Source organism: Priestia sp. ST2 (assembly GCF_055810735.1).
In genome coordinates this window covers 173,015-230,685 of sequence record NZ_JBVVNT010000001.1, presented here as the reverse complement: position 1 = coordinate 230,685, position 57,671 = coordinate 173,015, and the positions used below count along the sequence as shown (strand labels likewise).

At 38.9% G+C, this 57,671-nt stretch carries 54 protein-coding genes, 1 tRNA gene, 1 riboswitch and 2 other annotated features (2 of these 58 running past the window's edge); of the genes, 3 read left to right on the top strand and 52 right to left on the bottom strand.

Going from position 1 to position 57,671, the window contains the following annotated elements:
- Nucleotides 1-258 carry the start of a valine--tRNA ligase gene (locus tag AC0KUU_RS01125; RefSeq protein ID WP_013059353.1) on the bottom strand. 2,385 nt of this gene lie to the left of the window's left edge, so the window shows 258 of its 2,643 coding nt (coding positions 1-258); its start codon is at nt 256-258; the stop codon falls past the left edge of the window.
- Nucleotides 259-340: 82 nt separating this feature from the next.
- Nucleotides 341-585, bottom strand: a binding site (T-box leader).
- A 230-nt stretch (nt 586-815) separates the two neighbouring features.
- Here AC0KUU_RS01125 and AC0KUU_RS01120 point away from each other — a divergent pair.
- Entirely contained in the window at nt 816-1,013 is a 198-nt protein-coding gene (locus AC0KUU_RS01120) for a hypothetical protein (RefSeq protein ID WP_013059354.1), read from the top strand.
- Between the two features lie 11 nt (nt 1,014-1,024).
- Here the strand turns inward: AC0KUU_RS01120 and ysxE are convergent, their stop codons facing one another.
- The 8 genes from ysxE to hemA form a co-directional block, all read right to left on the bottom strand.
- The gene (gene ysxE / locus AC0KUU_RS01115) at nt 1,025-2,074 is read right to left on the bottom strand and encodes a spore coat protein YsxE (protein ID WP_025750608.1); all 1,050 of its coding nucleotides are present in this window, start codon (nt 2,072-2,074) and stop codon (nt 1,025-1,027) included.
- A 77-nt stretch (nt 2,075-2,151) separates the two neighbouring features.
- Entirely contained in the window at nt 2,152-3,315 is a 1,164-nt protein-coding gene (spoVID, locus tag AC0KUU_RS01110) for a stage VI sporulation protein D (RefSeq protein WP_165575780.1), read from the bottom strand.
- 147 nt (nt 3,316-3,462) lie between these two features.
- On the bottom strand, nt 3,463-4,752 hold the full coding sequence (gene hemL / locus AC0KUU_RS01105; RefSeq protein ID WP_043976084.1) for a glutamate-1-semialdehyde 2,1-aminomutase: 1,290 nt from the start codon (nt 4,750-4,752) through the stop codon (nt 3,463-3,465).
- 16 nt (nt 4,753-4,768) lie between these two features.
- A complete protein-coding gene (hemB, locus tag AC0KUU_RS01100; protein WP_043976082.1) occupies nt 4,769-5,749 on the bottom strand; it encodes a porphobilinogen synthase in 981 nt (326 codons plus the stop codon).
- 17 nt (nt 5,750-5,766) lie between these two features.
- The gene (locus AC0KUU_RS01095; protein ID WP_043976079.1) at nt 5,767-6,540 is read right to left on the bottom strand and encodes a uroporphyrinogen-III synthase; all 774 of its coding nucleotides are present in this window, start codon (nt 6,538-6,540) and stop codon (nt 5,767-5,769) included.
- Nucleotides 6,540-7,472: a hydroxymethylbilane synthase gene (gene hemC / locus AC0KUU_RS01090; protein WP_043976077.1), complete on the bottom strand. Its 933-nt coding sequence runs from the start codon at nt 7,470-7,472 to the stop codon at nt 6,540-6,542. Before hemC ends, AC0KUU_RS01095 begins: the two co-directional genes overlap by 1 nt.
- A gap of 13 nt (nt 7,473-7,485) precedes the next feature.
- Nucleotides 7,486-8,319, bottom strand: coding sequence for a cytochrome C assembly family protein (locus AC0KUU_RS01085; RefSeq protein ID WP_025750612.1), 834 nt, complete (start codon nt 8,317-8,319; stop codon nt 7,486-7,488).
- Nucleotides 8,320-8,333: 14 nt separating this feature from the next.
- Nucleotides 8,334-9,674 (bottom strand): glutamyl-tRNA reductase, encoded by a 1,341-nt coding sequence (gene hemA, locus AC0KUU_RS01080; protein WP_013085134.1) that lies wholly within the window; start codon nt 9,672-9,674, stop codon nt 8,334-8,336.
- A 329-nt stretch (nt 9,675-10,003) separates the two neighbouring features.
- Here hemA and AC0KUU_RS01075 point away from each other — a divergent pair, with 329 nt between their 5' ends.
- Nucleotides 10,004-10,489, top strand: coding sequence for a LiaF transmembrane domain-containing protein (locus tag AC0KUU_RS01075; RefSeq protein ID WP_013059363.1), 486 nt, complete (start codon nt 10,004-10,006; stop codon nt 10,487-10,489).
- Between the two features lie 93 nt (nt 10,490-10,582).
- On the opposite strand, the gene yihA is transcribed toward AC0KUU_RS01075, so the two are convergent.
- From yihA to AC0KUU_RS00890, 37 genes are all read right to left on the bottom strand, one after another.
- Nucleotides 10,583-11,170 carry a ribosome biogenesis GTP-binding protein YihA/YsxC gene (gene yihA / locus AC0KUU_RS01070; protein WP_013059364.1) on the bottom strand — a complete coding sequence of 196 codons (588 nt, stop codon included), beginning with the start codon at nt 11,168-11,170 and terminating at the stop codon, nt 10,583-10,585.
- Complete coding sequence (gene lon / locus AC0KUU_RS01065; protein ID WP_016765665.1) at nt 11,167-13,491, bottom strand: endopeptidase La; 2,325 nt, start codon at nt 13,489-13,491, stop codon at nt 11,167-11,169. Before lon ends, yihA begins: the two co-directional genes overlap by 4 nt.
- A 259-nt stretch (nt 13,492-13,750) precedes the next feature.
- Complete coding sequence (lonB, locus tag AC0KUU_RS01060; RefSeq protein ID WP_322552444.1) at nt 13,751-15,418, bottom strand: ATP-dependent protease LonB; 1,668 nt, start codon at nt 15,416-15,418, stop codon at nt 13,751-13,753.
- Nucleotides 15,419-15,570: 152 nt separating this feature from the next.
- Nucleotides 15,571-16,836, bottom strand: a complete 1,266-nt coding sequence (clpX, locus tag AC0KUU_RS01055; protein WP_013059367.1) for an ATP-dependent protease ATP-binding subunit ClpX — start codon at nt 16,834-16,836, stop codon at nt 15,571-15,573.
- Nucleotides 16,837-17,220: 384 nt separating this feature from the next.
- Nucleotides 17,221-18,507 carry a trigger factor gene (gene tig, locus AC0KUU_RS01050; protein ID WP_016765666.1) on the bottom strand — a complete coding sequence of 429 codons (1,287 nt, stop codon included), beginning with the start codon at nt 18,505-18,507 and terminating at the stop codon, nt 17,221-17,223.
- A 221-nt stretch (nt 18,508-18,728) separates the two neighbouring features.
- Nucleotides 18,729-19,730: a tetratricopeptide repeat protein gene (locus AC0KUU_RS01045; RefSeq protein WP_043976072.1), complete on the bottom strand. Its 1,002-nt coding sequence runs from the start codon at nt 19,728-19,730 to the stop codon at nt 18,729-18,731.
- A gap of 101 nt (nt 19,731-19,831) precedes the next feature.
- Nucleotides 19,832-20,422, bottom strand: coding sequence for a 3-isopropylmalate dehydratase small subunit (gene leuD, locus AC0KUU_RS01040; RefSeq protein WP_013059370.1), 591 nt, complete (start codon nt 20,420-20,422; stop codon nt 19,832-19,834).
- Nucleotides 20,423-20,436: 14 nt separating this feature from the next.
- Nucleotides 20,437-21,852 (bottom strand): 3-isopropylmalate dehydratase large subunit, encoded by a 1,416-nt coding sequence (leuC, locus tag AC0KUU_RS01035; protein WP_322552445.1) that lies wholly within the window; start codon nt 21,850-21,852, stop codon nt 20,437-20,439.
- Between the two features lie 58 nt (nt 21,853-21,910).
- Complete coding sequence (gene leuB / locus AC0KUU_RS01030; protein WP_013059372.1) at nt 21,911-23,020, bottom strand: 3-isopropylmalate dehydrogenase; 1,110 nt, start codon at nt 23,018-23,020, stop codon at nt 21,911-21,913.
- A 19-nt stretch (nt 23,021-23,039) separates the two neighbouring features.
- Nucleotides 23,040-24,575 (bottom strand): 2-isopropylmalate synthase, encoded by a 1,536-nt coding sequence (locus AC0KUU_RS01025; RefSeq protein WP_025750618.1) that lies wholly within the window; start codon nt 24,573-24,575, stop codon nt 23,040-23,042.
- Nucleotides 24,562-25,587: a ketol-acid reductoisomerase gene (ilvC, locus tag AC0KUU_RS01020; RefSeq protein ID WP_013085141.1), complete on the bottom strand. Its 1,026-nt coding sequence runs from the start codon at nt 25,585-25,587 to the stop codon at nt 24,562-24,564. The genes AC0KUU_RS01025 and ilvC overlap by 14 nt, the downstream gene beginning before the upstream one ends.
- A 64-nt stretch (nt 25,588-25,651) precedes the next feature.
- Nucleotides 25,652-26,164 (bottom strand): acetolactate synthase small subunit, encoded by a 513-nt coding sequence (gene ilvN / locus AC0KUU_RS01015; RefSeq protein ID WP_013059375.1) that lies wholly within the window; start codon nt 26,162-26,164, stop codon nt 25,652-25,654.
- Nucleotides 26,161-27,888 carry an acetolactate synthase large subunit gene (gene ilvB / locus AC0KUU_RS01010; protein WP_155660677.1) on the bottom strand — a complete coding sequence of 576 codons (1,728 nt, stop codon included), beginning with the start codon at nt 27,886-27,888 and terminating at the stop codon, nt 26,161-26,163. The genes ilvN and ilvB overlap by 4 nt, the downstream gene beginning before the upstream one ends.
- A 68-nt stretch (nt 27,889-27,956) precedes the next feature.
- Nucleotides 27,957-28,210 (bottom strand) — a binding site (T-box leader).
- Between the two features lie 324 nt (nt 28,211-28,534).
- Nucleotides 28,535-28,608: transfer RNA gene (locus AC0KUU_RS01005), tRNA-Arg, on the bottom strand.
- Nucleotides 28,609-28,733: 125 nt separating this feature from the next.
- Nucleotides 28,734-29,246 carry a metallophosphoesterase gene (locus AC0KUU_RS01000; protein ID WP_013059377.1) on the bottom strand — a complete coding sequence of 171 codons (513 nt, stop codon included), beginning with the start codon at nt 29,244-29,246 and terminating at the stop codon, nt 28,734-28,736.
- 15 nt (nt 29,247-29,261) lie between these two features.
- Nucleotides 29,262-29,855, bottom strand: coding sequence for an XTP/dITP diphosphatase (locus AC0KUU_RS00995; protein WP_013085142.1), 594 nt, complete (start codon nt 29,853-29,855; stop codon nt 29,262-29,264).
- 9 nt (nt 29,856-29,864) lie between these two features.
- Nucleotides 29,865-30,611 (bottom strand): ribonuclease PH, encoded by a 747-nt coding sequence (rph, locus tag AC0KUU_RS00990; RefSeq protein ID WP_043976065.1) that lies wholly within the window; start codon nt 30,609-30,611, stop codon nt 29,865-29,867.
- A 134-nt stretch (nt 30,612-30,745) separates the two neighbouring features.
- A complete protein-coding gene (locus tag AC0KUU_RS00985) occupies nt 30,746-31,831 on the bottom strand; it encodes a GerMN domain-containing protein (RefSeq protein ID WP_162215007.1) in 1,086 nt (361 codons plus the stop codon).
- A gap of 114 nt (nt 31,832-31,945) precedes the next feature.
- The gene (racE, locus tag AC0KUU_RS00980) at nt 31,946-32,740 is read right to left on the bottom strand and encodes a glutamate racemase (RefSeq protein WP_025601441.1); all 795 of its coding nucleotides are present in this window, start codon (nt 32,738-32,740) and stop codon (nt 31,946-31,948) included.
- 10 nt (nt 32,741-32,750) lie between these two features.
- Nucleotides 32,751-33,194: a MarR family winged helix-turn-helix transcriptional regulator gene (locus AC0KUU_RS00975; protein ID WP_162215008.1), complete on the bottom strand. Its 444-nt coding sequence runs from the start codon at nt 33,192-33,194 to the stop codon at nt 32,751-32,753.
- Between the two features lie 211 nt (nt 33,195-33,405).
- Nucleotides 33,406-34,020 (bottom strand): PH domain-containing protein, encoded by a 615-nt coding sequence (locus tag AC0KUU_RS00970; protein ID WP_043976058.1) that lies wholly within the window; start codon nt 34,018-34,020, stop codon nt 33,406-33,408.
- Between the two features lie 114 nt (nt 34,021-34,134).
- Nucleotides 34,135-35,133: an inorganic phosphate transporter gene (locus AC0KUU_RS00965; protein ID WP_025750624.1), complete on the bottom strand. Its 999-nt coding sequence runs from the start codon at nt 35,131-35,133 to the stop codon at nt 34,135-34,137.
- A gap of 15 nt (nt 35,134-35,148) precedes the next feature.
- Nucleotides 35,149-35,781, bottom strand: a complete 633-nt coding sequence (locus AC0KUU_RS00960; RefSeq protein WP_218039679.1) for a DUF47 domain-containing protein — start codon at nt 35,779-35,781, stop codon at nt 35,149-35,151.
- Nucleotides 35,782-36,223: 442 nt separating this feature from the next.
- On the bottom strand, nt 36,224-38,242 hold the full coding sequence (locus tag AC0KUU_RS00955; protein ID WP_043976053.1) for a penicillin-binding transpeptidase domain-containing protein: 2,019 nt from the start codon (nt 38,240-38,242) through the stop codon (nt 36,224-36,226).
- A gap of 513 nt (nt 38,243-38,755) precedes the next feature.
- Nucleotides 38,756-39,880: an FMNH2-dependent alkanesulfonate monooxygenase gene (ssuD, locus tag AC0KUU_RS00950; protein ID WP_043976051.1), complete on the bottom strand. Its 1,125-nt coding sequence runs from the start codon at nt 39,878-39,880 to the stop codon at nt 38,756-38,758.
- On the bottom strand, nt 39,877-40,431 hold the full coding sequence (ssuE, locus tag AC0KUU_RS00945) for an NADPH-dependent FMN reductase (protein ID WP_322552446.1): 555 nt from the start codon (nt 40,429-40,431) through the stop codon (nt 39,877-39,879). Before ssuE ends, ssuD begins: the two co-directional genes overlap by 4 nt.
- 69 nt (nt 40,432-40,500) lie before the next feature.
- Entirely contained in the window at nt 40,501-41,355 is an 855-nt protein-coding gene (locus AC0KUU_RS00940) for an ABC transporter permease (protein ID WP_409233868.1), read from the bottom strand.
- A gap of 10 nt (nt 41,356-41,365) precedes the next feature.
- Nucleotides 41,366-42,352, bottom strand: coding sequence for an aliphatic sulfonate ABC transporter substrate-binding protein (locus AC0KUU_RS00935; RefSeq protein ID WP_043976047.1), 987 nt, complete (start codon nt 42,350-42,352; stop codon nt 41,366-41,368).
- 33 nt (nt 42,353-42,385) lie between these two features.
- Nucleotides 42,386-43,129 (bottom strand): ABC transporter ATP-binding protein, encoded by a 744-nt coding sequence (locus AC0KUU_RS00930; RefSeq protein WP_026106708.1) that lies wholly within the window; start codon nt 43,127-43,129, stop codon nt 42,386-42,388.
- Nucleotides 43,130-43,319: 190 nt separating this feature from the next.
- Nucleotides 43,320-44,531, bottom strand: a complete 1,212-nt coding sequence (locus tag AC0KUU_RS00925) for a cation:proton antiporter (protein ID WP_025750630.1) — start codon at nt 44,529-44,531, stop codon at nt 43,320-43,322.
- A complete protein-coding gene (locus AC0KUU_RS00920) occupies nt 44,532-45,032 on the bottom strand; it encodes a cation:proton antiporter regulatory subunit (RefSeq protein ID WP_013085158.1) in 501 nt (166 codons plus the stop codon).
- Between the two features lie 148 nt (nt 45,033-45,180).
- Nucleotides 45,181-45,507, bottom strand: coding sequence for a hypothetical protein (locus AC0KUU_RS00915; protein WP_026106709.1), 327 nt, complete (start codon nt 45,505-45,507; stop codon nt 45,181-45,183).
- A gap of 203 nt (nt 45,508-45,710) precedes the next feature.
- Nucleotides 45,711-45,935: a spore germination transcription factor GerE gene (gerE, locus tag AC0KUU_RS00910; protein WP_013059396.1), complete on the bottom strand. Its 225-nt coding sequence runs from the start codon at nt 45,933-45,935 to the stop codon at nt 45,711-45,713.
- Between the two features lie 174 nt (nt 45,936-46,109).
- Nucleotides 46,110-46,559 (bottom strand): acyl-CoA thioesterase, encoded by a 450-nt coding sequence (locus tag AC0KUU_RS00905; protein WP_043976044.1) that lies wholly within the window; start codon nt 46,557-46,559, stop codon nt 46,110-46,112.
- A gap of 63 nt (nt 46,560-46,622) precedes the next feature.
- Nucleotides 46,623-47,396, bottom strand: a complete 774-nt coding sequence (gene sdhB, locus AC0KUU_RS00900) for a succinate dehydrogenase iron-sulfur subunit (RefSeq protein WP_013059398.1) — start codon at nt 47,394-47,396, stop codon at nt 46,623-46,625.
- 3 nt (nt 47,397-47,399) lie between these two features.
- Nucleotides 47,400-49,187, bottom strand: a complete 1,788-nt coding sequence (gene sdhA, locus AC0KUU_RS00895; protein ID WP_013059399.1) for a succinate dehydrogenase flavoprotein subunit — start codon at nt 49,185-49,187, stop codon at nt 47,400-47,402.
- 29 nt (nt 49,188-49,216) lie between these two features.
- Nucleotides 49,217-49,825: a succinate dehydrogenase cytochrome b558 subunit gene (locus AC0KUU_RS00890; protein WP_013059400.1), complete on the bottom strand. Its 609-nt coding sequence runs from the start codon at nt 49,823-49,825 to the stop codon at nt 49,217-49,219.
- A gap of 489 nt (nt 49,826-50,314) precedes the next feature.
- Here AC0KUU_RS00890 and AC0KUU_RS00885 point away from each other — a divergent pair, with 489 nt between their 5' ends.
- On the top strand, nt 50,315-50,842 hold the full coding sequence (locus AC0KUU_RS00885; protein WP_013059401.1) for a YslB family protein: 528 nt from the start codon (nt 50,315-50,317) through the stop codon (nt 50,840-50,842).
- Nucleotides 50,843-50,893: 51 nt separating this feature from the next.
- Here AC0KUU_RS00885 and AC0KUU_RS00880 read toward each other — a convergent pair whose 3' ends face one another.
- The 6 genes from AC0KUU_RS00880 to AC0KUU_RS00855 form a co-directional block, all read right to left on the bottom strand.
- Nucleotides 50,894-52,126 (bottom strand): aspartate kinase, encoded by a 1,233-nt coding sequence (locus AC0KUU_RS00880; protein WP_043976041.1) that lies wholly within the window; start codon nt 52,124-52,126, stop codon nt 50,894-50,896.
- Between the two features lie 141 nt (nt 52,127-52,267).
- Nucleotides 52,268-52,445, bottom strand: a riboswitch (Lysine riboswitch).
- A gap of 65 nt (nt 52,446-52,510) precedes the next feature.
- Nucleotides 52,511-54,277: an excinuclease ABC subunit UvrC gene (uvrC, locus tag AC0KUU_RS00875; protein WP_013085164.1), complete on the bottom strand. Its 1,767-nt coding sequence runs from the start codon at nt 54,275-54,277 to the stop codon at nt 52,511-52,513.
- 224 nt (nt 54,278-54,501) lie between these two features.
- Entirely contained in the window at nt 54,502-54,816 is a 315-nt protein-coding gene (gene trxA / locus AC0KUU_RS00870; RefSeq protein WP_013059404.1) for a thioredoxin, read from the bottom strand.
- 421 nt (nt 54,817-55,237) lie between these two features.
- The gene (locus tag AC0KUU_RS00865; RefSeq protein WP_013085165.1) at nt 55,238-56,218 is read right to left on the bottom strand and encodes an electron transfer flavoprotein subunit alpha/FixB family protein; all 981 of its coding nucleotides are present in this window, start codon (nt 56,216-56,218) and stop codon (nt 55,238-55,240) included.
- Between the two features lie 33 nt (nt 56,219-56,251).
- On the bottom strand, nt 56,252-57,025 hold the full coding sequence (locus AC0KUU_RS00860; RefSeq protein ID WP_016765685.1) for an electron transfer flavoprotein subunit beta/FixA family protein: 774 nt from the start codon (nt 57,023-57,025) through the stop codon (nt 56,252-56,254).
- Between the two features lie 18 nt (nt 57,026-57,043).
- Nucleotides 57,044-57,671 carry the 3' portion of an enoyl-CoA hydratase gene (locus AC0KUU_RS00855; protein WP_322552447.1) on the bottom strand. It continues 146 nt past the right edge of the window, so 628 of the gene's 774 nt are visible here — the last part of the coding sequence; its start codon lies off the right edge, out of view; the stop codon is at nt 57,044-57,046.

Genomic DNA, 57,671 nt, shown 5'->3' with positions numbered 1-57,671 from the left:
CATGCCAGGAAGCCATAAAACGTCATAGCCTTGCATGCGCTTCATACGCGTTAAGATGTCTTGTAACGTTGTATCCCAAGCGTGGCCTAAATGCAGCTTGCCCGTTACGTTTGGGGGTGGAATTACAATTGTATATGGCTCTTTTTCAGGGTCATTTGTTGCTTCAAAAAACTTCCCGTCTAACCAATACTGATAACGATTTTCTTCAACGGCTTTTGGATCATACTTCGTTGGAAGAGTCACTTCTTTTTCAGACATAATGTATACCTCCATAATATAAAGTTTCAGTCTTTAGAAACTGTGTAAAGCTTTTATAAACATAAAAAAACTCCTTTCCTAATAAAAGGACGAAAGGAGTTGATTTCGCGGTACCACCTTTTTTTATAGACGTATCCCGTTTGATAAGCCTATACACTTCATTTCATAACGGTTGATTAACCGGCTTTTTCTACTGAGCTATGCAGCTGTTCAAAAAAGCTACTCATAGGCGACATTCCGAGTGCACATTCTTAAGAAATCTCACAGCAGCTGATTTCTCTCTCTGAAAGACGAACATCCCGTACTCTTCCTATTCACTGTATTTATGTATGAATTTCTCTTAATTATACTATATGAAAAAATGTTGAATCGTCAATAATCTTCTCCACTTTTTTACGATTATATTCATAATTTTTTTGTTCTGCTCTTTATTTTTTCATTCACTCGCTAATTTTGGAAATAAAATGAAGAGTCCGCTCAAAAAAATGACACCATTTCTTTCTTTTTTCATATACTTACTTTAACCTGGGCACGTGGATTGAAAGGGGCATGTACAAATGAAGAAACGAATAAATGTAAATTCGTATCAGCTGCAGCGGTGGCTCAAAACAGCAGGAGCGGCTTGTGGACAGTTTATTGTTCCTTTAACAATTTTTCAAGGTATACGTACACTATTTTTCCCTACAACCTTTGATGTACTGTTGTTGGCACTGCTTGCCATACTAGCGGTTGCTTTATATTCGGACTGGATTTAAAAACCCAAGCGCTATTCGTTCGCTTGGGCTTGTGCAGCTGCTTCCGCTGCCATTTTTTTTTGCTGATCTACTTCAAATATTTTAATATTGAGCTGTTCAATGTTTTTCGTCAGCCAGTATGCTCGAATAAATGACTGCATATGTTCAAGCTCTGTTTTACTTTCTTTATGCTGCCTATATTGAACGATACACTGATACAAGGGTTCTGGAAACGCCAAATAACTGTGTAAAAGCAGCCGTTCCTCTTCTCTGAGAGCAAAATGTTTTTCATACGTACTAAACCACTCATAGCTGTCATAGGTAGTTACTGGGTATGTGCGAAGAGTACGGAAATAAAATGAGACCAAATCATAAATCGGTGAAGCATCTTTTGCATGTTCAAAATTAATAAAAAAACCATTTCCCCGTTCATCATAGATAAAATGTTTAGCCGATAGCTTTCCATGAGACGTAACCAGCCGGATCTTTTCCTTTTCTTCCATTTCATCGTTCCACTGATCGAGCTTTCCAAAACCAAATTCAAGCGCTCTTGTCATTTCATAATAAAACGTACAGTAATGCAATTCAAACGGGGACATATAGATTTTTTTCTCGCATTCTGCTACATACTGCTTCAGCTCTTCCTGACGTTTCTCCCACGTTTCTTTCATCGATGTATAATGATTTTCTATATCTTCTTTTTTCACTTCTACTTCCTGCGCCGAAGCGCCGTGAAGCTTAGCAAGCTCTTGAAATAATTTATGATATCGAATATCACGCTCTTCGGTCGGATTATTTGGGAGCCACGGCATTAAGTAATACGAGCCGCTTTCATCTGAAACAATGGGCTGAGAACGCTTTGTTTGATAAATAGGGACAAATCCCATCCATCCTTTTTGATACACGTTCTGCAGCTTTTGAATGAAGTTTTGATTTCGTTCTTGATGATTCGCCATTTCTTTAAGCGCAAATACGCCGGTTTTCGTATAGACTTTTTTTACTTTTCCGTAGTCTTCGATAAAGTCAACATCTAAGTCATATTCTTTTAACAATACTTTGTAGTCTGCTACTGTCCGCTGCATCTATATTCTCCTTCCTCGTAAAAAATAAAGAAAACAGTTAAGACATTATATGCGTCAAAACTGTTTTCTTTCCGACTTTAACGAACGGGAATATTTAAGATGCTTCCTTCTTCCAGCTCATATTCATCTTCTAAATTATTCACTCGTAAAATGTTTTGTACATTCGTATTATAGCGGTTTGCTATCGTATCAAGCGAATCTCCGTCTTGAACAATACAAAGCTTCCACGTTGAAAAAGCTTCTTCTTCCCGCGAAAAGAGCTTTGTTAAATAAAGGGCGTTTTCATTTCGGCCGCTTTCATTTTCTTCTTTCCGAAATTCAACAATAATCTTTTCCTCTTCTTGTTCAGCTTCTTCTTGCTCAGCCTCTTGTTGAACGTCAGCATACGTATTCAATTCACTAGCTTGCGATTCTTCGAAGCTTTCTTGCTCTTGACGAAGCTGAAACAGTTCAATCACATTGTCTTCTCTTTCTTCCTCGATTTGGGCCTCTTTTTTCACTTCGACTTCAAATGGTTCATATGCTTCCTCTTCATATTCCACAACCGGCTCAGCACGAGATTCTTTTTTAAATACAGATGAAAAATAACTAGGGGTCTCTTCTGAATGCTCTTCTGAATGCTCTTCTGAATGCTCTTCTTCAATAGCCTCTGCCTCTAAAAGTGCGGGAGCTTCACGATAGCTTACGTCAAACTCTTGTTCTTCTTCTTCTTGAGCAACGTTTTCAGTATATACCTCTTCAGCATCGTCCACTTCTTCATAAGAGACGATGTGCTGTTCCTCCGAAAACTCTTCCTCTTCTTCTCGTTCCTCATGCTGTTCTCCGTACAATCCTGTGATGGACAAGTCAGCCATTAGCTGCAGCTGATTTGTGTCTGGCAATTCATAATCAAATAAATCAATAGATACATATACGTCTTCAATACTTTGAATACGATTTTTAGGAATGGTAATATCAACAGGAAATTGATGTGATAATTCAGCCGTTCCGTCTTCACGGACAGAGATAGATTGCACTTGATTCTCATTTGTATATTCGCGTAACGAGTGCTCTCCCTCGTACGTTTCGTATTCACCTGTTAATTGTAATGCTCCTCGAATAGACACGTATTGGTCATATTCTTGAATAGATACTTGAGGCTCTAAGGAGATAGACAAAAGTTGTGAGACTTCCTGTCCTTTTTGAAACCATACTGATTCTTCTACGGAAAAACGCAGACATGATAAATTATCCTGCGACAAATTGTTCTCCCCCTTCCAACACCCGCCAGGTAATAGCGCGGTCATTAAAGATGTATGAACAAATAAATTAAAATATGTCTTTAAAACTAAAAAAGCTTACGGAATACTCCGTAAGCTTTGATATAAAAGTCAATCTTATTTATCTGTTTATCCACGTAACTTCGAAAAGGCTTTTTCAGCTGCTGCAATTGTATGTTCAATGTCTGCATCTGTATGAGAAGTTGATAAAAACATTCCTTCGAATTGAGAAGGAGGTAAAAACACGCCTTCATTAGCCATTTCACGATAGTAAGCTGCAAAATAATCTAAATTCGATGTTTTCGCTGTTTCGTAATTTATTACCTGTTCGTTTGTAAAGAAGAAACCGATCATTGAACCAGCTCGGTTTACCGTAAACGGCACATCATATTTTTCAGCTGCTGCCATCAATCCTTCTTCTAAGCGATCTGCTTTACGAATGAACTCATCGTAGGATTGAGATGTCAGCTGCGTTAACGTCTCGTATCCAGCTGTCATCGCAAGCGGATTACCTGATAATGTACCTGCTTGATAAATCGGGCCGCTTGGTGCAACTCGCTCCATAATTTCAGCTTTACCACCGTAAGCACCTACTGGTAAACCGCCACCGATTACTTTTCCTAAGCAAGTTAAGTCAGGCATAATGTTGTAGTATCCCTGTGCACAGTTGTACGCTACGCGGAACCCTGTCATTACTTCATCAAAAATTAGCAGTGAGCCATATTCTGATGTGATATCACGAAGCCCTTGTAAGAAACCTGGCTGAGGCGGTACCACACCCATATTTCCTGCTACCGGTTCAACGATTACTCCGGCAATGTCATCTCCGAATTCTTTAAAAGCATATTGTACGCTTTCTAGATCATTGTACGGCACTGTAATCGTGTTTTTAGCGATTCCTTCAGGCACTCCCGGGCTATCTGGTAGGCCTAACGTTGCAACGCCTGAGCCAGCTTTAATTAGAAGAGAGTCACCATGTCCATGGTAACAGCCTTCAAATTTTAAAATTTTGTTGCGGCCCGTATAGCCACGTGCTAAACGCAGTGCGCTCATCGTTGCTTCCGTACCTGAACTCACCATACGGACGATTTCAATTGAAGGAACGCGCTCAATAACAACCTTAGCAAGCTCATTTTCAATTAATGTTGGTGCACCAAAGCTTGTACCAGATTCCGTTACTTTTTTTACTGCTTCAACTACTTGATCGTTGGAATGTCCGTGAATTAAAGGTCCCCATGATAAGACGTAGTCAATATATTTGTTGCCGTCAATATCGTAAATCGTAGCGCCTTTTCCTCGTTCCATAAAAATAGGATCCATATCTACTGATTTAAATGCACGAACAGGACTGTTTACTCCACCCGGCATTAATTGCTGCGCTTCTAAAAAAGCTGCTTTTGACTTTTCATAACTTCTCATGTGTAAGCCTCCTTAATTACTTGTCAGATAACCAGCGTGCTGCGTCTTTAGCATGATACGTTACAATTAAATCCGCTCCTGCACGCTTCATGCTAATTAATTTTTCAAGAACAATCTCTTTTTCATTTACCCAGCCGTTTTGAGCTGCCGCTTTAATCATTGAATATTCACCGCTCACATTATAAGCTACTACCGGTAAATTAAACGTATTTTTTACATCGCGCATAATATCTAAATATGATAGAGCCGGTTTTACAATTAAGAAATCTGCTCCTTCTTCGACATCAGATTCCGCTTCTCGAAGTGCTTCTAAGCGATTGGCTGGGTCCATTTGATATGTTTTACGGTCTCCAAATTGAGGAGAAGAATGCGCTGCATCGCGGAATGGTCCGTAAAAAGCAGATGCATATTTAACAGCATAAGACATCACGGGCACATCTTCAAATCCAGCTTCGTCTAGACCGTGGCGAATAGCTGCCACGAAACCGTCCATCATGTTTGAAGGCGCAATAATATCCGCTCCTGCTTTAGCTTGACTGACCGCTGTACGCGCTAATAAGTCAAGGCTAGGATCGTTTAAGATTTTTCCGTCTTCAATTACACCACAGTGGCCATGATCTGTGTATTGACATAAGCATGTATCTGCGATAACAACAAAGTCTGGAAAACTTTCTTTAATTTGACGAATACCTTTTTGGACAATTCCGTGGTCATGGTATGCCTGTGAGCCGACCGCATCTTTTTCAGCGGGAACACCAAATACCATAGCTGACTTGATTCCTAAATCGACTAACTCTTGGATTTCATCATTCAAGTAGTCTAAAGAAATTTGATCCACACCTGGCATTGATTTTACAGCATTTCTTTTTTGTTCACCTTCTACAATAAAAATAGGATATATAAAGTCTTCAGCATGTAAATGTGTTTCACGTACAAGCGCACGCATATTTACAGAATTACGAAGACGACGATGACGTGTAAATTGTAAATCTTTCATGTTAAAATCCTCCTTTATTATTCAAAACAACTAACCAACATATCTATCATACCATTTATTGTGTATGTGTTAGGAACAAGATGCTTAATTCCATATTCGCTCGCTGTCTGACTCGTAATAGGACCGATGCAAACAACTTTGGTTCTATTTATAAGCTCAAGCCAATTAGGAATATCTTTAACTGACTCGACAAAAAATCTCACTGTAGAAGAACTTGTAAAAGTAATGGCATCAATTCCTGTTTCTAAATGTTGCTTAACCAAGCGTTCAGAGTCTTGATTTCGAATGGTCTGATATACAACTAAATCCGTTACCTCACAGTCTTTTAAGCCATCTTTTAAAACAGAGCGGGCTAATTGTCCTCGTACAAGGAGAACTCGCTCGTGATGTGACACATTTGCTTTTAACGACTCAAGAAGTGATTCCGCAACGTATTCTTTTGGAACAAGTTGCACGTTAACATCATGTTTTTCTAGCAATTTTGCGGTTTTTTCTCCAACCGCAGCCACTTTTAATCTTTTTAAAGCACTCCAACTGATATTTAACTCTTGTAGCCATTCAAAGAAAAAAGAAATGCCGTTTTGACTTGTAAAAACAATCCAATCAAAACAGTCAATCGACAGCAGGACATCTTCCACTTCTTTTTCATTGTTAGAACGTGCGAACGTGAGGACTGGTAAGCTTAAAGGTATGCCTCCAAGCTTTTTAATCTGTGCTGCAAATGAATGAGCCTGCTTCGCTTCTCTTGTAATCAAAACTTTTTTTAAAAAAAGAGGAGCCTCATGACTCATTATTTGTCCAGCTCCTCTTTTACACGGTCAATTAAAAGCTTAGCTCCTTGAGATGTTAAGCGCTCAGCAGCTTCTGAACCGATAGCAACGGGGTCTTTTCCCGTAATTTGCTCTTTGTAAATCGTTTTGCCATCAGGAGACGCGACTAGCGACGTTAGCTCAATGTTTCCGCCGTTCAATATACGCCCATAACCCGCAATCGGCACTTGGCATCCGCCTTCCATCTCTTTTAAAAATACGCGTTCAGCTCTAACAGCACGAGCGGTTTCATCATGATTTAGAGCTTGAAGAAGCGATAATAATTCATGGTCATTTTCTCGGCATTCGATAGCTAAAGCTCCTTGTCCTACAGCGGGAACGCTTATTTCCGGCTCTAGGTACTGAGTGACCGTATCTCTCGACCAGCCCATACGAGATAACCCTGCAGCTGCCAAGATAATTGCATCGTAATCTTCATTTTTTAATTTCTCTAGGCGTGTGTCGATATTTCCTCGAATCCATTTAATTTCGATATCTGAACGCATAGATAGAAGCTGTGCCCCTCGACGCAAGCTGCTTGTCCCAATCACAGCACCGCTTGGTAGCTCCTCAAATCGTTCACCATTTTTTGAAATAAGCGCATCACGATGATCTTCTCGTAAAGGAATACATCCAATCGTTAATCCTTCTGGCAAAACAGCTGGCATATCTTTCATACTATGAACGGCCATATCAATTTCTTCATCTAACATGGCTTGTTCAATTTCTTTTACAAAAAGACCTTTACCGCCTACTTTGGACAGCGTTACATTTAAAATTTGGTCCCCTTTTGTAACCATTTCTTTAATTTCAAACTCAAAAGGAAGACCTTGTTTTTTTAACTGTTCAATGACCCACTTGGTCTGTGTTAACGCAAGTTTGCTTCGACGAGAGCCGACAATAATTTTTCGCATGTTGTCCTCCTAATTACGAACCCCAAAAGTGAAAATTCGATAAACTGCCAAATAAAAAGAAATTAATAAGTAAGACTAAGAACAATCCAATATTCCACATTGCGATTGCCTTTCCTTGAATACCTCTACGCAGTCTAGCATACAAGTAAGCGCTGTATGCAACAAACATTAAAAATGAACCTAACACTTTTGTATCGTACCAATGAAAATCTACGTATTTAATATAAGCCCATATGATTCCTAAGATTAACGAAAGCAATAACAGCGGTACACCAATTAAAATTAATACATAGGACATGTAATCTAGCTTTGTTAAATCTTCAATTCTTAGCAAGCGCTTGCCCCACTTCTTCTTTTTCAATAAATTATACTGAACAAGATACAGAGCGGAAAAAACAAAAGAGACTGAAAAAGCGCCGTAAGATAAAATAGCCATGGTAATATGAATGATTAATAATTCTGACACAAGGCGCTCCGACTGGACAGCAGTGTATGTTTCAAGTGGAGCAAACGTATGAATAGCCATAATTAAGAAACCAATCACATTTGTAAAAAACACCATAAAATCAACGCGAAACAGGCGATTAATCACAAGTGAAAGAGTAATTAAGACCCACGCGTAAAAATACAGCCCTTCAGAAACGGTAAGAATAGGAAACCTTCCCGTCTCAAACATTCGTAAAATTAAAAAGGCTGTTTGCAAAACCCACACAATAGAAAGTAACCAGAAGGCTATCGAGTTTGCCTTCCGGTTATTTTGTACAAAATCAATAAAATATAATAAAACGCTCGCCGCGTATAAAATCACAATCAATTCATAGATTCTGGTTAATTCCATATCAACCATTATTCAATCCTCACTTAAGACTGATAAGCTACTGAATGAGACGTAATCGATGTATGAAGCTGCTCTTCTTTTTCTTTTTGCAAAGCAACTTCCTGTTCAATATTAAAAATCTTCATGAACAGCTCTAAAGACTCTTCAGCATGTTTCTCTCCAGCCAATTCTTTCGCGTGTAAAATTGGATCGCGAAGAAGTTGATTAATTATACTTTTTGTATGTTTATTTAAAACTTTGCGCTCACGCTCAGATAAATCTGGGAGCTTACGATCAATGCTTTTCATCGTTTCAGCTTGAATGGTAAGTGCTTTTTGACGAAGTGCAGAAATAACAGGCACAACGCCTAATGTACCAAGCCAAGACTTGAAAGCAACAATTTCAGCTTCAAGCATAATTTCAATTTCATCCGCAGCTTTTTGACGCTCTTGCAAATTGGATTCTACAATCCCGTTTAAATCGTCGATATCATATAAAAAGACCGTCTCTAGCTCATCTAGTTCTGGATCTAAGTCACGCGGAACGGCGATGTCTACCATAAACAATGGACGACCTTTACGCGTACGCTCGGCTTCACTCATCATTTGTTTCGTTACTACATAGTCATTAGCCCCTGTTGAACTAATTAAGATATCTGCTTCGCTTAAAGCATGTTGAAGATCAGCAAATGGTTTGGCTTCTCCAGAAAAACGGTTTGCTAGCTCTTGTGCCTTTTCAAATGTTCGATTCACTACCGTTACTTTTTTAGCTCCGCTGCCATATAAATTCTGTACGGCAAGCTGACCCATTTTTCCCGCACCAAGAATCAACACATGTTTGGACGATAAGTCTCCAAAAATCTTTTTAGCAAGCTCTACGGCTGCATAGCTGACAGAAACTGCATTTGCACCAATTTCTGTTTCATGATGAGCTTTTTTGGCTAATGTCACAGCTTGTTTAAACAGCTGATTAAAAACCGTTCCAATTGTTTCTTCTTCTTGAGCAAGCAAAAAGCTTGAACGCACTTGTCCAAGAATTTGTGTTTCACCAATCACCATTGAATCTAATCCACATGCTACTCGGTATAAATGTTCGATGGCTCCATCATTTTCATAGATGGTTAAATAAGGCGAGAACTCTTCTTTATCTATTCCGAACCATTCAGCTAAAAATGCTTTTACATAATAACGGCCCGTGTGTAATTGATCAACAACAGCATAAATTTCCGTACGATTGCATGTTGAAACAATGATGTTTTCCAAAATACTTTTTTGGCCGCTTAACGTTTTCATGGCAGATGCTAGTTCTTGCTCATTAAAACTAAGCTTTTCTCTTATTTCAACAGGGGCTGTTCGAAAGTTTAAGCCGACTGCTATAATATGCATTTGTACATACCCCCTATAATTGAAATGTGCTTATTTATCCGAATTTGACGGGCAGTAACCCCTAAATTCCCAAAGAGCTACAGTGAGATAACTGCCCGTAAAATCCGGCGTTCTTCATTCTACTATTCGTAAAAAGCGGCGTACATTACACAGGTGTAAGCTTCGCCTTATCTCTAACTATTATAACATGTTCTATAAGTCATTCGAAAAAAAAATGTGAACAGTCTTTGAAAACATGTGTTAAGATATTAACTGTTATTCCGTAATAAATTGTATCAAAAAAGCAGCGTTTTATCACGTTTTCTGTTTTGAAACACCTGGAGGTTACTATGAAAAAGCAATCAATGTTTTTTGGTGTCTTACTAGTTGGATTTGGAATCTTTTTCTTACTGAATGAACTACATATGAGCATTGCAGCAAAGGTATACACGTGGCCTGTACTGTTAATTTTAATAGGAGCAGCCCTGTTAACTGAGTCTGCTTTATCTCAAGATCATTCAAACTTGCTTGCAAGCTACATATTAATCACTTTAGGTATTCATTTCTATGTAAGTGAACAAATTCCCTTTTGGCCTACGAATATTAGCATGGTCGTTTTTATGGTGGCCATTAGCTTTTTACTCAGTGCTAGAAAAGCCAAATCAGGCTTTTTCCAAGGCGGCACTCTTTTAATTATTGCCATTTTAATGATGTTTTCAGACCGTCTTAAACTATTTTTGCCAAAAGTTGAAGACGGCGTAAATTATTTAACAACCTTCTGGCCTATTTTATTGTTACTAGTTGGGCTATATTTATTATTTTTCAAACGAAAGTAATCTATGTAAACAAGTTAAAAAAATGGAACGTTTGACTCACTTCCTGTTAGAGTGATGATAAACGTTCCATTTTTTTAGATTCTATTCCTTTGTTTAGTGAGTCATGCGATACTGCAAAGATTTCCACGCTTTATCTTTTCCTTCACCTGTTTCAGATGAGAAATGAATTAATTCATCATTTGGATCTAAGTCCAGCGTTTCTCTCACTACTTTTAAGTGCTTTTGCCATTTTCCTTTAGGAATTTTATCAGCTTTCGTTGCAATAACCATAACGGGAAGGTCATGGTGCTTCAAAAACTCATACATCATAACGTCATCCTTTGAAGGAGCATGGCGTAGATCAACAATCATTAACACAGCTTTAAGCTGCTCACGATTTGTTAAATACGTTTCAATCATTTTCCCCCATGCTTCACGCTCTTTTTTAGACACTTTTGCAAACCCGTACCCAGGTACGTCTACAAAGTGAAGGATTTCATTAATTAAAAAGAAATTAAGCGTTTGAGTTTTTCCGGGCTTAGACGACGTACGCGCTAAGCTTTTGCGATTGAGCATCTTGTTAATAAAAGATGATTTTCCTACATTTGAACGGCCTGCTAACGCAAACTCTGGCAGGTTTTCTTTAGGATATTGTTCAGGGCGTACGGCACTGATAACAATATCGGCTTGAGTTACTTTCATTTTACCTCTCCTACTAGCGCATGTTCCAATACTTGGTCCACATGTGACACAAGAACGATGTCTAATTCCTCTTGTACACTGTCAGGGATATCTTCAATATCACGTTCATTATCATGAGGGATTAATATTTTAGTTAATCCGGCACGATGTGCACTAAGTGACTTTTCTTTTAAACCACCGATTGGTAATACGCGACCTCTTAGTGTAATTTCTCCTGTCATTCCTACTTCTCTACGCACTGGTTTACCCGTTAGTGCTGATACTAGAGCAGTGGCAATGGTAATTCCTGCAGAAGGTCCATCCTTTGGTACAGCTCCTTCTGGAACATGGATATGAATATCATGTTTTTCATAAAACTTTTCATCAATTCCTAGTTTCTCTGCATTTGAACGCACGTAGCTAAATGCTGCCTGAGCTGATTCTTTCATCACGTCTCCAAGTTTTCCAGTTAGCACTAGTCTTCCTTTACCAGGGGACAAGCTTACTTCAATGGCTAGCGTGTCTCCTCCTACAGTTGTGTAAGCAAGACCTGTAGCAACGCCGACTTGATCTTCCGTCTCAGCCTGTCCGTAACGGAACCTAGGCTTGCCAAGGAATTCTTCAAGCGTTTTGGCCGTCACCACCACGCGTTTTTTCTCGCCAGAGACTACGATACGAGCTGCTTTTCGACAAATGGAAGCAATTTCGCGTTCAAGGTTACGAACACCCGCTTCTCTCGTATATAAACGGATGATTGCTGTTAACGCGTCATCGCGAATCTGCAAATTGCCCTTTTGCAATCCGTGATTTTCTAGTTGGCGCAGCAATAGGTGACGCTTCGCGATTTCAAGTTTTTCCAGCTCCGTGTAACCAGCAATTTGAATAATTTCCATTCGATCGCGCAGCGGCCCCGGAATCGTAGCTAAGTTATTGGCTGTAGCCACGAACATCACTTTTGATAAATCATACGTTTCTTCTATATAGTGATCGCTGAAATTATGGTTTTGTTCAGGATCCAATACTTCTAACAAAGCAGAAGACGGGTCTCCACGGAAATCATTTGACATTTTATCGATTTCATCAAGCAGAAATACCGGATTAATCGTTCCTGCTTTTTTCATTCCTTGAATAATGCGTCCAGGCATAGCTCCCACGTACGTGCGACGATGACCGCGGATTTCTGACTCATCTCTCACGCCGCCTAGAGACACTCGTACAAAATGACGATCTAGAGACGTGGCAATTGAACGGGCTAGGGATGTTTTCCCTACGCCAGGAGGTCCTGCTAAACATAAAATAGGGCCTTTAAGAGATTTTGTCAACTGCTGCACAGCTAGATATTCTAATACGCGTTCCTTCACCTTTTCAAGGCCATAGTGCTCATCGTTCAGCACTTGTTCAGCATTATGAATATTGAGCGTATCTTCCGTTTCATTTGTCCAAGGTAGCGCAATCAACCACTCGATATAATTTCGAATGACTGAGCTTTCAGCGGAGGTAGCAGGAATTTTTTCATAGCGATCCAATTCTTTAAACGCCACTTGTTTGACATGGTCCGTCATCCCACTTGCTTCAATTTTTTCGCGAAGTGTTGCTACTTCTCCTGTCTTTCCTTCTTTGTCTCCAAGCTCTTTTTGAATCGCCTTCATTTGCTCACGAAGATAATACTCTTTCTGAGTGCGTTCCATTGATTTCTTTACACGCTGTCCAATTTTTTTCTCCAGCTGCAAAACTTCTTGCTCGTCTTGAATATGAGAAATGATCGTATTTAATCTTTCCTTCACATCAGTTATTTCTAAAATTTCTTGTTTAAGCTGAATTTTTATTGGTAAATGAGAGGCTACAATATCCGCTAATCTTCCTGGTTCTTCAATGTCGCTTACGGTTGAAAGAGTTTCAACGGACACCTTTTTGGAAAGTTTTATGTATTGTTCGAAATAGTCTAAAAGCGTGCGCATCAGCGCTTTATCTTCTACATCAACCTGATGTTCTTCATTTTGCTTTTCCACGTGCACAACAAAATATTCTTCGCTGTCTTCAAATTCTGTAACGGTTACGCGATTTAGTCCTTCTACTAAGACGCGCATCGTTCCATTCGGCAGCTTTAGCATTTGTTTAATTTTTGCTAACGTACCGGTTCTATATAAATCCTCTTTTGTTGGCTCATCGATACCCATATCTTTTTGTGATACTAAACAAACTAAGTGATCATCCATCATTGCTTTTTCTAATGCTTGCACAGATTTATCTCGCCCAACATCTAAATGAAGCACCATTGTCGGATAGACGATCAAACCTCGTAAAGGCAATAGCGGCATTGTCAATTTTTCTTTTTCTGCCATGCAATGAACACCTCCAATGCTCGTCAATTAAAGTATGTAAAGTGTGAATTCTTTTAACAATTTTATCTCATTTGTATACACATGTCTAACAATAGTAATTACTAATTGTACCATGAGAAAGAATTAAAAGGCAAAACATATCTTTTTAAGCTCTTTTCATAAAAAAACGCCTTTTTCGTTGGCTGTGTATAAAGGTTTTATACGCGAAAAAGGCGATGAATATTCATCTGACCATTAATTTTTAATTATCATGATAGAATTAGCTAGATTCTCTATTTGAAATAGCTGGATCTACCGACAAATGTGCAACATGCTCATGTACAGACAATAGCGCTTGTTCAAACACCTCTGTTAAATGATGGACAGGAATAATATCGATACCTTTTACCTTTTCTACCATTGCATTCATATTTTCCTTTGGCACAATCACCGTCTGAACGCCTGCTTGTTTTGCTGCCTTGATTTTTGGAATCACACCGCCAATTGGCTTTACGTTGCCGTGCAGACCAATTTCTCCTGTCATTGCTACCGTATGTTTAATTGGCACTTCATAAATCGCTGAGTAGATCCCTGTTGCCATCGCAATACCAGCAGAAGGTCCATCAATTGGCACGCCTCCCGGAAAGTTTACATGAATATCATACTCATCGGCTGGAACATCCATTGAACGAAGAACCGTTATGACATTTTCAATTGAGCTTTTAGCCATACTTTTACGGCGAATAGACTTCCCTTGAGTCCCTATACTTTCCTCTTCAACGATACCTGTAATAATAATGTTCCCTTTCTCTTTTGCAGGAATCGCTTTGACTTCAATTTCTAAAAGTGCTCCAGAGTTGGGCCCGTACACTGCTAATCCATTAATAAGTCCCACTTTTTCCTCATCTGCAATTTTCGGATCGTGCCTTGGAGATAGTTGACTAGAATGAACAATCCATTCAATATCTTCATTTTTAATGTCCGTTCGTTCCTCTGATATCGCTAATCCAGCCGCAATTTGCATCATATTAACCGTTTCACGTCCATTGCGTGCATATGTAGAAAACAGAGATAAACCTTCTTCTGATATATCCATTCTTACTTTATTTGCTGCTTTTTTTGCAACTGTAATAATTTCGTCGCGATCAAGCTCACGGAAAAATACCTCTACGCATCTGGAACGAATGGCAGGCGGAATTTCATTAGGCGTTCTAGTCGTCGCACCAATCAAACGAAAGTCTGCTGGCAACCCATTTTGAAAAATATCGTGAATATGTGTTGGGATTTGTGTGTTTTCTTCGCTGTAATAGGCGCTTTCCATAAACACTTTTCGATCTTCTAGAACCTTTAACAGCTTATTCATCTGAATAGGATGGAGCTCTCCAATTTCATCAATAAATAAAATCCCCCCGTGTGCATCTGTAACCGCTCCTTGTTTTGGCTGCGGAATTCCAGCTTGGCCCATGGCACCTGCTCCTTGGTAAATAGGATCATGAACAGACCCAATCAAAGGATCAGCAATGCCTCGCTCATCAAAACGCGCCGTAGTTGCATCTAACTCTACAAATACAGCCGATTGTTTGAAAGGTGATTTTTTATTTTTTTTTGCTTCTTCTAACACTAGACGTGCTGCTGCGGTTTTTCCTACTCCAGGCGGCCCATATACAATCACGTGCTGTGGATTAGGGCCGCAAAGGGCCGCCTTTAGTGACCGAATTCCATCCTCTTGTCCGACAATATCGGAGAAGCTAGACGGCCTCACACGTTCGGCAAGCGGCTCAGTTAAAGAGATGGCTCTCATTTTCTGCAATTGCTCCATTTCTTTCTTTGAATCCCGGTCAATTGAGACTTTGTGCGTACGCTGATTGCGTAATAAATTCCAAAAATATAAGCCAATGATGATACCAAAAAAGAGTTGGACCATTAAGGCAATATTCGTCCAGTTCATAGATAAACCTCCTGCGCAGTTTAGTAAGATAATTATCAGTTATTATCTCCCTGCAGCAGTAGGAATAAACAAGATTCTAGTAAAAAGTAAAATTTAGTTGTGCTTCATCAACAGAAAAAAGCCGGGTACTCAAATTGAGTACCCGGCTTTTTTTATGCTGATGTTTTGCTGCCTTCTTGAATAGTAGATCCGTCTTCTAATACGAACTTAGGAGCCGCTTGATCACGAACAGTTTCACCTGTGATAATACATTTTGTAATATCATCACGTGAAGGAAGATCAAACATTACATCTAACATAATACCTTCAATGATTGAACGTAGACCACGAGCACCTGTTTTACGCTCGATTGCTTTTTTAGAAATTTCTACTAAAGCCTCGTCTTCGAACTCAAGTTCAACGTCATCAAGTTCAAGCATTTTTTGATATTGTTTCACTAGTGCATTTTTCGGTTTTGTTAAAATCTCAACTAGCGCTTCTTCATCAAGAGGCACTAAGCTAGCAGTAACCGGTAAACGACCAATAAACTCTGGAATTAAACCAAATTTCAATAAATCTTCCGGTAATACTTTTGCTAGTAACTCTTTTTCTGTAAAGTCTTGTTGTTTTGTTTCTGAACCGAAACCAATTACTTTTTTACCTAGACGACGCTTAATAATAGGTTCGATTCCGTCAAATGCACCACCGCAAATAAATAAGATATTTGTTGTATCAATTTGAATAAATTCTTGATGAGGGTGTTTGCGTCCACCTTGAGGAGGAACGCTTGCTACAGTACCTTCTAAGATTTTAAGAAGAGCCTGCTGCACACCTTCACCTGATACATCACGTGTAATAGATGGATTTTCAGACTTACGCGCTACTTTATCAATTTCATCGATGTAGATGATGCCTTTTTCAGCTTTCTCCACATCGTAATCAGCTGATTGAATTAATTTTAATAAGATGTTTTCAACATCTTCTCCTACATAACCCGCTTCTGTTAGAGATGTTGCATCTGCAATCGCAAACGGTACGTTTAAAATACGAGCCAATGTTTGAGCTAGTAAAGTTTTACCGCTTCCTGTAGGTCCAATTAATGCAATATTACTTTTTGATAACTCAACGTCATCAATTTTACTGTTTGAATTGATTCGTTTGTAATGGTTGTATACCGCAACGGATAACGATTTTTTCGCATCCTCTTGACCAATTACATACTCATCTAAAATGTCACGAATTTCTTTTGGTTTTGGTACATCTTTAAATTCTACTTCTTCTTCTGTACCTAACTCTTCTTCTACGATTTCCGTGCAAAGTTCAATACATTCATCGCATATGTAAACACCTGGACCCGCAACTAACTTGCGTACTTGTTCTTGTGTTTTACCACAAAATGAGCATTTTAACTGCCCTTTTTCATCGTTAAATTTAAACATAATTTTCACCCCTTGTAGTATTTACTAAAGTGCTCGAAGCTGATTTCTATCCGCGCTATAGCCCAACAACATGAACAACTCATCTATTTGTAGGTAAATGCCCCTCTTTATTACATAGTAAAAGGGCTATGAAAAGATTTGTATTGCATTTTACCATACATTTTCTTGAATAGATACTAAAACGTTTTATGTATATGTTGTTGATGAGCATAACAGAATGGAGATCTGCTATTATATAGTGTCCTCTTATTGGGCCTATTTCATAACCACGGATTTCAAACAATGGGTTAAAGCTGCTTCTACGGTGTTGGTTATGATATAAAAAAACTATTGAAGTTTATAAAACAAGGCACGATCAAGTCGCGCCTTGTTTCTTACTTACTATTATGCAACAGCTTTGCTGTTTTCTACAAGAAATTCAACTGCTTTACGTACTTTCATGTCTTCTTTAATGCTATCAAGACTGCCAAGCACTTTCTTAATTTCTTCGACAGGCATGTTGTACATTCCTGCCATGTTTTCTAATTCTTTTTCTACTTCTTCTTCGCTTACTTCAAGATTTTCAGCTTTTGAAATAGCTTCTAGCGTTAAGTTGATTTTCACACGCTTTTCAGCATCCGGACGCATTTGGTCGCGAAGAGCTTTTTCATCTTGACCTGAGAATTGGAAGTAAAGTTCAAGGTTAAGACCTTGCATTTGTAAACGTTGTTCAAACTCTTGCATCATACGATCCATTTCAGTGTTGAACATTGCTTCTGGAATTTCTACTTCAGCATTTTCAGCAGCTTTTTCTACTAAAGTGTCGCGAAGAGCTGATTCCGCTTGATTCTCTTTATCGCTTTGTAATTTTTCTTTTGTTTTTGCTTTTAACGCTTCTAAAGTTTCTACTTCTTCATCTACGTCTTTTGCAAACTCATCGTCTAAAGCTGGAAGCTCTTTAGATTTGATTTCGTGTAATTTCACTTTGAATTTAGCAGCCTTACCAGCTAGCTCTTCAGCGTGATACTCTTCAGGGAATGTTACTTCCACTTCTTTTTCAGCGCCTACTTCAAGACCAACTAGTTGCTCTTCAAAGCCAGGGATGAATGTGTTAGAACCGATTTCTAAAGAATAGTTTTCGCCTTTTCCGCCTTCGAATGCTTCGCCATCAACGAAACCTTCAAAGTCGATTACAGCTGTATCACCTTCAGCTACAGTTCCTTCTTCTTTAACAACTAGTTCAGCGTGACGCTCTTGAAGTGTTTTTAATTCAGCTTCAACGTCTTCGTCTGTTACAGTTGTATCTACTTTTTCTACTTCTAAGTTTTTGTATTCGCCTAATTTAACTTCAGGCTTAACAGTTACTTTAGCAGTGAAAACTAGAGGTTGTCCTTTTTCGATTGTTTCAACATCGATTTCTGGACGATCAACCGGCTCGATACCAGCTTCAACAATTGCATTGCTGTAAGCTTCAGGTAATAAGATATCTAGTGCATCTTGGTATAAAGATTCTACGCCAAAACGTTTTTCGAAAAGTGGACGAGGCATTTTACCTTTACGGAACCCTGGTACGTTTACTTGTTTTACAACTTTTGTGAATGCTTTATCTAAGGCTTTATCAAACTCAGCAGCTTCAACTTCTACTGTTAAAACGCCTTGATTTCCTTCTTGTTTTTCCCATTTTGCAGACATGAATGTTTCCCTCCAAAATCATTTTAAGTAGTGATTTCTAAACTAGATAATGCAGATAGCCTATCAGTTCAACCCTCAATCATTATCTATTTAACTCCCTATTACTTTAAAGTAAGTAGGAATGTAATGTAAAGATGAAATTCTACTATACGTATTTAAGTGCATTTTACAACCATTATATTATAACATACAACAATGACGTTTCAACTAAACACCACATTTTATATAAAAGAAATTTCTTCAATTTCTTTTAGCTCTTTAATTGCCTTTCTTAATTCAGCTGCGGAGAAACTTCCATCTTCCTCTGCTACAGCTACATCTGACTCTTCTCCTTGCATCATCAGACTAACAGCATACACCGCTTCTGTCCAAAGTTTTACATTATCACCCGGTAAAAACGGAAATGTAATAAATAAATGACGCTGCCATATTTCAACGGCAACCTGCAGCAATGTAGGATTTTCATGCTCCAGCTTTTCCGTCAGCTGCGCTTCTACTTGCTCGGCAAACAAATACGGTGTTGTTCGTTGAAGCTGAAGCGCATTTACTTTTTTCGTCTCTCCAAACTTACTAATCATAAAATCAATGTCTACTTCTTCTTCCATGACTGTTTTTAAAGCGACTGTTTTTACGATAGGGTGAACAGCTTCAGATGAAAATAGCTGTTCCAGAAAGAAGCGCTGCTTTTCAATTCTCTTTGTTTTTAATGAATGAACCCATTCAAGCTGATCTTGAATATTGTCTAGAGCTGTGAATGATTTAAACTGCTCTAGCTGTTCTTCTTCTGTTTGTTCTTCTATGACTTGTTCTTGATTCATTCTATTCTTGCAGAACTCCAATAGCTGATAAAGCTGTTCAGCATGTTCAGAAGGGAGTTTGTGTTCTTGAATAACTGCTTGTAGAGTGACATATCCTTCATGATAGTGACCAAGCTGAATTAACACCATGAGGTACATTTGCAAATTATGATAATAATCGCCAATATCTTCTTTCAGCATTTGCTCACACAATTCTTTAGCTATTCCTGCATCACCGAGCTCCACGTGACAAATAACAAGACCAAGTAAAATTTCATGATGCTTATTATCAAGTTCATAGGCCTGCTCAAATAAAGGAAGTGCTTCTTGAAACTGCTTGTGCTGCATATGATCTGTAGCTTTTTCAACCAACCGTTCTTTTAATAGAGGAAAAGCTACAATTTTGTTTTGTTGTTCATTCGACATGTTTTCTCCCCACTTCGCGGTCCATTTGCTTTACAGTTTAGCAATTCGGTTAACGGAACGCAAAAAAATCGAGCAAAATCATCATTTTGCTCGATTTTTGGTTAATATCTTACCGTTTTTGCTTCATAAGCAGAAATGTCGTCTTCAAAAGAAAGCGTATAGCCAATTTCATCATATCCGTTAACAAGCATATATTTCCAATGGCCATTGATATCAAACGTACGTTCAAAGCCTGCTTCATCGGTAATTTTTTGCTGATGAAGATCGATTGTACAGGCGTAAGAAGCACTTTGAGACTCTTTCATTAAATAGGAAACATCTTCTTTTGGTAAAACAATAGGTAAAATACCATTTTTTAGACAGTTTTGTTTAAAAATATCCGCAAATGAAGGTGCGATAATGGCACGAAACCCATAGTCTAAAAGCGCCCATGGCGCGTGTTCACGTGACGAACCACATCCGAAGTTCTCGTCAGCTACAAGAATTGTTGCTCCTTGATTTTGAGGCTGATTTAATTCAAACGTTTCATTTAACGTTTCATCTTCATTATATCGCCAATCAAAAAATAGAAATTGGCCAAACCCAGTACGCTCAATTCTTTTCAAAAATTGCTTTGGGATAATTTGATCAGTATCTACGTTTGCTCGGTCGAGACCTGCTACTTTCCCTGTGTGGATTGTAAAAGCATTCATCTGTGTTCTCCTCCTTATCGCACCGCTTGTTCTTGTAGTTTGCGCACATCAACAAAATGTCCATATACCGCTGCCGCTGCTGCCATTACCGGGCTTACTAAATGCGTTCTGGCGCCTTTTCCTTGACGTCCTTCAAAATTGCGGTTAGAAGTGGACGCACAGTGTTCGCCTTGTGGAACTAAGTCAGAGTTCATACCTAGACACATGCTGCAGCCTGAGTCTCTCCAATCAAAACCTGCTTCAATAAAAATAGCAGATAACCCTTCTTCTTCAGCCACTCGCTTTACTTTTTGAGAACCTGGTACAATGATCGCTCGCACATCTGGTGACACTTTCTTTCCTTTAATAAAGGCTGCCACGTCACGAAGATCAGACAAACGAGCATTCGTACATGAACCGATAAATACATGCTGAACTGGAATCTCTTCTATTGCCATGCCAGGCTGTAAGCCCATATACTCAAGTGCTCGTGACAAAGACTTTCTCTCAGTTTCTGTTTTACACTCTTCTAATGTAGGAACTTGCTTGCTAACATAAGAACTCATCGCCGGGTTTGTTCCCCATGTTACAACAGGTTCAATTGTATCTGCATCAATTTCCAGCGTTTCATCGTACGTTGCACCTTCATCTGTTGCTAAAGCTGCCCAAGCTTCCACTGCTTTTTCAAACTGTTCTCCTTTAGGAGCATACTGACGTCCTTTAATATAAGAGAACGTGACATCGTCTGGACTGATTAAACCAGCTTTTGCACCGGCTTCAATAGACATATTACAAATGGTCATGCGCTCTTCCATTGAAAGATCGCGAATACATTCGCCCGTAAATTCCACGATTGAACCCGTTCCAAAATTCACGCCGAATTTTTGAATTATTGCTAACACAATGTCCTTAGCATAAACGCCAGGCTGCTTTTTGCCATTCACTTTCACTTGTAGCGTTTTTGGTTTCGCTTGCCATAGCGTTTGTGTTGCTAAAACATGCTCTACCTCACTCGTTCCTATCCCAAAAGCAAGCGCTCCAAATGCACCGTGAGTAGATGTATGACTATCTCCGCACACAATGGTTTTTCCAGGCTGAGTTAATCCTAATTCCGGTCCAATGATATGCACAATTCCTTGCTCTTCACTTGTTAAATCTAAAAGCTTCACACCAAACTCATGACAGTTTTCAGATAGTTTGTCTACTTGTTTCTTTGCAATTGGATCTTTAATATTAAAACGGTCAACCGTTGGAATGTTGTGATCCATTGTAGCAAACGTTAAGTCTGGACGCTTCACTTGGCGATTTGCCACGCGAAGACCTTCAAATGCTTGAGGAGACGTTACTTCATGAATAAGATGAAGATCGATATATAATAAGTCCGGCTTCCCCTCTTCTCGACGTACAACATGTTGTTCCCAAAGCTTATCAATAATTGTTTTTGGTTTCATACTGCTCCTCCTTTCTGATTATGAAAAACGTTTCTCACAAAACGTGAGAAACGCATGATTAACTGTAAGCTGTCATAATGCTTGAAATGGCAGAATCATTGGCAATTACCGCAGTTATCGCCTCCACCATTTTATCGGTACCTAAATAATGATTACCGTCTGCTAAGTCAGCTGTTCGATGACCTGCATGTAATACACTTTCAACTGCTTGTTCAATCACTGCTGCTTCTTTTTCTAATCCAAACGAATGTCTAAGCAACATTGCTGCAGATAAAATAGCAGCAATCGGATTAGCTTTGTTTTGACCAGCAATATCTGGTGCAGAACCGTGAACCGGTTCGTATAGAGACGGACCATCAGCCGTTAAGCTCGCAGATGGCAACATTCCTAACGATCCTGTCAGCATAGAAGCCTCATCACTCAAAATATCACCAAACATATTTTCAGTTACCACTACATCAAAATACTTCGGATTACGAATTAACTGCATAGCAGCTGAATCTACAAGCATATGCTCAAGCTCTACATCCGGGTAGTCTTTTGCTACTTCTTCAGCTACTTCACGCCACACTCTACTAGACTCAAGCACATTCGCTTTATCAACAGACGTTACTTTTTTACGTCGATTTACAGCCGTATCAAATGCTTGGCGAATAATTCTTTCTATTTCTGTACGCTTATAAAATAATGTGTCGACAACTGTTTCTTCATTTCCTTCTGTTCGGCGCTCGCTAGGCTTACCAAAATATAAGCCTCCTGTTAGCTCACGGACGATAATGAAGTCAACACCTTCAATGTATTCTTTTTTCAGAGGAGAGGCATCCGCTAAGCTATCATAAAACGTCACCGGACGAAGATTAGCATATAAATCCAGTTCTTTTCGAATAGCTAGCAAACCTTTTTCCGGTCGCAAATGTGAAGGGTTACGATCCCATTTTGGCCCTCCAACCGATCCAAGTAATACAGCATCCGCCTGCTTACAAGTCTCAATTGTACTTTCTGGAAGAGGTGTGCCCGCCTCATCAATTGCAGCTCCGCCAATTAGTCCATACGTAAACTCAAATTGATGATCAAAGCGCTCTCCAATTGCTTTTAAAACAGCAACAGCGCCTTTTGTTACTTCTGTTCCTACGCCGTCACCCGGTAATACAGCGACTTTTTTTGTCATGGTGGTCTCTCCCTTCAGTTCACATTACTTCTTGCTTTGTACGATGCTGCTGAATAGCAATTAAACGATTAATGGCGTTCAGATATGCTTTCGCTGACGATTCTAATACGTCAAATGCTACTCCGCGTCCGCTTGCTTCAGTTCCTTCGCTTTCAACCTTCACAAATACTTCAGCCAGTGCGTCCGGCCCACCGTTAATAGACTGAATACGATAGTCTAATAGTTTTACATCTTGTTCAACACAGCGCTGCAGCGTATTATAGATAGCTTCCACGCTTCCAGATCCCGTAGCTGCTTCTTGAATCTCTTCGCCGTTTTCTTTGCGAAGCGTAATCGTAGCCGTTGGAATATTGTTCGTACCATACTGAACTTGCAGACTTTCAAGCTTATATTCACTGTCTTTGCTAACTTGCTTTTGAATGACTAATGCCAATAAATCATCATCGGTAATGTCTTTTTTCTTATCTGCTAAGTCTTTAAACTTCTCAAAAAGCACGTTTGCTTCTGTATCTTCCAATGTGAATCCAAGCTCTACTAAGCGTGTACGGAACGCATGACGGCCTGAGTGTTTACCAAGCACAATTGGATTTTGTTTAACACCCACAAGTTCTGGGGAAATAATCTCATATGTTAACGGATTTTTTAAGACGCCATCTTGGTGAATACCTGATTCATGAGCAAAAGCATTTTTTCCGACAATTGCTTTATTTGGTGCAATATTCATTCCGGTAAGCTTACTGATAATGTCACTCGTACGCTTAATTTCAGGCAAGATAAGACCTGTGCTCGCTTGATAGAAATCTTGACGGACATGAAGCGCAAGTGCTACTTCTTCAAGTGCTGCGTTACCCGCACGTTCTCCGATTCCGTTAATCGTTCCCTCAATTTGAGTAGCTCCTGCTTCAATCGCAGCCATTGAATTGGCCACAGCTAGCCCTAAGTCATCGTGACAGTGAGCTGACAAATCAACTTTATGAATATTTGACACGTGTTCTTTTAAGTAATTAAATACTGATTGATAGTCACCAGGAGTGATAAATCCTACTGTATCTGGAATATTAACGACTTTTGCACCAGCATCAATAACGGCTTCTACAATTCTAGCTAAAAACGGTAAATCTGTTCGACATGCATCTTCAGCAGACCATTGAACAACCGGGAATTTTTTACTTGCGTACTTCACCATTTCCACTGCTGTTTCAAGTACTTCATCAGGTGTTTTTTTCAATTTATGCTGCATATGAATTTCGGAAGTAGCGATAAAAACATGCAGTCTTGGTTCTGCACTTTCTTTTAACGCTTCCCATGCAATGTCAATATCTTTTGTAACAGACCTTGCAAGGCCTGTTACAGAAGAATTTTTGACAATAGACGCAATTTCTTTTACGGATTGAAAATCACCTTTTGAAGAAGCGGGAAATCCGGCTTCAATGATGTCGATACCTAATCGCTCTAACTGCTTAGCAATTTCAAGCTTTTCTTGTAGGTTCAAATTGACTCCAGGTGACTGTTCACCATCGCGTAGCGTCGTGTCAAATAGTTTAATTTTTTGCACTAGCGATCACCGCTTCTTTCTTTTGTTTTTTAACAAATGGCATCATTTCACGTAATTGAGCGCCAACTTTTTCAATTAAATGTTCGTTTTCACGGTTATTGATAGCTGTAAATTCCGGACGATTTGCTTGGTTTTCTAGGATCCAGCCTTTTGCAAATTTACCTGTTTGGATATCTTCAAGCACTTTTTTCATTTGTTCTTTTGAACGCTCATCTACAACGCGTGGTCCTGAAACGAAGTCACCCCATTGAGCTGTATCAGAGATTGAATAACGCATGCCTTCCATTCCGCCTTCATACATAAGGTCAACAATTAATTTTAATTCGTGTAAACACTCAAAATATGCAACTTCCGGTTGGTAGCCAGCTTCTACAAGCGTTTCAAAACCAGCTTTAACTAATGAAGTTAAACCACCGCAAAGTACTGCTTGCTCACCGAAAAGATCTGTTTCTGTTTCTTCTTTAAATGTTGTTTCTAACACACCCGCACGAGCTGAACCGATTGCTTTAGCATAAGCTAACGCTACGTCCTTTGCTTCTCCAGTTACATCTTGGAATACTGCGAATAACGCCGGTACGCCAGCTCCTTCTTCATACGTTCTTCTTACAAGGTGACCAGGACCTTTTGGAGCTACTAAGAATACGTCAACGAATTCAGGTGCTACGATTTGGTTAAAGTGAATGTTGAAACCGTGAGCAAATACTAAAGATTTTCCTGGTTTTAGTCCTGGAAGAATTTCTTCGTTATAAACTTTTGGCTGATACTCATCTGGAAGTAATACCATTACTACTTCTGCTTGTTGAACTGCATCTTTTACAGATAATACAGTGAAACCGTCTTGCTCTGCTTGGTCCCATGATTTACCTTTACGTAATCCTACTACCACGTTTACTCCGCTGTCGCGTAAGTTTTGTGCATGGGCATGACCTTGTGAACCATAGCCTACGATTGCTACTGTTTTACCTTGTAATAATTGATCCTTTGCATCTCCGTTATAATATACCTTTGTCATAATAAATCTCTCCTCTTAGTTTATATAGTTTTATATAGTTTACTTGGTTAGTAACTAGCTAGAATTAAATGATTGATGAAAGTTTGGCTGCCGCTTTTTGCGTACCGCGCGGAACAGCTACTGTTCCCGTGCGCGTTACTTCTTTTAATCCATAAGGCTGAAGCAGATCAATCATCGCTTCAATCTTGCTGGATTCACCTGTTACTTGAATAATCAAGCTGTCGCGGCTTACATCAATGATGGTTGCACGGAAAGGTTCAATTACTGCATAAAGTTCGTTACGGCTCGCTGGCGTAGAGGCTACTTTCATTAAAGCAAGCTCTCTTGATACCACCGCTTGATCCGTAATATCTTGAACCTTCAACACGTCAATCTGCTTATTTAACTGCTTAATCACTTGTTCAGCAGCGTTATCATGCTCTACGTTCACAACAAATGTCATGCGTGATACATCTTCAGATTCAGTGTGACCTACCGAAATACTCTCAATATTGAAATTTCTTTTTGTAAATAACCCCGTCACGCGATTTAATACGCCCGCACGGTTTAATACAGTTGCTGTAATAATTCGCTTCATGGTTTCACCCCTACCATTTCATGTAATCCTTTTCCAGGTGCAACCATTGGATATACGTTTTCTTTAGGTGCGACAAAGAAATTTAGTAGAACAGGTCCATCTGTTTCCATTGCTTCTTTCAAAGCCGCATGCGCTTCTTCTTCAGTAGAAGCTTGTAAACCTTTGATATCATAAGCTTCTGCAAGCTTCATTAAATTAGGCTGATTCGGAATTAAAGAGTGTGAGTAGCGTTCTTCATAGAAGATTTCTTGCCACTGACGAACCATACCAAGCGACTGATTGTTAAGTACAACCACTTTTACAGGTAAATTTAATTCTCTAATAACTCCTAATTCTTGAAGCGTCATTTGAAATCCACCGTCACCAACGACTGCTACAACTGTTTTATCTTTGTTTGCCAGCTGAGCGCCGATTGCAGAAGGTAATCCAAAGCCCATAGTGCCAAGACCACCTGAAGTTACCCATCGATCTGGATTATTAAATGTGTAGTATTGAGCTACCCACATTTGATGTTGCCCAACGTCCGTTGTAACCACGGCATCTCCATTTGTATACTTGTGAAGCAACTCAACTACTTTTTGTGGTTTTAACACGTCCGCTGAGTTCTGATACCATAATGGATATTCTTGCTTCCACGCCGCTAATTTCTCATGCCATTTCGTATAATCTCCAACTTCTCCTTCTTGCAGAAGCAATTGCTTCAATACTTCTTTTGCATCTCCAACAATTGGAATCTTGGTTGGAACATTCTTTCCAATTTCCGCTGGGTCGATGTCAATGTGCGCAATTTTTGCATTTGGTGCAAAATGCTTTAAGTTACCTGTTACTCGGTCATCAAAGCGTGCACCGATACTAATGAGAAGATCACTCTCATAAATTGCCATGTTTGCTGTGTACGTTCCGTGCATGCCAGCCATTCCTAAATGAAGCGGATGATCTGCAGGAAAACAGCCCAATCCTAAAAGCGTATTAATAACGGGAATATTTTGACGCTCAGCATAATTTTTTAATTCTTCTGAACCTTTACTCAATAGCACTCCCGCACCTGCTAGGATAACAGGTTGTTTTGCAGCTGCTACTGCGTCTGTTAATTTTTTAACCTGCAGCTGATTTGGAAAATAAGTTGGCTGATAGCCAGGTAAATCAATTTCTCCTTCGTAATTAAATGTTCCATCACCCTGTGCCATATCTTTTGGAATGTCGATTAAGACTGGACCAGGTCTTCCTGTTGTCGCAATATGAAATGCCTCTTTGATGATTCTCGGCATATCGCTGATATTGCGTACTTGATAGCTATGTTTTGTAATTGGCATTGTGATCCCTAATACATCTGCTTCTTGGAACGCGTCAGAACCAATTACACTTGAAGCTACTTGACCAGTAAAAACAACTAAAGGAAGTGAGTCAATCATCGCATCTGCCAAACCTGTTACGATATTTGTTGCACCAGGACCACTTGTGGCGATAACTACACCGGGTTTGCCTGAAATTCTTGCGTACCCTTCTGCTGCGTGAATTCCACCTTGTTCGTGACGAGCAAGTACGTGAAACATTCCTGAACCATATAGCTTATCGTAAATCGGTAAAACGGCTCCCCCTGGGTAACCGAAGATGACGTCAACATTTTCTCTTCTTAGAGATTCAATCAACATGTCAGCTCCATTCATTTGTGCCCCAGTGCTTACAGGTTCTTTCGTTTGCATATTGGCTCCCACTTTTCTCATCCTTTCGTTTTCTAGATAAAAGAAAAAAGACTTCTCACCCCTAAATAGACCCTATCAAATGATATAGGTCAAGGGGCGAAAAGTCTTTTGTACTTTACGCGGTACCACCCTCGTTTGTAATCGTAATGATTACCTTATGAATGTATACTGTACATTCTTTTTGATAACGAGTGCTTTGGAAGTACACTCGGTCGCCCTTACTTAATTTCAGGGTGACACTCTGAGGTGAGTTCATTTTGAGTTGGTAACATCGGCTTCCAGCAACCCGACTCTCTGTTGATACCTAAACATCAAAACTACTTATCCTCTTCAACGTTTTAAAACGCTATATGCTTTTTGAACAATGCTTTACACATCATATTTTAAATTAATTACAATTAATTAAAATTTTTAGAAAACTTATATTTGAGGACTATCTTACGCCCATTTCTATGCATAGTCAACCACTTTTCAAGATTTTTTTAGACAATTTAGACTAAACAGAATATTTGAATGCGTTTTCATTATTGATGTAATAAGGGTTTACAGCAGTTCAAAAAGTTTTTCTGAAACGTTCATTTGTACACACTGAATGAACAAACATTCATTTTTAAGATAAATAAAAAACCTAGCTTTTACTTTTTAGTAAAAGCCAGGTTTTTCTGGACGTCCCAGGAGAGATTCGAACTCCCGACCGACGGCTTAGAAGGCCGTTGCTCTATCCTGCTGAGCTACTGGGACATAATGTTAAAGTGTATCAAAGACAATACTTATTATATTCAAATATAATTTAAAAGTCAACGTTTTTTTGAAATTTTATGAGAAGAGAGGTAAAAAACCTTCTCTTCTCCCTATATTTGGCTATATTATGCTGAAAGTGTACAGGTTAACTGCATGCTAGGAATATGTTTACCGCTTATATCGTAAAACTGCACGGTAGCTTCTGTACCATCCATTACTAGTATAGCATACGTACGTTCTTTTCTCATACGAGGAAGTAACATACTTCCTGGATTGATAAATAAAACTCCGTCCATGAGCTCAGCTCCAGCTATGTGAGAATGCCCAAAACAAACAACGTTTGCCCCGACTTCTCTCGCTTTGTAATGCAGATTCATCATAGACATTTTAACATTATATAAGTGACCGTGTGTAACCAGACACGTAGCTTCTCCAAGCGACTCTACTCGATCATTAACGTAAGATGCATCGTAGTCACAATTTCCTCGAACGCCTAAAAATGCAGACATTTCTTTGCTGTCTTGCGGCAACTCAGAGTCCCCACAATGGATCATCTTATCTACATCAGCATGTCTCTCTCTGATAGTGAGCAGCTCTTCTTGTAACCCGTGGCTATCGCTCACAATTAATAGTTTCACACGTCATCACTCCTTCTAAAATTGCGCATCAATTAGCGGTGCTAGTCTTTTTAACGCATTTGCTCGGTGACTAATCTGATTTTTTTGCTCTTTGGTCAATTCTGCCATGGAGCATCTCCATTTTTCTACAAAGAAAATGGGATCGTACCCAAAACCGTTTTCCCCTCTTTTTTCCTCCAAGATGTGCCCTTCACACGTGCCTTCTACAATTTCGGTTCTCTTTCCGGGCACTGCAATAGCAAGAGCGCAATGAAAGCGTGCGGTGCGCTTTTCAAACGGCACGTCATTTAATTTTTGAAGTACCTTCTCTATATTAGCATTATCATCTTTATTTTCACCAGCATAACGCGCGGAATAAACGCCTGGCTCCCCGTTTAAGGCATCAATAGCAAGCCCCGAATCATCGGCAATGACTGGCTTATTTAATGCGGATGAAATGGCCTCTGCTTTTAGCGTGGCATTCTCTGCAAATGTAACGCCCGTTTCTTCCACGTCTTCAATCTCAGGAAAATCAAGAAGTGATTTTACTTTAAATCCCTTCGGTGAGAAAAGTGTTTCAAAATCTTTTACTTTGCCTGCGTTTTTAGTTGCAATAATGATTTCACGCACGTTAATCCCTTACCTTTCTTTAACCGGAATGTAGGCAGCCAGGTGATCAAGAACTCCCTTTTGCTGTTCAATCAATTGATAAACACCCTTTTCCCCTAAATCTAGAAGATGGTTTAACTGTTCTCTCGAAAACGTCGATTCCTCTCCCGTTCCCTGTAATTCTACAAACTGTCCGCTTCCTGTCATCACAATATTCATGTCAACTTCCGCTGTCGAATCTTCTTCATAATTTAAATCTAAAATCGAATTTTCTCCATGAATACCTACTGAAGTCGCAGCTAAGTAGTCACGAATAGGAATTTCTGTGAGCTTGTTCTCTTCAACCAGCTTTCCAAACGCTAAAACCATAGCCACAAAAGCACCTGTAATCGATGCTGTTCTTGTGCCGCCATCTGCTTGAATAACATCACAATCAATCCAAATTGTCTTTTCTCCGACCTTTTCCAGATCGACTACAGAACGAAGAGCTCGTCCGATTAGACGCTGAATTTCCATTGTTCGTCCTGTGACTTTACCTTTTGATGATTCACGTATATTTCTTTGTGCCGTAGCTCGAGGCAGCATAGAATATTCGGCTGTAATCCATCCTTTTCCTTGCCCACGCATAAAAGGAGGCACTCTGTCGTCTATGCTTGCGGTACAAATAACCTTTGTGTCTCCCACCGAGATTAATACAGATCCTTCTGGATGCTTTAAGTATGAAGTATGAAGAGATACAGATCTCAATTCATTAAATTCCCTACCGTCTAAACGCATTAAGCATGTCCTCCTATTCATTCATTTATATGTAATAGTCTCTTCCATTTTAACTATAAAACAGCGGAAAGAGGTCGCTATTTCAGCAGACCTCTTTCTACTTAGTCCTTTACTAGTATAACAAAAATTTGTTTTTAAAAACTACCTGTGTTCACATTTTTCGGTCTTGAAACTGGTTCCGTTAATTTTTTCCCTTTTTCATCTTTTAGCGTTTTTTTGCCATTCACTTTAATGGCAACGCTGTCTACGGCTTTTTGTTCCGTCAGAGATAACACTAAGGAGTCGAGAACATGCTGAGAAATTTCCGTTCCTTTCAAATTCCCAAAGATGTTTTTATTAAAGTTCAGCGTTAACTCACCGTCCGCATACTTTGGAGCTGCTACGAGCTTTGCATCGGGATTAAAGTCTGTCACTAAACCTGATGCAGGCGCTGGTCCTTCTACAAGCTCGTTCACAATTGCAGTGTACATATCTTTGTCATCAGAAGCAATTCGTTTTGTGACAGGAACATAGTAAGTTTGTTTGCCCTCTTGAGCTAAGTAATAAATCGTAACTGGCTTCGTTTGAGTTACGTCAACTACTCCAGTATTATCAAAGTTAATGCCATCTGCTCTGCTCAACCCTTTACTGATTGGCGTATGATTTACAGGCATCTCATCTTTATCATAGCCGTTAATGCGAATTTTAACTTTATTTACGCCTTCAAACTGCGTCAGCGTCCAAGTGACGGCCTGCAGAATACGGAGTTCATCTTCTTTTTTATACTCAGCAAATTCAGGTGAAAAATCTGCTACCATCGTGCCGTCACTTTCCAGCTTTGTCCCTAAAACTCTTGTATCAGCAGGAAGAACCGCTCGGAAATTATTTGGCAATAAGTTTGTGACCGGTCCACCCTCTACTAAATATTCAAGAGACTGTTTAGCGACACCTTTTGATTTAGGAATTTCAAGCGTCTGGGGAACAACGTACCCGTTTTTATCAATTAAGTAGATTTCTCTTTTGGTAGGCGCAGATGTTTCTGCGGCTTTACTTTGTTTTTTATTAGCTTCCGTTACTTTCGCTTCAGTCGCTAATGATTTTTCATCTTTCACATAGGTGACATCCTTTGGCGGATCAATTTCCTTTGCTGCGTTATCCCCTCCGAAAAGTCCACAGCCGGATAACAATACAGATGTGGTCACCACGGCGGATATGAGAACAAGTTGGGTCTTTTTGGACATTCCTTTCCCTCCTCAGACTGTTTGTACTACTATGTATACGAGCTTTTTTGCATTTTAGACCAGCTCAAAAAAGTTTTTGTCCACAAGAAAAAACCGAGCATGATATGCACGGTTTTAAAGCTTGATATGTTCAACATTATATACAGGGTGCTCAAACCATTTAGATGCAATAGATTGAAACAGTTCTGTTGATCCTGTTGTAAAGAAGTAGTGTTCAGGCTCCATGTTTCTAGGAGCTAGTAAATTGCTATAAGAAAGAATGGCACTTACCTCTATTGCCGTTTCTTCGCCAGAACTGATTAACTGAACTCTAGGCCCAATTGCTTCTTGAATAACTGGCTTTAATAACGGATAATGCGTACATCCTAAAATAAGGGTATCCATATCTGTATGATAAAAAGGTTTTAATGTTTCTTTTACAATTCGCTGTGCTTCCGGTCCTTCATAATTACCGCTCTCTACAAGAGGTACAAACAAAGGGCATGCTAAATTTTCCACTTCCACTCTCGTATGAAGAGCGCGGAGTGCATGTGTATAGGCTTGACTTTTCACGGTTCCGTTTGTGCCGATTACGCCTATTTTATGATTTTTAGTTACTTTAAGCGCAGCGCGTGATCCTGGTTCAATGACGCCTATAACCGGAATATCGAGCTGTTCTTGAATTTCATCCAGCACAACTGCCGTAGCCGTATTACACGCAATAACAAGCATTTTAATATCTTTATCTACTAAATAATTAGTCATCTCCCACGTGAAAGCTCGTACTTCTTCACTAGGGCGAGGACCGTATGGGCAGCGGGCTGTATCTCCAATGTACATAATTTGTTCTTTCGGAAGCTGTCTCATAATTTCCTTTGCTACCGTTAATCCGCCCACACCTGAATCTATAACACCAATTGGTCTACTCAAAACAATCGCCTCATTTTTCTTTCATTTCATCATGCAATTTTCGTAACGTTATTCGTAAAACTTCCGTTTCACTCGGAGAGAAGTTTGCCAGTACGCCATTTAAATACGTTTGTCGCTTTTCAATTACTTCTTCGATAACACGTGCTCCTTCAGGAAGCAAATGAATACGCACTACGCGGCGGTCTTTTGGATCTTTCACCCGAACCACCAACTTATTTTTTTCCATACGATCTACTAAATCTGTCGTTGTACTACAAGCAAGAAAAATACGATTTGATAAATCACCAATCGTCATATCTCCACGTTCAAACAGCCACTGCAAAGCAATAAACTGAGGTGGCGTAATCGTATAGTCTTCTAAAATTTCTCTTCCTTTTTGTTTCACAATCGCTGCAATATGTCGAAGTGACTTCTCTAATTCTGCCACTGTATCCTCATTATTTTTTGCTGTCATACCGTAATCCTTTCCACCTATAAGTCTTATTTTCTATTATTTCTTTCAGTTAAACCCGTCTCTATTGTTTCTCTTTTCTATTTTATATTGTGCTCTTTTTTCAGTGATTTTTCAAGGTTAACATGAGGATTCTACAACGTTCATCATAAGTCTACATACTCTCATTCAGCATTAAAAAACAGCTGTTCCATAAAAGGAGCAGCTGTTTCTATTAATTATTGATATACAGCTCGAAAACTGAGCTGAAATCTTTTGTTGTGTAGGCTGTTTTTTTATCTAATAACCAAGAAAACGCAGCTTCGTTAATTTCTTTAAATTCACCAGCAACACTTCCACTTGTATTTCTTGTACTGCTTAGCGTAGAAGAAGCTAGCTGAATGCTTTGTTTAGCAAAATCGAGCGCAATTTCATTTTCACGCGTTATTTCAGATATTTTAAACAGCGCTTTATATAAATCTTTTACCTCTTCTATATGCTTTTTGTGTACATCGATAGAAAACGTCTCCGAGCCAATTTTAAATTTAATTTCCACATCTAAATCGACAGTTCCAGCCGTTTCTAGCATCACGTTTGAAATGTGATTTGTGCTGTAGTTATAGCGGCGAAGCATTCGCTTTTTGCTTGTAGCACTTGTTCCATCAAGATGAATGAGTGCTTTATTGGTAAAGCAATATTCATCTGACTTTGATTTGATTAGAAAATAAATTTTTTCTTGTTCTTCATGCATAACGTAATCGTCTGCATCTACCTTGTCATAATCAACTGGCTTAATAACAGAACCAATATCACTTAGCCCTAATACATCAGCAGCCACTTTTCCAAACATTTCCCCATCTCCCTTTTAAAAACAATTGTGTTATTTTCATGTTTTAAGTGTACTGTGCAAATGAGGGGATGTAAATAAAAAAAAGGAGCTTCTTAAAAAGAAGCTCCACATTTATTAAAATAACAAATTTAAAATCATATAGATAAGTGCAGCTAATGAAGCTGAAATTGGCAATGTGATAACCCATGTAATCACCATGCGCTGTGCAGTTCCCCATTTTACACCTTTCACTCGGTGAGCAGAACCTACACCTAAGATAGAAGATGAAATAACATGAGTAGTACTGACAGGTAGATGAACAAACGTTGCTCCAAAGATAATGGCAGCACCTGTTAAGTCCGCAGCTACTCCATTAACAGGACGAATTTTCATAATTTTACCGCCAACGGTTTTAATGATTTTCCATCCACCAATTGACGTTCCAAGTCCCATTGCCACCGCACAAGCCAGCTGTACCCACCACTGAATCTCAGTACCGCTTTGCATATTGTTAGCAATAAGCGCTAGCGTAATGATACCCATTGCTTTTTGCGCATCATTCGTACCGTGTGTGTAAGATTGTAGGGCTGCAGTCAGGATTTGAACGCGTCGAAAACGCTTATTCGTTTTCGTCAAGTTATGGTTTTTAAACGTTAGTTTGATAATCGTATAGACGATATAACCTACTACAAAGGCTAGAACTGGTGAAATTAGAAGGGCTTCAATGATTTTGATGAAACCTTTGTAATTTAAAGCACCAAATCCAGCAGCTGCAATAGCTGCTCCTGCAATCGATCCAATAATTGCATGAGAAGAACTACTAGGGATACCGAAATACCATGTGATTAGGTTCCACGCGATAGCAGAAATTAATGCTGCTAAAATAACGACAGAACCATTTTGAAGCGTATAAGGATCAACGATATCCTTTGTAATCGTTTTGGCTACGCCCGTAAACGTCATAGCACCGACAAAGTTCATGGTTGCGGCTAAAAGAATTGCATGTCGCGGTTTTAAAGCTTTGGTTGAAACAGAAGTCGCAATGGCATTAGCTGTATCGTGAAATCCGTTGATAAAGTCAAAACCAAGTGCACCAACTACAATTAGAATGGTTAATATTAGCATCGAATCCATTATAATATAGCCCCGTTACGCATTCTTCATAATAACTGATTCTAAGTTGTTCGCAACCGTTTGACAATAATCCGCGATTTCTTCTAGCGTTTCATAAATTTCTTTATATTGAATAACTTTAATTGGATCTTTACATGTTGCAAATAATTGTTTTAGTGCACGACGATATAATGTATCACAATGTGACTCATACTCTTTAATTTTAATTGCATGTTCACTAATTTGAAGAAGCTTTTTCTCAGACAACAAATTAATAGTAATTAAAATCTCTTCAGCACAGCCTTGAATATTTTTAACAAATTCAGCTACATATTCATCAAATGTCGTAATTGAATGAATTTCCATTAAAGCAGCAAAGCTGTCGATGCCATCAAGTACATCATCCATGCTCATTGCTAGCTGTAAAATATCTTCACGCTCAATTGGAGTAATAAATGCTTTGTTCAACTCAGTAATCACTGTATGCACGTATTTATCACCTTTTGATTCATACGCTTTTAAAACATTGGCAAATTCCTTTAGGTCAGATACATTTTGAAGTTCAAAGCTGCCTAAAAAATCTGCTGAGTCCTTAATATTTTGGGCAATGTCCATTAACATTTCAGAAAACTTGTCTTTTTTTCTTTTGATCACGTTGCAATCCTCCATCCAATTTATCGAAACTTTACCACTCGTTTTTTCTCTCTATCTTTTTATATGTGTTCTAGTTTCTTTTTTCATTTAAAGTAATGGATAAAACTTAGCTGTTCATTACTATAACGAGAGAAACCACCTCTCTTGTGTATCAAAAAATTCTAAAAAAACAAACGTTTACCAGAGCAAAAGTCCCAAAAGGTGGTTCTTTTACTTATAGGTTATGCGATTCATTTTTTTACGCCAAGTCAAAAATTACTCCTATTATTGTTAATTGTCAATAACTTTTCAAACACATTTTTTTAGGTCTCTTTACAATACATTAACAATAATACGTTCATTCCTTTTAAAATAAGGGTTTTCAGAGTTTGTATAAAACTGGGATTTACAAAAACTTAACATTACTCCCCTTGTGTAAATAATAAAAGCCAGCTCCTTTAGAACTGGCTTTTATTATTTACTTATTATATTGCTGAAATACATTTTTTACTTTCGGCACGACGTAATGACTTCCGCCTTTATCTTCTACTCCTTCAACCATCATTGAAACGAGTAGGTTTTTCTGTTTTGTATCCACAGCTAAAAACCAGCCGTTTTCCTGCCCTTTTTCACCTTGAGTTTTCTTTAATTCTGCCGTTCCAGTTTTTCCAGCTAGGGTTAACCCATCTATCTTTGCAGCATGACCCGTACCGTTTTTATCTTCAATGACATCAACTAAATCATTTTGAATTAATTGCGCCGTTTCTTTAGATATTACTTGTTTTTTCCATATTCCACTCTCATTACCGTTCATAAGAATAGGCTTTACTATGTTTCCATCGTTTACAATCGATGTATACATCAATGCCAAGTGGAGAGGATTCACTTGCAGTTTCCCCTGGCCATAGCCAGAGTTTGCTAATACTCCCTCATCTTTAATATCTTGATCACCTGCAATTTTAGACGTTTCAAAAGGATAATTAACAGGCATTTTTTGATTGAACCCAAACTGTTTTAAACCACTGTTAAATTTGTCTAAACCTAGCTTCAAAGCAGTCTGCGCAAAATAAATATTATCAGATGTAACATAAGCATCACGTAAATTAACATTCGGCTTGCTTCCCACTCGTGTTACGTAGAAATTTCCCCAGCTTTTATCTTTTTGCCATTTCTTCCCGCTGATTGATATACTTTCGTTTGGATTTACCGCACCTTCATCAACCGCTAAAGCTCCCGTGACTAACTTAAATGTAGATCCCGGGGAATACGTTTTGGTAAAGCGATTCATTAACGGCTTATCGGGATTCGTTGAAAGGGATTGGTACGTATTAGCATCGATTCCAAAAGAAAAAGAATTCGGATCAAAAGCTGGCGTGCTTACAAGACCTAATATTTCTCCCGTTTTAGGTTGAAGAGCAGTAGCTACTCCTTTTTCAGCTTTTAACTGTTCATAAAGGGATTTTTGAACATTCGTGTCTACCGTAACTTGAATGCTTTCCCCGTCTTTTGGATTCATTTTTGCAATTTCATTCTTTTTATTACCATCTTTATCTACAGTATAAATCGTGACGCCGTCTCGAGCACGAAGCTTATCTTCATATAAAGACTCTAAGCCAATCATTCCAGCTTTAGACTGAGCATTATAGCTTTCATCTTTATGCTCTTTTAAATATTCCGCTGTGACAGGCGCAACGTATCCAACTAAATGGGCACACGCTTCTTCACAAGGATATACGCGCGCATTTACCTTTTTTTGTTGAATGCCTTCTACTTTTTTCAAAGAATTCTCTAAATTAGAGGCGTCTTTTTGACTAACTGTTTTAATAGGAACAAATTGATTCTCTTTCACCCAAGAAGCGCTCAGTGCTTGATTAATACTTTTTTCTGAAAGAGCAAGAGTCTTGCTTAATTGTTGTATCGCTTGCTCGCCGCCTTTAGAAAACTGCTGGGGAACAACTCCAACTTGAATCGCTTCTCCGTTTTGAGCTAAATATTTCCCTGAACGATCCATAATTTCTCCACGCACGGCTGACTGAGTAGCTACTCTTACTTGCTCTCCTTGCTTAAGTCCTTTAAAAATCATATTAGGCTTCCAATTAATATACCAATTCTCTGTATCCCCTTGTTTTTCTTGAACCACAGCAGCATTTTCTTTAAATGAGATTTCACCGGCTACAGAGTTCATGTTTACTTCAAAAGGTAAAACAGCTTTATGGTCTTTTATTTCTAAGTCTTCTATTTTACTTGCCTTCACTTTAAGCTTGTCCGCTTCAATTGCATCATAGATATTTTTATATCGATTCACAAAATCTTTTTCTGAAATCGTCTTTTTAGCATCTTTAGACAAGTATCCATACATGCCTTTAAAATCTTCTTTATTCCACATAGCTACATATTTATCAAATCGATCCTGTGCTTTCTGTTGATCATTTGAGCAACCGGCAGTTATTAATAAGAGAATTGCCATAGTAAAAAATAGCCACCCAATTCGTCTCATGATGATTTTCCCCCTTTTTTCAATACCATTTCTCTATCATATAAAATTTTACATAAACTTTCCATCGGAAAGTTAAGATCAGGAATTAATTGGTATTACAACCCACTAAATTTACATATCGACAAAAAAATCAATAGGTAAATAAGAAAAAAATTGAACATTTTGTGAATATTTTGTGTCTTTTTTGGAAAGTATTTGATATAATAATTGTAAGAAGAAAAAGAATAGGAGGCGACTAAAATGAGAAGATTCTTACAGTTTTACTTTATGTTTAGTTCTCTGTTCTGTTTTGGAAGCGTTTTCGTCCTACTTATGTCTCAAGAATATTATTTTGCACCGTTATTCCTCACACTGGGCTGTTTAAATATTTTTCTCTTTAAAGTATATATTCAAGAAAGTCGAAAAGATAAACAAGCTGCACCTGAAAAACCTAAACCAACAATTTAACGAACTCGTCTCTCGGCTGAGATGAATGTAAAAGAAGAACCGGTGAATTTTTCACCGGTTCTTCTTTTACGACGTTGAAGCTTTTGGAAACCTATCGTTTGCAATAATCTCACCGATGCTTTCACTCTTTCCTTCACCGTCATCAATATTTAAAAGCGGGAACAATAACTCTCCTACGTGATAAGCCTCTTCTAAATGCGGATAGCCTGATAAAATAAAAGATTCAATTCCTAAAGCTTCATATTCTTTTATTCGTTTCGCTACATTTTCAGCACTGCCTACTAGTGCAGTTCCTGCGCCTCCCCGGACGAGCCCTACACCTGCCCATAAGTTAGGGCTAATCGTAAGTTCCTCTCGGGTTCCTCTGTGAAGGCTCGCCATTCGCTGCTGCCCGACTGAGTCATACCTAGCAAAAGTACGCTGTGCAGCTTGAATCGTGTCGTCGTCCAAATGCTGAATTAATCGATCGGCTGCTTGCCAAGCTTCTTCTTCCGTTTCGCGTACAATAATATGCAAACGAATCCCAAACTTAACGGTTCTGCCTTCTGCTTCTGCTTGCTTTCTCACAGCCGTTATTTTTTCTCTTACTTGTTCAGGAGGTTCGCCCCACGTTAAATACACATCAGAATGTTTTGCTGCAACTTTTTGTCCTGCGGGTGAAGATCCGCCAAAATAAATAGGTGGAGAAGGTTTTTGAACAGGTGGATACAACAGCTCGCTGTTCTCTACATGAATATGTTTTCCTTCATAATTAACCGTATCTCCAGCCAATAACCCTTTCCACACATCTAAAAATTCATCCGCAGCTTCATAACGTTCATCATGTGATAAGAAAAGGCCGTCTCCGACTAATTCTGCTGGATCTCCTCCTGCTACTACGTTAACTAGTAAACGACCTTTTGAAATTCGATCAAGAGTCGAGGTCATGCGCGCTGCCACGGAAGGAGCCATAATGCCGGGACGTACCGCTACTAAAAATTTCAAACGCTCTGTTTCAGGTATAAGTGAAGCAGCCAATAGCCACGGGTCTTCGCATGATTTCCCCGTTGGAATCAAAACTCCTTCAAACCCTAACCGGTCAGCTGCTTGAGCAACTTGCCGAAAATATGAATAGTCTGCTGAACGACCTCCTCGATTTGTCCCTAAATATCTTCCATCTCCATGGGAAGGAATAAACCATAACATTTTCATGATTCAACACTCCTTTTCGTTTGTTCTAGATGATATCCCAGCTCTTTTAATGAACGTTTAATTCTCACTTCTGCTTCTTCCGCAATAAACTCAATTTCATTTTCTTTCGTATAGGCCACCTCAGAATCAACAATATAAACTCCATGAATAAGAGCAGTAGCTCCTAAAACGGATAAAGTCGGCTTAAATACATAATCAAGAGCCAGTAGGTGAGCAATGGTTCCACCTGTGGCTATCGGCAGCACGGTTTTATTGTGCAAACCTTTTTCAGGTATTAAATCTAAAAATGTTTTTAAAATTCCTGTGTAGCTAGCTTTATAAATTGGGCTGACAATAATAACGGCATCAGCATCTGCCACTTTCTTTTGAGCTTCTTGAATCGCAGGGCTAGAAAAGTTAGCATATATTAAGTCTTCAGCGGGCAAGTCACGAACATGCACAGTTTTCACTTCATATTTTTCATCTTGTAGATATGCTGCAATATACTTGCTTAAAGCAGCTGACCTTGATTGCTTTGAAGGGCTTCCTGTAATAATTGTAACCTGGCTCATTATCATCTCTCCTTTTAACTTATAAAACTGATAGATTTACAAGGATTAATACGTATATAAATCCTTCTTTTATTTTTCACCTGCGTAGCTGTCTCTCCATTTAAGAAGACGCTTTTCTAATACTCGGACAAATGAATCGGTTAATTTGCCTACAACAGCAAAAATAATAATTCCGACAAAAACTACGTCCGTTTGAGAAAACTGTCTAGCATCCATAATCATGTATCCTACACCTTCACTTGCTCCCATTAATTCAGCAACTACCAGTCCGAGCCATGCAATACCTAAAGACAATCGGACACCAAGTAAAATATTAGGAAGAGCAGCTGGTAAAATGAGTTTTGTGATTTGTTTCCATTTACTAAATTGAAGAACACGAGCAACATCAAATAATTTCGAATCAACGCCGCGAATGCCTAGATACGTATTAACATAGATTGGGAAAAATGCACCGTTTGCAATTAGCAATATCTTTGAAATTTCACCAAAGCCAAACCATAAGATAAATAAAGGCGCCAACGCAAGGTGAGGAACAGTTCTAAGCATTTGAATAGATGGATCCATATAGTGCTCCGTTTTCTTTGAGAAACCGACAATTACACCAAATAGTAACCCTAGTCCAGCTCCAACGGCAAAACCTATGGCAGCACGCAAAATACTGATTTGAAGGTTAGCTCCAAGTTCTCCAGATACGATGAGCTGTTTGAAAGAAAGTATGATATCAACAGGTGTAGGAAGTACAGTTTTGGATACATAGCCCGCAGAACCAATGATTTGCCACACGACAATAAGCAGAAGTGGCACGACAAGAGAACGAAGAAAAATCCCCTGCTTATTTTTCGCTTCTTCCTTTCTTTTTTTCATTTTTTGCAAGTGAGCTACTGAAGACTGGACGTGTCCTGAAACCACAGATGTTTTACTCATTTTCATCACCTCATTTGTCTTTTAATGCTTTTTCAATAAATGAATTATCAACGACATCTCCAGTATCAATTTTCTTTTTAATAACGCCTAAAGATTGTTGAAAATCAGCTGTTCGCTGTTGTTCTGCAATAATTTCTTTAGAGGTTGGGCGATTATAGGCAGGATTATTTTTTAACACTTGTCTTACTACGTCTTTATCTAGATTTTTTTGTTTTGCTAAAATATCCACAGATTCTTCAAAATGTTCGTTTTGCCATTCAAGCGCTTTTTGATAAACTTGTAAAAACTTAACGACTAACTCTGGATGATCTTTTGCAAAGCCTTCTCTTACAATAGTAAAACCTGGTGAAGCAACCTTTAATGAATCGCCGTCTGCTAAAATGCGAGCTTCATTTTTTAAGTTTTGCAGTGAGATAAACGGTTCCCAGATTGACCATGCATCCACTGATCCATTTTCAAATGCTGGCTGAGCTTCGTCTGGCTGAAGCTGAATAATCTTTACATCACTTGGCTTCAACCCATTTTGGTCAAGAGCTCTGTACAATAAATTAAAACCGCTGCTTCCTTTCGCAACCGCGATCTTTTTACCTTTTAAATCTTTTACGCTTTTAATCTTGCTGTTTTTCCCTACTAAAATGGCATTTCCTTTCAACCCGTCGCTGGAATTAGCAATTTCTAAAAACGGAATGTCTGCGCCTTGACCAGAAATAACCGGTGAATTTCCAACTTGGCCGAAATCCAAATGTCCAGATGCTAAACCTTCAAATTGCGGAGGACCGCTTTGAAACTCTGTCCATTTAACATTTACACCTATTTTTTTAAATTCTTTTTCAAACCATTTTTGGTTTTGTGCCAGCATTAAAGGACCTAAGCTTTGTTGGATACCAATATTAATTGTAACGTTTTTTGAATCTTCTCCGCTCGCTTTTTCTTTCGTCCCGCACCCAGCCAATGCGAGAACAAGTACAATAGCTGCAGTTAAAAGTAGCTTTTTCATCTGTTCTGTCCCCTTCTCTGTCTTATTGAATCTTTAATGTTCTCCTGCTTCTTCAAATTCTTTCAGTACTTGCTGCCTTAGCTGCTGAAACGGTAACTCTGTCTTTTTTCGCGGATGACTAATTTCTACTGGAACGACCCGGCTAATTTCTCCTGGTCTGGCACTCATAATCACAATTTTAGTTCCCAAGTAAATGGATTCATCTAAATCATGGGTAACAAAAATCATGGTTGTTTTTTCTTTTTTCCATATGTCTAGCAGCACATCTTGCAAATGAGTGCGCGTAAAAGCATCTAACGCACCAAACGGTTCATCTAACAATAAAACCTCTGGATTTCTTAAAAGAGCACGCGCAATAGCAACTCGTTGAGACATCCCCCCAGATAGTTCTCGAGGATAAGCTTTTTCAAATCCTTTCAGCCTGACAATATCAATTAACTCATCTACGCGGCGCCGAACGTTCGAATCTTTCAGCGATAAGTCAGCCGCTATATTTTGCTCTACATTAAGCCAAGGGAACAAGCGGTGTTCTTGAAAGATCATTCCTTGTTTAATGCTAGGTCCGGCTATGTACTTCCCGTTGATTTCAATACGCCCTTCATAATCCATATCAAGTCCTGCAATCATTTTAAGCAGTGTACTTTTTCCGCACCCGCTCGGACCAATAACGGTGATAAATTCACCTTTATTAATCGTAAGATTTACATTTCGCAATGCTTGAGTTACTTGTTCTCCTTTTTGAAATGAGCGGTTAACAGATTGAATGACAACACTCAAAGCAGTTCCTCCTCCTTGAATTTTTAAATTAAAAGCTCGTTCATCTAAAAACACAAAAGCTCCTACCTGAAAAAGGTAGGAGCTTTCGGTTGACCGATCAGCCCGTTGCTATATTTAACTGATTTGTTATTGGATTATTTTGAATTTTATCATATTAATCCGATTTGTCAACTGCGTTTTATATATTTTATCACTTTGATTCTTGAGGATTTGGCTTTTTCCATTTAAATACTGAGTTTAAAAATCCGTATATATGCTTAGACTCCTTCGTTAACAAAGGGCCAATAATAGCTAAGATCAATACATAAAGCGCGGCGAATGGCTGAAGAATTGCGGATAATCCTCCTTCAATTCCAATGTTAGCCATAATGATCGAAAACTCGCCTCGTGACATAATCGTTAACCCAATGTTGGTAGAGGCCTTGTGTGACAGCCCGCTTTTTCTTCCTGAAATCATACCGGCTGTAAAGTTACCAATGATCGTAAGCGCAACTGCGCCAAGCGCAAGCCATCCTGCATCCCACAGCGTAAGAGGATCAATACTTAACCCGAAGCTGAAGAAAAAGATAGCTCCAAAGAAATCACGAAACGGTACGACAAGATGTTCAATCCGATCGCGATGTTCCGTTTCAGAAAATACAAGTCCAAGCAATAACGCACCAATTGCTTCTGCCACGTGAATTGTTTCTGAGAAGCCTGCCACAAAAAACAATACCGCAAAAACGACGATTATAAAGATTTCGTTTGATGAAATATTTAAAAGTTTATTTAGCAGCGGCGTGGCTTTTCGAGCAATGATAAAGAACAGCATCATATAGCCAAACGCAATTAAAATAGATGTTAAAGATCCAGCAAGCGATCCGTGGTCTCCAAGCACCAACCCTGAAACGACAGAAAGATAAACGGCTAAGAAAATATCTTCAAACATGATGATCCCTAATATCAGTTCCGTTTCTGGATTCGCTGTTCGTTTTAAATCAACCAATACTTTTGCGACAATTGCGCTGGACGAAATCGTAATAATTCCAGCGATAATCAGCACTTCAAGAAGAGGATTTCCTGTCAGGTATCCATACAATAATCCTAAAGTGAAGTTAATTAAAATATAAATAGATCCTCCCACCGCGATGGACCTACCTGATTTAATTAGCTTTCCAACTGAAAATTCTAATCCTAAATAAAAGAGTAAAAAGAGAACTCCAATTCTCCCCATGAATTCAATAATCTCTTGGCTTTCAATAAACTTTAAACTGAATGAGCCAAACTCAGGAGCATGGGGACCGACCGCCATGCCCAGCAGAATGAGGAATGGAATAATCGTAAATTTAAATTTATGTGCTAGTATAGCCGCTAAAGCTACTAGTAACAAAGCTGTCCCAACTTCAAATACTAAATGATCCAATTATGAACTACCTCCTTGTGAAAGCAATTCTTTAATGAGCGTTTTTAAATTTCCTCGTTCTCCAGAGATAACAAGCGTATCTCCTTCTTCAATTAACGTATCTGGTCCTGGAGTTGATAATTTTTTTTGCGTGTTTTTAATGACGGCGATGATAGTGACATCATAATTGCTGCGAACGTCAATTTCACCAATTGTTTTACTGTGAGCTTTCGCTTGTTTTTCAACTTTGTACCACTCAATAACTAAGTCATTGAATGCCACTTCAATGGTTTCCATTGCTTTTGGCTTGTAAATCATGCCGCCTAAAATTGCAGCTAGCTGTCTTGATTCCGTATCTGTTAACGTAATGTCAAAAATGCTTTCTTCTAAATCTTTTTGATCGAAGTGATAGATTTCACGTCTTCCATCATCATGAATGATAACGACTACGCGGTTTCCTCCGCTTGTCTCAATTTCAAATTTACGGCCGATTCCTGGTAACTCCGTTTCTTTAATCATCATTGAATGATCACTCCTATAAAGTTTTTAAAAAGAATTTTTTAATTTTGCCGCGTTATTTGCCTAGAAAATCCGCATAGCAAATAAGCCTAAGAATAGTTGGTAATTTTAGGTTTGAAGAAAAGGCTGTTGAAATTTCAACCTTTTTTATTTAATTGAGGTAACTTGATTGAAAGATTTTTGGGTAAAAAAGTGTTTTCTTGAGGATAAAATACGCAATTTGATGCGTCGGAATGATGAGTTTGGCACTCACCCATACTAAAGCAAAAGTTACTATCACACTTTGTATGAGAGATCCTATTTGTTTAACGCTGTGCTTAGCTCCTGGAGACATGTGCACGATATCCGTGTAATGCTGAACCGAACTTTTTGTGACCTTCACTTTTTCAAAGTCGTTATCAATAAATTTATCTGGCAAACTCGCAAAAGGCAAACAGAATATCATGCATAACAATAAGCTCATCCATATATTTTTCATCATCTCACCTCTCTTTCTTCTGAACTAGTATCTCCTTACTTAAAAGTATACGTACTCTGAAATTCAATTTCAAGCAATAAGTTTTTTTTATAAAGATTTACCTTTTTTATAATTTTTTCTTAACGTTATTCTTTTTAGATATGTATGCGACACTGAAAAAAATATACAAAAAGCTGGCTTTCTAAGAAGAAAGCCAGCTCATGTTATAATTCAAGTTCTCCCATTCGAAGGAGTTCTACGACTGCTTGAGAACGCCCCTTGACTCCAAGCTTTTGCATCGCATTAGAAATATGATTTCGAACTGTTTTTTCGCTAATGAATAGTTCACTCGCGATTTCTTTTGTTGTTTTGTCCTGTACTAAAAGCTCGAATACTTCTCGTTCACGCTTTGTAAGTAGCGGTTTAGGTTGAAACTCTTTTTCTTTCAATGTAACCCTCCTTGCCTGATCCTGAGTTGAACTATCGGATGGGTGTAAATTTAGTCAACATATCTTATGTGCGGTATGCCTACGCGGTTACTAGTTTTAGAAAAAATATGCAAAAAACTCTTTTTCACCTTTAAAAAAGAAAAAAAGCCTGAAGAAAGAGCCTTCAAGCCATTTTCATATATTTGATAAACACCTTTTCATCTCTTCATTCCACGGGACGCTTTTTCCTGTTTCTTTAGAAATTTGCACCATTGTTCCTCTCCCGGTGAGTACAACCTCTTTTTGCTCATTTTGAATCATATAGTGTAAATCAACCGACGAACGTCCAATTCTATGAGCTTTTACAAAAACAGATAGCATGTTGCCAAAATACACTTGTTTGACATAATCGCACTGCAAATCAGCCACCACCGGTATCGTTCCCTCATGCTCACTCGTCCACTTTTGCATAAAGCCAATATGGTGAAAGAATTCCGTACGTATTTGTTCAAAATAAACAAAAGGAACCGTATTATTTAAATGCCCAAACATATCTGTTTCCGAAAATCTTACCTTGATCTCCTGCTTAAACGAAAATGACTCTTTCCAATGATCCATGTCTTCAATATACGAAATATTATTCATCTGTATTTCCTCCGTTCGTCATAGACAAAATAAAACCTCTCCGCATGGAGAGGTTTTGAGTGATTATACTTGATCGCTACCAAAGAAACTTCTGAATGCTTGAATTGTTGTATCGCGGTTCAAAGCTGCGATTGAAGTAGTCAATGGAATTCCTTTTGGGCATGATTGAACGCAGTTTTGAGAATTCCCGCAGTTCGCTAGTCCTCCATCACCCATAATCGTCTCTAAACGTTCTCCTTTATTTAACGCACCGGTTGGATGGGCATTAAACAGGCGAACTTGAGAAAGCGGTGCTGGACCGATGAAGTTTGACTTGTCGTTTACATTTGGACAAGCTTCTAAGCAAACGCCACATGTCATACATTTGGATAACTCATACGCCCACTGACGTTTCTTTTCAGGCATACGCGGTCCTGGACCTAAATCGTATGTGCCATCGATTGGAACCCATGCTTTTACTTTTTTTAGTGAATCAAACATACGGCTGCGGTCTACTTGCAAATCACGAACCACAGGAAATGTTTTCATTGGCTGTAAGCGAATTGGTTGTTCTAGTTTATCAACAAGAGCTGTACATGACTGACGAGGTTTACCGTTGATGACCATTGAACAGGCTCCGCATACTTCCTCTAAACAGTTCATTTCCCAGTTTATCGGAGCAACCTCTTTACCTGAAGCATCAACAGGGTTACGTCTGATTTCCATCAGTGCTGAAATAACGTTCATATTCGGACGATACGGAATTTCAAACTCCTGATTGTAAGGAGCAGATTCAGCTGAATCTTGACGTGTAATAATGAAGCGCACTGTCTTTTGGACTGTTTGTTGTTCACTCATTGATTAACGAACCCCCTCTTGTTGTTTTTTTGGTTTTTCATCTTTTTTCTTTGTGTAGTCGCGTTTACGCGGTTTAATTAACGATACGTCTACCTCTTCATAATGGAAAGAAGGAGCCGTTTTCTTATCCACAAAAGATGCCATTGTTGTTTTTAAGAATTCTTCATCGTTACGATCTGGGAAATCTGGCTTATAATGAGCACCGCGACTTTCGTTACGGTTGTAAGCTCCTAGCGTTACAACACGTGAAAGCTGAAGCATGTTTTGCAACTGACGAGTAAATGTTGCCGCTTGATTACTCCATTTAGCTGTATCATTAATGTTAATACGATCATAGCGTTCAATTAATTCTTGAATCTTTTCATCTGTTTTTAACAGTTTGTCATTGTATCGTACGACTGTCACGTTGTCAGTCATCCATTCCCCTAGCTCTTTATGAAGAACGTATGCATTTTCTGTACCTTGAAGATTCATGATATTGTTCCATTTCTCTTCTTCTTCTTTCACATGACGATCATATACGCTTGAAGAAATAGCATCTGCGCTCTTTTCTAAACCATTGATGTATTCAACCGCTTTAGGACCGGCAACCATACCACCATAAATAGCTGATAATAATGAGTTTGCTCCTAAACGGTTCGCTCCGTGCTGTGAATAATCACACTCACCAGCTGCGAATAAGCCAGGAATATTTGTCATTTGATCGTAATCCACCCATAAACCGCCCATTGAATAGTGTACGGCTGGGAAAATTTTCATTGGTACCTTGCGCGGATCATCGCCCATGAATTTTTCATAGATTTCGATGATACCTCCAAGTTTAATGTCTAGCTCTTTTGGATCTTTATGTGAAAGGTCCAGATAAACCATGTTCTCTCCGTTGATTCCTAACTTCTGCGCTACGCAGACATCAAAAATTTCACGAGTTGCAATATCACGAGGTACTAAGTTACCGTATGCAGGATATTTTTCCTCTAAGAAATACCAAGGTTTACCGTCTTTATATGTCCAAACGCGTCCGCCTTCTCCACGAGCAGATTCACTCATAAGACGAAGCTTATCATCTCCTGGGATAGCAGTTGGATGAATTTGAATAAACTCTCCGTTTGAATAATATGCACCTTGCTGATACACGATAGATGCCGCTGAACCTGTATTAATAACTGAGTTCGTCGATTTTCCAAAAACAATTCCAGGTCCACCTGTAGCCATAATAACCGCGTCAGCTGGGAACGTTTTAATTTCCATTGATTTTAAATTCTGTGCAGAAATTCCGCGACAGCTGCGCTCATCGTCAAGAACAGCACCTAAGAATTCCCATCCTTCGTACTTTGTCACAAGTCCGGCAACTTCATAACGACGAACCTGCTCATCTAATGCGTACAATAATTGTTGACCCGTTGTTGCTCCAGCAAAAGCCGTACGGTGATGCTGCGTCCCGCCGAATCGTCTGAAGTCTAACAAACCCTCAGGAGTACGGTTAAACATAACACCCATGCGGTCAAGTAAGTGAATAATACCAGGAGCTGCTTCACACATTGCTTTTACAGGTGGCTGGTTGGCTAAAAAGTCTCCGCCGTACACTGTGTCATCAAAGTGTTCCCATGGTGAATCTCCTTCACCTTTCGTGTTTACGGCTCCGTTGATTCCACCTTGCGCGCAAACTGAGTGAGATCTTTTTACCGGAACTAGTGAAAATAAATCTACTTGCTTGCCAGACTCAGCAATTTTTATTGTTGCCATCAAGCCAGCTAAACCGCCACCGACTACGATGATTTTTCCGTTACTCATCGGAACCCCACTCCTTCAAAACCTTAATTTTATGCAAATGCGAATAATGTACGAACACCTACAAATGTAAGTGCTAAGAAGATTGCTAATGTCACATAAGTTGAAATTCTTTGAGAACGTGGTGTTACAGTTAACCCCCAGCTAACTCCAAATGACCATAGACCGTTTGCAAAGTGGAAGATCGTAGATACAACACCAACTATGTAGAATGCAAGCATTGCCGGGTTGCTTAAAATTCGTTCCATCATTTGAAAATCTACTTCTTTTCCAAGCGCAGCTTGTATTCTGGTTTCCCATACGTGCCATGTGATGAAGATAAGTGTGATTACACCTGAAACACGCTGAAGGATAAACATCCAGTTACGGAAAAAACCGTAGTTGTTAACGTTTGTTTTAGCAGTGAATGCGATGTAAAGACCGTATATTGCGTGAAAAACGATTGGTAAGAAAATAATGAAAATTTCTAGAGCATAGCGGAAAGGTAAGCTCTCCATGAAGTGAGCTGCTTGATTAAATGATTCTTCTCCCTTTGTCGCGAAATGATTCACAACTAAATGCTGTGTTAAGAAAATCCCGATTGGTATTACCCCAAGTAATGAATGGATTCTCCGATATTGAAACTCTCTGTTTGCCGCCATCTGCGTAGACCCCCCTTAGTTAAATGAACATAGTTTGTGAAGAACTTTCTTACTCCCACTAGACAAATAGATTAATCGTGAATACAGGAAATGAAAACCTTTGCATTTCCTAATAAAGTATGTGACAGGTTAATTTTACTCCCATCGATTAAGAGCGTCAAGGCAAGATGTTTAAATCTTCTATAAAATATAAATTTATAAAATTTTATATTTGTTAACGCTTACTGTATTGATGTTACAGATTTTTTCTTTCTATTATAATATTGCTTGCCACAAATAAGTAAGCGTTTACTTTATGCTTTTATTGTAAACAAGTTCACAAAACATTTACACAGGTAAAAGTACCCTTTTAAAAGGTATATTATGGATTTTTCATCTTTACATCTAACTCTTTTTACCATAATAAAGATCCTCTTACATTTTATTAAAAAAATGCGTGAGAGGTTTTTTAGATTTGTATATAATAGTAGTAAAGAAAGAGGGGAAAGCATGAGCAATTTACAAACAGAATCACAGCAAGAACTTGAAGAGACGATGGAAACATCAGAACCTAATGTCACAGCTGAAACAGAGAGAACTCTTGATCACGTTTCATATTTCGGATACAGCCTTTTGCGTGACGTGTTAATTCCAGAGCTTCTTGGAGACGAAACAAATACCATTTCATACTGGGCAGGAAAACACCTTGCTCGGAAATACCCATTAAATACAATGGATGAAATCGTCGCTTTTTTTAAAGCAGCTTCCTGGGGAACACTGACGCTTGCAAAAAAAGATAAATATTCACTCGAGCTTGAGTTATCAGGTGATGTGGTCAGCAAAAGATTTCAGCAGGAAACTTGTTCGTTTCATCTTGAGTCAGGATTTGTGGCTGAACAGATTCAGCGTCAAAACAACTGCCTAACAGAAGCCTACTTAACACATAAAGAAAAGAACGGAAAAGTGCTGATTTCCGTGCAGTGGGACCGAAAAGATATCTTACCTACCGAAACACGCGCGGAGCGTTATAAAAAGTAGGAAATACGTATATATAAAAGACGTGGAGATACCACGTCTTTTTTCTCTTCTTTATACTTGCACTGCTTGCTGCTCTTCTAATTCAAATGCTACGTGAAGCGTCTCAACAGCTTTTACCATATCAGCATGCGGTACAACTGTAGATACTTTAATTTCAGACGTGCTGACCATCTTCACTTCAATTTTCTCTCCTGCCAGCACTTCAAACATTTCGGCTGCAACGCCTGGATTAGAAATCATGCCAGAGCCGACAATTGATACTTTAGCCAAACCGCTTTCATGTTCAATACGCGTATATCCCAAAGTAGATTTATACTCTTTTAAGACGGCAAGAGCGGCGTCTACGTCTACGGTTTTAATAGAAAATGAGATAGAGAGACGATTATTAGCCGTTACGTTTTGAATAATAATGTCCACATTTAACTGTTCTTTTGCTAATGCTGTAAAAATAGTAGAAAGAGTTTGCAACTCGTTGTTTAACCCTTCAATTGTCACTCGTGAAATATTATCTTCAAACGCAATTCCTCTTACGACTAAGTTTTGTTCCATTGAAACTTCCTCCTCAACAATCGTTCCATTCTCGTTTTCTAAGCTTGAACGCACTTCTAGCGGTACCTGATAATTTTTTGCAAACTCAACAGCGCGCGGATGCAGCACCCCTGCTCCCAAATTAGCTAATTCTAACATTTCGTCATATGAAATAGAGTGAAGCTTACGAGCATCTTCTACATAGCGCGGATCTGTCGTAAACACTCCTGTTACATCTGTATAAATATCACATTTTGCAGCTTTTAATGCTGCGGCAAGAGCTACTGCCGTCGTGTCAGAGCCGCCTCGACCTAATGTTGTAATGCTACCATCTCCTGAACAGCCTTGGAATCCAGCTACTACTACGATTCGGCCTCTATCTAATTGGCTTTGAATACGAGTCGTGTCAATGTGCTGGATTCGTGCATTGCTGTGAACTGCTTCCGTCTGGATACCAGCTTGCCAACCTGTTAGCGAAGTTGCTTCATACCCTTTATATTGAAGGGCCATTGTTAACAGGGAAATCGTTACTTGTTCTCCAGTTGTAAGAAGCATATCCATTTCGCGTTTGCTTGGACTGTCCGTAATATCACTTGCTAATTTCACCAGTGCATCTGTAGTTTTGCCCATTGCCGATACAACAACAACTACTTGGTTACCGCGCTCTGCTTCTTGAATAACACGGTTTGCTACATGTTGGATACGTTCAACAGAACCAACAGATGTTCCACCAAATTTTTGAACGATTAATGCCATAATTTTGTTCATTCCTTTTCAATAAATTTGCATATGCAGGATGATGAGAAGCTAAATTTTTTTACTCAGACAATAAAAAAAGCAATGAGATGAGCTCTCATTGCTTAACGAACGAAAATTATAAAACATAACCGTCCACTGCCGTGAGATAGCTCTCCAAGAATCTACATCTTGACAATCCTACGTTTATTCAACGCAGAACCAGCAATCATTACTATGAGGTAATGTTCACTTCGGCAAATTTCCCTTTCCGCATCATTCATAAGAGCTCATACCCTTCCTGATACGTACTGATTAAATTTGCACCTCTATCTTCACTTCATTTGATGAAGTGTCGTATGAAATTAGTTAATAGCTTATCAAATATTTTCTATTATTTCAAGACTATTTTTGCAATGTTTCATAAATTTTTTCAGCGATGTTTTGAGGAACACCTGAATTTCGAATATCATCAACCGTTGCTTCTTTCAATTTTTTCACCGAACCAAAATACTTTAACAAAGCTTTTTTACGTTTTTCGCCCACTCCCGGAATATCGTCCAGAACAGACTGAAAAGCGGACTTAGAGCGCACTTGACGGTGGAAGGTAATCGCAAAACGGTGAACTTCATCTTGAATTCGCTGAAGCAAATAAAATTCTTGACTATTGCGTTCGAGCGGTATGATTTGAGGAGGCTCACCAATCATCAGGTTGGAGGTTCTGTGCTTATCATCTTTGACAAGACCTGCTGTAGGCACTAAAAGTCCCAATTCATTTTCGAGAACGTCCTGTACTGCAGCTAAATGCCCTTTGCCTCCATCTACAACAATTAAATCTGGAAGCGGAAGACCCTCTTTTAACGCTCTGGAATACCGTCTGCGAACGACTTCTCTCATGGAACTGTAATCATCTGGTCCCTTTACGGTCTTAATTTTATATTTGCGATATTCTTTCTTTTCCGGTTTCCCATCAACAAAAACAATCATCGCAGAAACGGGATCTGTCCCTTGAATATTTGAATTATCAAATGCTTCAATCCGATAAGGAGCGGCAATTCCAAGCTCTTCTCCTAACCGTTCAACTGCGCCAACCGTGCGCTCTTCATCTCGTTCAATTAAATAGAATTTTTCACCGAGCGCAATTTTTGCATTTTTACACGCAAGTTCTACTAATTCTTTCTTTTTGCCTCGCTTTGGATGCTGAACCTCTACTTCTACTAATTTCTCAGCCAACTCTGCATCAATCGTTGCTGGAACCATTACTTCTTTTGGCTTAATATTTTTGGCATAAAACTGACCGATAAAAGTTAAGAAATCTTCTTCTGGCTCTTTATAAAAAGGAAACATAGAAACTTCTCGCTCAATTAACTTCCCTTGGCGAATAAAGAAAACTTGAACACACATCCAGCCTTTATCATAAGAATAGCCAAACACATCTCGATTGACAAAATCATTAAACGTTACTTTTTGCTTTTCCATTGTCGCTTCGATATGAGCAATTTGATCTCGATATTCTTTAGCCCGTTCAAAGTCAAGTTCTTCTGAAGCTTTTAACATTTTTTCAGTTAATTCTGTTTTGACATGCTCATATCCACCATTTAAAAACCGCGTGATATTTTCAATAATTTGTTTGTTTTGCTCTTCTTTTACTTCTTTTACGCAAGGAGCTAGGCATTGCCCGATATGGTAATACAAACAAGGTCTGTCTGGCATGGTAGAGCACTTTCTTAATGGATAAATGCGATCAAGAAGCCGCTTTGTTTCATTTGCAGCTTGAACGTTAGGATAAGGCCCGAAGTATTTCCCTTTATCTTTTTTTATTTTTCTTGTAATAACAAGTCGGGGCTGCTTTTCAGCTGTAATCTTAATAAAGGGATAACCCTTATCATCTTTAAGCATGATATTGTATTTTGGATCATGCTTTTTAATTAAATTCATTTCTAAAATAAGTGCTTCTAAATTAGAAGATGTGACGATATATTCAAAATCGACAATGTCGTTTACAAGTCGAAGCGTCTTTCCGTCATGAGATCCGGTAAAGTAGGAGCGCACTCGATTTTTTAATACTTTTGCTTTTCCTACGTAAATGACCGTTCCATATTTATCTTTCATCAAGTAACAGCCGGGCTGATCCGGTAAAATAGCCAGCTTTTCTTTTAAATAATCGTTCATATTTTTCTCCTTCCTCTTCTCTTACTCTGTCCATCTATACATTCGCTTATGAAGCGTAATCTACATTCTTTCCTGCTTTACAATACATGCACATAAGCCGGATTTATGGCGGTGTTCCTTACATCTAGTATAAAACAAACGAACGCATATTCGCTAAATAAAAGTATTCCCAAAAGAGAAAAAGTGGAGAAAAAGAAAAAACCTAGCCTGAGCTAGGTTTTGACTTACGCGTGTTTATTAATTAATTCTGTTAATGCTTCTTTTGGTTGGAAACCAACTACTTGGTCAACTTTCTCTCCATCTTTAAATAATACTAAAGTTGGGATACTCATAACACCAAATTTTCCAGCCGTTTCTTGGTTTTCATCAACGTCTACTTTCACGATTTTAACTTTATCGTTAAGTTCGCCATCGATTTCTTCAAGAACTGGAGCAATCATTTTACAAGGGCCACACCATGGTGCCCAAAAGTCAACAAGCACTAGGCCTGATTTAATTTCATCTGTAAAGTTTTTATCTGTAGCATGTGCAATAGCCATTTTAATTCCTCCTAAATATATGCAATATCCAAATTCTACTCACAGTATATCACCTTCAAATAAGGTTTGCTAACTTTTTGCTTACATTTATACTGTTTATTCTCCGCTCTAGTTTGTACAATTCACATAAAAACATACGTAGAAAATTTCGTTTTCCATGAGGCTGAGACATAACGAAATGAATCCTATCTAAAGACGAACGAATAGTATACAAGGGCTGAACCGCTTGCGACACCGCAGATGATTTCTGTGCAAGACTTTGCTTTCTGCAGGAGTCTTCGCCTTGCCCTCCAATCAACTGCTAGAAAGACCCACACACATGAAACCTGCGTTTACCCTAACAAAAAAACGAACCACTAATCAAACATCTTGATCAATGGTTCATTTTTCACTTCGTCTAAAATCCTTTTGTCTCAGCCTCTTACGCAGACTGTACTTTCAGCTTTTTGAATTCTTCCGTTAGCAGAGGCACCACTTCAAATAAATCTCCAACGATTCCGTAATCAGCTACTTTAAAAATATTCGCCTCAGGATCTTTGTTAATGGCAACAATAATTTTTGAATTTGACATGCCGGCCAAATGCTGAATGGCTCCCGAGATTCCGCAGGCAATGTATAAATCTGGTGTGACTACTTTGCCCGTCTGACCGATCTGAAGAGAATAGTCGCAGTAATCTGCATCGCACGCTCCGCGAGACGCCCCAACAGCTCCATTTAACACGTCCGCTAGTTCTTGGAGAGGTCCAAAACCTTCCGTGCTTTTTACACCTCGACCACCTGCAATCACGACTTTTGCTTCGGATAAATCAACCCCTTGCGTTGCTTTCCGTACAACTTCTTTTACAACTGTACGCAGGTTTTTGATTTCAACATTTAAATCCTCTACATCGCCTGTACGTCCCTCATCTTTTGCAAGCGGTGAAATATTATTTGGACGAATCGTGACAAACGTAAAAGCATCGGTCATGATTTTCTTTTCAAATGCTTTACCAGAATAAATTGGGCGGGTGAAGACTACTTGATCCCCTCCAACTTCTACATCCGTCACATCTGAGATAAGTCCTTTGTCTAAGCGAGCTGCCAGTTTTGGCGCTAGGTCTTTGCCAAGAGCCGTATGGCCAAATACGATAGCTTCAGGTTGTTCACTTTCAATGATGGCTAATAACGCCTGAGCATAACCATCCGATGTGTAAGCAGCTAAATCTTCATGCTCCGTCACAACAACTTTATTCGCTCCGTATGCAATAAGCTCTTCACTTAAAGCTTTTACGTCCTTTCCTACTAACGCTGCAACAATTTCCCCACCGTCAGCTACAGTAGACGCTGCGGAAATCGCTTCAAACGATACGTTTCGTAATCCCCCATCACGTGCTTCTCCTAGAACTAACACTTTACGTCCCATTGCAATACCCCCATTGTTTTAACTTTTGACTTATTAAATGACTTTTGCTTCTTTATGCAGTAAATTGACCAGTTCTGTCACTTGATCTTTTATATCTCCTTGTAGTACGCGTCCTGCGTCTTTTTTCGGAGGCAAATAAATTTCAATTGTCTTTGTTTTTGCTTCTACATCATCTTCATCTAAATCTAAATCATCCAATTCCACTTCAACCAACGGTTTCTTCTTCGCTTTCATAATCCCTGGAAGAGATGGATAGCGAGGTTCGTTAAGTCCCTGCTGAGCTGTTACTAAAAGAGGAAGCGACGTTTCGATAACCTCGGAATCACCTTCCACATCGCGTACAACAGTCACTTTTTCACCTTCGATATCTAATTTTGTAATCGTCGTAATATAAGGGATTTCTAACTGTTCTGCTACGCGCGGTCCCACTTGGCCCGAACCTCCGTCAATCGCTACGTTTCCTGCCAAAATTAAGTCAGGAGATTGTTCTTTTAAGTACTGTGCCAGCAGCCTAGAAGTCGTGTACTGATCGCCATCTTCTATGTCATCTTCCGTATTGATTAAAACCGCTTTATCTGCTCCCATAGCCAAAGCTGTTCGGAGTTCTTTTTCTGATTCTTCCCCTCCTACACTCACGACCGTAATCTCCCCGCCATGCTTTTCCTTTAGCTGAATAGCTTCTTCAACTGCATACTCATCGTAAGGATTAATAATAAATTCAGCCCCATCTTCAACAATTTGACCATTTTTTAATGAAAGTTTCTCCTCTGTATCGAATGTTCTTTTTACTAACACGTAAATATTCATTCAATTCCCCTCCTAAGCTTATTTTCCTAAAAATTTAGGCTGGCGCTTTTCAATAAAAGCGGCTACGCCTTCTTGAGCATCCCTGCTTTTGAATACGCTTCCAAAAAACTGCGCTTCTTTTTTGATGCCGCTGTAATAAGCATCTGTTTTTACATGCTGAAGCAGCTGCAAGGTGGCTTTAACAGAGATTGGGCTTTTTTTGGCAATTTTTCTAGCAAGTAAAAATGTTTCATTGATAAGCTGACTTTCTTCAAAAGCTGCATTTACCAATCCTAACTCCACTGCCTCGCTTCCGGATATTGGATCACTTGTCAGCATCATCTCACAAGCCTTATGAACTCCTACATAACGAGGTAATCGCTGAGTTCCTCCAAATCCTGGTATAATCCCTAACTGAAGCTCAGGCAAGCCCAGCTTAGCATTTTCTGTTACCAAACGGATATGGCAGCTCATAGCAAGCTCCAACCCTCCGCCTAAAGCAGCTCCATGAATAGCTGCAATCACTGGTTTTGGGTAATTTTCAATATACTCAAAGAGCTCTTGACCGTTAACAGCAAGCTTCTCGTATTCTTTTTCCTGCTGAAGTGATGTGAATTCTTTTATATCAGCACCGGCACAAAAGAATTTCCCTTCACCTTTAATGACG

Coding starts and splice junctions, on each gene's coding strand:
- AC0KUU_RS01120 (WP_013059354.1), top strand. CDS start 816: ATGAAGAAACGAATAAATGTAAATTCGTATCAGCTGCAGCGGTGGCTC.
- ysxE (WP_025750608.1), bottom strand. CDS start 2,074: ATGCAGCGGACAGTAGCAGACTACAAAGTATTGTTAAAAGAATATGAC.
- hemL (WP_043976084.1), bottom strand. CDS start 4,752: ATGAGAAGTTATGAAAAGTCAAAAGCAGCTTTTTTAGAAGCGCAGCAA.
- hemB (WP_043976082.1), bottom strand. CDS start 5,749: ATGAAAGATTTACAATTTACACGTCATCGTCGTCTTCGTAATTCTGTA.
- AC0KUU_RS01095 (WP_043976079.1), bottom strand. CDS start 6,540: ATGAGTCATGAGGCTCCTCTTTTTTTAAAAAAAGTTTTGATTACAAGA.
- hemC (WP_043976077.1), bottom strand. CDS start 7,472: ATGCGAAAAATTATTGTCGGCTCTCGTCGAAGCAAACTTGCGTTAACA.
- AC0KUU_RS01085 (WP_025750612.1), bottom strand. CDS start 8,319: ATGGTTGATATGGAATTAACCAGAATCTATGAATTGATTGTGATTTTA.
- hemA (WP_013085134.1), bottom strand. CDS start 9,674: ATGCATATTATAGCAGTCGGCTTAAACTTTCGAACAGCCCCTGTTGAA.
- AC0KUU_RS01075 (WP_013059363.1), top strand. CDS start 10,004: ATGAAAAAGCAATCAATGTTTTTTGGTGTCTTACTAGTTGGATTTGGA.
- yihA (WP_013059364.1), bottom strand. CDS start 11,170: ATGAAAGTAACTCAAGCCGATATTGTTATCAGTGCCGTACGCCCTGAA.
- lon (WP_016765665.1), bottom strand. CDS start 13,491: ATGGCAGAAAAAGAAAAATTGACAATGCCGCTATTGCCTTTACGAGGT.
- lonB (WP_322552444.1), bottom strand. CDS start 15,418: ATGAACTGGACGAATATTGCCTTAATGGTCCAACTCTTTTTTGGTATC.
- clpX (WP_013059367.1), bottom strand. CDS start 16,836: ATGTTTAAATTTAACGATGAAAAAGGGCAGTTAAAATGCTCATTTTGT.
- tig (WP_016765666.1), bottom strand. CDS start 18,507: ATGTCTGCAAAATGGGAAAAACAAGAAGGAAATCAAGGCGTTTTAACA.
- AC0KUU_RS01045 (WP_043976072.1), bottom strand. CDS start 19,730: ATGTCGAATGAACAACAAAACAAAATTGTAGCTTTTCCTCTATTAAAA.
- leuD (WP_013059370.1), bottom strand. CDS start 20,422: ATGAATGCTTTTACAATCCACACAGGGAAAGTAGCAGGTCTCGACCGA.
- leuC (WP_322552445.1), bottom strand. CDS start 21,852: ATGAAACCAAAAACAATTATTGATAAGCTTTGGGAACAACATGTTGTA.
- leuB (WP_013059372.1), bottom strand. CDS start 23,020: ATGACAAAAAAAGTCGCTGTATTACCGGGTGACGGCGTAGGAACAGAA.
- ilvC (WP_013085141.1), bottom strand. CDS start 25,587: ATGACAAAGGTATATTATAACGGAGATGCAAAGGATCAATTATTACAA.
- ilvN (WP_013059375.1), bottom strand. CDS start 26,164: ATGAAGCGAATTATTACAGCAACTGTATTAAACCGTGCGGGCGTATTA.
- ilvB (WP_155660677.1), bottom strand. CDS start 27,888: ATGAGAAAAGTGGGAGCCAATATGCAAACGAAAGAACCTGTAAGCACT.
- rph (WP_043976065.1), bottom strand. CDS start 30,611: ATGCGTTTAGACGGTAGGGAATTTAATGAATTGAGATCTGTATCTCTT.
- AC0KUU_RS00985 (WP_162215007.1), bottom strand. CDS start 31,831: ATGTCCAAAAAGACCCAACTTGTTCTCATATCCGCCGTGGTGACCACA.
- AC0KUU_RS00975 (WP_162215008.1), bottom strand. CDS start 33,194: ATGACAGCAAAAAATAATGAGGATACAGTGGCAGAATTAGAGAAGTCA.
- AC0KUU_RS00970 (WP_043976058.1), bottom strand. CDS start 34,020: ATGTTTGGAAAAGTGGCTGCTGATGTATTAGGGCTAAGTGATATTGGT.
- AC0KUU_RS00965 (WP_025750624.1), bottom strand. CDS start 35,133: ATGGATTCGATGCTAATATTAACCATTCTAATTGTAGTTGGTGCACTT.
- AC0KUU_RS00960 (WP_218039679.1), bottom strand. CDS start 35,781: ATGGAGGATTGCAACGTGATCAAAAGAAAAAAAGACAAGTTTTCTGAA.
- AC0KUU_RS00955 (WP_043976053.1), bottom strand. CDS start 38,242: ATGAGACGAATTGGGTGGCTATTTTTTACTATGGCAATTCTCTTATTA.
- ssuD (WP_043976051.1), bottom strand. CDS start 39,880: ATGAAAATGTTATGGTTTATTCCTTCCCATGGAGATGGAAGATATTTA.
- ssuE (WP_322552446.1), bottom strand. CDS start 40,431: ATGAGCCAGGTTACAATTATTACAGGAAGCCCTTCAAAGCAATCAAGG.
- AC0KUU_RS00940 (WP_409233868.1), bottom strand. CDS start 41,355: ATGAGTAAAACATCTGTGGTTTCAGGACACGTCCAGTCTTCAGTAGCT.
- AC0KUU_RS00935 (WP_043976047.1), bottom strand. CDS start 42,352: ATGAAAAAGCTACTTTTAACTGCAGCTATTGTACTTGTTCTCGCATTG.
- AC0KUU_RS00920 (WP_013085158.1), bottom strand. CDS start 45,032: ATGATGATTAAAGAAACGGAGTTACCAGGAATCGGCCGTAAATTTGAA.
- AC0KUU_RS00915 (WP_026106709.1), bottom strand. CDS start 45,507: ATGAAAAATATATGGATGAGCTTATTGTTATGCATGATATTCTGTTTG.
- AC0KUU_RS00905 (WP_043976044.1), bottom strand. CDS start 46,559: ATGAATAATATTTCGTATATTGAAGACATGGATCATTGGAAAGAGTCA.
- sdhB (WP_013059398.1), bottom strand. CDS start 47,396: ATGAGTGAACAACAAACAGTCCAAAAGACAGTGCGCTTCATTATTACA.
- sdhA (WP_013059399.1), bottom strand. CDS start 49,187: ATGAGTAACGGAAAAATCATCGTAGTCGGTGGCGGTTTAGCTGGCTTG.
- AC0KUU_RS00890 (WP_013059400.1), bottom strand. CDS start 49,825: ATGGCGGCAAACAGAGAGTTTCAATATCGGAGAATCCATTCATTACTT.
- AC0KUU_RS00885 (WP_013059401.1), top strand. CDS start 50,315: ATGAGCAATTTACAAACAGAATCACAGCAAGAACTTGAAGAGACGATG.
- AC0KUU_RS00880 (WP_043976041.1), bottom strand. CDS start 52,126: ATGGCATTAATCGTTCAAAAATTTGGTGGAACATCTGTTGGTTCTGTT.
- uvrC (WP_013085164.1), bottom strand. CDS start 54,277: ATGAACGATTATTTAAAAGAAAAGCTGGCTATTTTACCGGATCAGCCC.
- trxA (WP_013059404.1), bottom strand. CDS start 54,816: ATGGCTATTGCACATGCTACAGATAAAAACTTTACAGATGAAATTAAA.
- AC0KUU_RS00865 (WP_013085165.1), bottom strand. CDS start 56,218: ATGGGACGTAAAGTGTTAGTTCTAGGAGAAGCACGTGATGGGGGATTA.
- AC0KUU_RS00860 (WP_016765685.1), bottom strand. CDS start 57,025: ATGAATATTTACGTGTTAGTAAAAAGAACATTCGATACAGAGGAGAAA.